Here is a 55,136-nt window from a genome sequence, read left to right as displayed (position 1 = left end):
GCCGGCTACCCGGCGGCGGGCTACCCGGGGTACGGGTACCCGCCGCCGCCGAGGACCAACGGGATGGCCATCGCGGCGCTGGTGCTCGCCCTCGTCGGCATCGGCTCCTGCATCACCGCGCCGATCGGCGCGATCCTCGGGCACGTGGCCCGCAAGCAGATCCGCGAGACGGGCGAGGGCGGCGAGGGGATGGCGAAGGCGGCCATCATCGTCGGCTGGATCCTGACCGGCCTGATGGTGCTGGCGATCCTCTTCTACGTGGTGCTGATCGTCATCGCCATCACCACGAGCGATTCCGGCAGCGGAACCAGCTACGGCTACTGACCGGCCCGGTGCCGTCCCCGGTCGGGGGCGGCACCGTAGCCCGCCGGCTCTCAGCTCACGGAGCGTCGGTCCCTCGACGGGGCGGTCGGCGGCGTCGGGTCACTCGGCGGGCGGCGTGAAGCGCGACGTGCGGGTCATGCCGGCCGCCCGGCCCTTGGCGGCGATCACCAGGGCCATCTTGCGGGACGCCTCGTCGATCATCTCGTCGCCGAGCATGACCGCGCCGAGCCGGCCGCCGGCCTCCGAGGTGTAGTGCTCGTACGCGTCGAGGATCAGCTCGGCGTGGTCGTAGTCGGCCTGGGCCGGCGAGTAGACCTCGTTGGCGGCGTCGATCTGGCCGGGGTGCAGCACCCACTTGCCGTCGAAGCCCAGCGCGGCCGAGCGCTTCGCCACCTCGCGGAACGCGTCGGTGTCCCGGATCTGCAGGAACGGGCCGTCGATGGCCTGCAGGTCGTGCATCCGGGCGGCCATCAGGATGCGCATCAGGATGTAGTGGTAGGGGTCGCCCGGGTAGTCCGGCATGAGCCCGCCGACCACCAGCGACCTCATGTTGATCGAGGCCATGAAGTCGGCCGGGCCGAAGATGATCGTCTCGACGCGGGGCGAGGCGGCGGCGATGGCGTCGACGTTGACCAGCCCGGCCGCGTTCTCGATCTGCGCCTCGATGCCGATCCGGCCGACCGGCAGGCCGAGGGTCTTCTCCAGCTGGGTGAGCGTCAGGTCCAACCACTGCACCTGGGCGGCGTCCTGCACCTTGGGCAGCATGACGCAGTCCAGGTGCGCGCCGGCCCCCTCCACGACGTCGATCACGTCCCGGTACGTCCACGGGGTGGTCAGGTCGTTGACCCGGACCACCCGGGTCTTGCCGGCCCAGTCGCCCTCGTTGAGGGCAGCCACGATGTTCTTGCGCGCGTCCGGCTTGGCCAGCGGCGCGACGGCGTCCTCCAGGTCGAGGAAGACCTGGTCGGCGGGGAGGCCCTGGGCCTTGCCGAGCATTTTGACGCTGGAGCCCGGCACGGCGAGGCAGGACCGGCGGGGACGACCGGCGGCGGTCATGGAGCCTCCTTCCGGCGCGGCGGGCAGGCCGACGCCACCTGTTCGGCAAGCGGATGACTGAACGATCGCAAAGGTGCTTGTGACGCCACGGTAGCCTCGTGCCGTGACTGGGGTGAATGGGCCTGTGGAGGATCTCACGGGGCGGCGCACCGTGGTGGTGACGGGCGCCAGCTCCGGCATCGGCCTCGCCGCCGCGGTGGAGCTGGCCCGCCGGGGCGACCGGGTGGTGCTGGTCGGGCGGGACCCGGCCCGGCTCCAGGCCGCGGGCGAGCGGGTGCGGGAGGCCAGCGGCGAGCGGCCCGAGCTGTTCCGGGCCGACTACGCGGTCCTCGACGACGTGCGGGGGCTCGCCGAGCGGCTGCGCGCCGCGTACGACCGGATCGACGTGCTGGCCAACAACGCCGGCGCGATCGTGCTGCGCCCGGTGACCACGGTCGACGGGTTCGAGCTGTCCATGCAGGCCAACCACCTCGCGCCGTTCCTGCTCAGCACCCTGCTGCGGGACCGGGTGGGCCGGCTGGTGGTGACCGCCTCCGGCGCGCACCGCAGCGGCGTCCTCGACCCCGACGACCTCAACGCCGCCCTGCGCGGCTACCGCTCGATGCGCGCGTACGGCACCAGCAAGCAGGCGAACATCCTGTTCACCGGCGAGGCGGCCCGGCGCTGGCCGGACATCCCGGCGTACTGCTTCCACCCGGGCGTGGTGCGGACCCGGTTCGGCGCGGACAGCCGGCTGGTCGCCCTCGGCATGCGGATCATGCCGTTCCGCAGCCCGGAAAAGGGCGCGGAGACCCTGGTCTGGCTGGCCAACCAGGATCCGGCCCGGCTGGTCGACGGCGGCTACTACGCCGACCGTCGACCCCGCCGACCGCTGCGCAAGGCCACCGACCCGCAGCTCGCCGCCCGGCTCTGGGAGGCCAGCGCGAAGGCGGTCGGCGTCGAGCCGTGACCCGGGGCTACTGCTTGGCGTGGCTAGGCCCCGTGCCGGTGTCGGCTGCCAGCGGGGCCGCGGCGACCGGGAGCGGGGCGGGGACGGTGCGGCGACCGGCGCGGGACCCGCCGAGCACCACCACCGTGACGCCGGCCAGGATCAGCGCGAGCCCCGGCAGCGCGCCGACCCGGGGCAGCTGGCCGAGCCAGGCCCAGGCGATCAGGGCCGCCCCGGGCGCCTCCAGCAGGATCAGCATGCTGACCGTGGTCGCGGAGACCCGCCGCAGCGCATAGTTGAACATCGAGTGGCCGAGCAGCTGGGCCCCGGCCACCAGGCCGAGGATCGCCAGCCAGGTGCCGGTGTCGTAGCCGCCCAGCGGCACGCCGCCGACCAGGCAGACGACCAGCAGGATCAGCGCGCATACCCCGTAGCAGATGGTGGTGTAGGTGGTGGTGCTGACGGTGACCCGGGCCCGTTCCCCGAGGGCGGTGTAGACCGCCGCGAACAGGCCGCCGGCCACCGCGAGCAGGTCGCCGGCGAACGCCCGGCCGGAGACGGCGAAGTCGGCCCCGGAGGCGAGCACCGCCCCGGCGACCGCCACCGCGATGCCGACCCAGACGGCCGGCGGCAGCCGCCGGCCCTGGCCCCGGGCGATCAGCCCCTGCCAGGCCGGCTGGGTGGCGACCAGGGCGACGGCGGCGGCGACCGAGGTGAGCTGGACGCTCGGCATCCAGGTCGCGAAGTGGGCGGCCAGCGCCACCCCCGACAACACGCACAACCAGCCCTCGCGCCGGCCGGCAACCGCCGGTGCGCGCCCGTCGCGGCCCGTAGCTGCGGGCCCCTCGCGGCCCGCGCCCGCCAGCCCCTCGCGACCCGTGCCCGACCGGGTCAGCGCCCGGAACTCCGCCCGCCGCCGGGCCAGCGCGAACGGGCCCAGCACCCCGACGGCGAGCAGGTTGCGCCAGAAGGCGATCGCCAGGGCGGGCGCGGCGGCGAAGGCGACCAGCGGCGCGGACGACGAGACCGCGAGGACGGCCAGGGCGAGGACCCCGCCGGTCAGGGGGCCCACCGGGCGGTGGTGGTGAGGGACGGGCACGGGAAGCAATCCTTACACGAGCAGCGCGACGACCACCCGTCACCACAGAACGTCAGCGTTCGATTACGATCGTCACATCCGCCGGCGACCCTCCCCCTCGACGTCCGGAGGCACTCCCCCATGCCCGTTTTTCGTGCGGTGCTGTTCGACTTCTTCGGCACGCTCACCCGTTGCGTGCAACGCGGTGCGGCCCACCGGTCCACCGCCGAGCTGCTCGGCTGCCCGGTCGACGCGCTCGTCGACGTGCTCGACCGCAGCTACTACCAGCGGGCCAGCGGGCGGTTCGGCGACGCCGTGGCGACCCTGCGCTGGGTGTGCGCGCAGGCGGGCGTACACCCGCCGGAGAGTGCGCTGCGCGCGGCCGTCGCCGCCCGGCAGCGGGCGGTCCGCGCGGACACCCGGCTGCGCGACGAGGCGGTGCCCGTGCTGACGGCGCTGCGCGCGGCGGGCGTACGCACCGGCCTGGTCAGCGACTGCACCCACGAGCTGCCGGAGTTCCTGCCGCAGCTGGCCGTGGCCCCGCTGCTCGACGTGCGGGTCTTCTCGGTGCAGCTCGGGCGCTGCAAGCCCGACCCGGCGCTCTACCTGTCGGCGTGCGGCCCGCTCGGCCTGTCCCCGGGCGACTGCCTGTACGTCGGCGACGGCGGCAGCCAGGAGCTCACCGGCGCGCGGCGGGCCGGCATGACGGCGGTGCGGCTGGCCGCCCCGGACCTCGCCGAGCACATGGTCTTCAACGCCGAACCGGCCTGGGACGGGCCGGAGCTGGGCTCGCTGAGCGACGTCCTCGACCTGGTGGACCCGGTCGCCGTGCCGGCCTGACCCGCCTGCGGCGGGCCGGTCAGCGGCGGCGGACGCGGTGCAGCCGGAACGGTCGGCGGGTGGCCCGGACCACCGGGGTCGCCCGGGGCGGCTCCGCCAGCGAGGCGTCCGGCAGCCGGTCCCCGGCGGCCGGTTCGCCGGCCGGGGTGAGCCGGACCAGGGCGCAGTCGTCGGCGGCCCACCGCTGCACCAGGTCGGCCGCGGAACCGGGGGCGTTGAGCCGCTTGGCGGCGACCGCCGGGGCCAGGGCCGTCCACTCCTCGGTGCCCGGGGCCAGCCGGGTCACCCGGGCCGGCCAGGTGACGATCCGGCCGCCGTGGTCGCCGCGCAGCGTCACCTGCGCCTCGGCCGCCTCCGCGAGCCCGGGCGCGGCCTGCTCGCCGGGGCCGCTCACGACCAGGAGCGACCCTGGCGACGGTACGCACCACAGCGCCCGCGCCGGCCCGCCCGCGACGCCCACCCAGGCGACGGCGGCCTTCTTCACCGCCTCGTCGACCAGGGGCGTGCCGATTCGCCCGTCCACCTCGTCAGTCACCCCGGCATCCTCCCGCATGCCCACCTGCCCGCGCGAGCGTACGGCGACGCCGTCCCGCCCATCGCTGGTGAGAGGGGTTCCCTTCTCTACCGCAGGCGTTAACAGGGGGCCCTTCCTTACACCTCAGCCGACGAAGGGTGGGACGGCGATCTCGCCGCGCGCCACCGGCATCACGTCGCCGCGCACCGTCGCACCGACCGCCGCACCGCCGGCCGCGGTGACCGTGCACGCCAGCAGGGACGGGCGGCGCAGCTCGGCGCCCTGCCGGACGGTGTAGGAGGAGCGCCCCTCGCCGGGGAGCAGCCCGCTGGCGACCAGCCACACGCCGAGCCCGAGGGCGGCCGAGCCGGTCGCCGGGTCCTCCGGCACGCCGTGCCCGGGGACGAAGACGCGGGCGTGCGCGGTTTGCGAGTCGGCGTCCCAGGAGAAGACGCTGATGTGTTCGAGGCCGTACCGCTGCGCCGCCGCCGGGTCGACCCGGGCGCGGGCCACCGCGTCCGGCCGCACCGGCAGGTACGGGAACTCCAGCCCGCACCCGGCGACCCGGGGCGGTGGGCCGGCGTGGTCGGCGGCGGTGAGGCCGGCCATCTCCAGCAGCGGCTCCAGGTCCAGCTCGGGCCCGAGCGTCGGCACGCCGCCGGTCAGCGTCGCGCCGTGCGCGGTGACCTCGATCGGCAGCACCCCGGCCCCGCACTCCTGGGTGATCTGCCCCACGCCGAACAGGCCCCGGCGGCTCGCGGTCACCGCCGCGCCGACGCTGGGATGGCCGGCGAACGGCAGCTCGTCGGTGGGAGTGAAGATCCGCGCCCGGTAGGTGGCCCCGACCTGGGTCGGCGGCAGCACGAACACCGTCTCGGACAGGTTGAACTCCAACGCGAGCGACTGCATCTGTTCGGTGGCCAGCCCCTCGGCGCCGAACACGACGGCAAGCGGGTTGCCGGCGAACGGGCGGTCGGTGAAGACGTCCACGATCTCGTAGGCCAAGGTCGACATGTTGATAAACAGTAGGCGCTTAGGCTGGTGCCCGTGAGCACGCCGAACCGGGTCTACATCGCCCGACTCGCCGGAGTCGCCGTCTTCGACCCGAACGGCGACCAGGTGGGTCGGGTGCGCGACGCGGTGGCCCGGCTCCGGCCCACCCAGCGCCCGCCGGAGGTGGTGGGTCTGGTCGCCGAGATGCCGATGCGCCGGCGGATCTTCCTGTCGATCAACCGGATCACCACCATCGACGCCGACGCGGTGGTGCTCGGCAGCGGCACGCTCAACCTGCGCCGGTTCGAGAAGCGCCCCAACGAGCTGCTGGTGCTCCAGGAGCTGCTGGACCGGCGCGTGCAGCTCGACCCGGGCGGCCAGCCCGGGTCGGTGGTCGACGTGGCCATGGAGCGCAGCCGGGGCGGCGAGTGGTCGCTGACCCGCGTCGCCGTCCGCGAGCACACCGGCCGGCTCACCCGCCGCGGCCACCTGCACCAGGTCGAGTGGGACCGGGTGCGCGGCCTCAGCGGCATCGGCGAGAACCGGGGTACGGCGAACCTGCTCGCCGTCCTGGAGGACATGCGCCCGGCCGACCTGGCCAACGCCCTGCAGGACCTGCCGGACAGCCGGCGCAACGAGGTGGCGGCGGCGCTGGACGACGAGCGGCTGGCCGACGTACTCAGCGAGCTGCCCGAGCACGACCAGGTGGAGATCCTCGCCGCGCTGGACCGGGAGCGGGCCGCTGACGTGCTGGAGGAGATGGACCCGGACGACGCCGCCGACCTGCTCAACGAGCTTCCCCCGACCGAGCAGGACGTGCTGCTGGACCTGATGGAGCCCGGCGAGGCCGACCCGGTCCGTCAGCTGCTCAAGTACTCGTCGGGCACGGCGGGCAGCGTGATGACCTCCGAGCCGGTGATCCTCCCGCCGGACGCCACGGTCGCCGAGGCGCTGGCCCGGATCCGGGAGGAGCAGCTCTCCCCGGCCGTGGCCGCGCAGGTCTTCGTGACCCGTGCGCCGCTGACCACCCCGACCGGCCGCTACCTGGGCATGGTGCACTTCCAGCGGCTGCTGCGGGAGCCACCGGCCGACCTCCTCGGCGGGGTGGTGGTCAACGACATCGACCCGCTGCGCCCGGCCACCCCGCTGCCGGAGATCACCCGCCGGATGGCCACGTACGACCTGGTCGCCATGCCGGTGGTGGACCGCAACAACCGGCTCGTCGGCGCGGTGACCGTCGATGACGTGCTGGACCACTCGTTGCCGCGCGACTGGCGGGACCGGGACGCCCCGACCGCCCCCGCGCCGGTGCACGAGGTGCTGGACGGCGACGATGAGTGAGCAGCGGCGGGCGGAGCGGCTGGACCAGCCGCGCGAGCCCCGGGGCGTGAAGCTGCCCCGGTTCGACCCGGAGGCGTTCGGCCGGTGGTCCGAGGGGATCGCCCGGGGCATGGGCACGGCGAACTTCATCGTCTACATGACGGTGGTGATCGCCGCCTGGTTCGGCTGGAACACCCTGGCCCCGGCGGACCTGCGCTTCGACCCGTACACCTTCACGTTCCTGACCCTGGTGCTCTCCCTCCAGGCGTCCTACGCGGCGCCGCTGATCCTGCTCGCGCAGAACCGGCAGACGGACCGGGACCGGGTGGCGCTGGAGGAGGACCGGCGGCGCGCGACCATGCAGAAGGCGGACACCGAGTACCTGGCCCGGGAGGTCGCGGCGCTGCGGATCGCGCTGGGCGAGGTGGCGACGCGGGACTTCCTCCGTTCGGAGCTGGCCCGACTGGCCGAGGAGCTGGACGAGGCCGCCCAGCGCCGGCAGAAGCTGGAACGCCGGCAGCAGGAGCGTCCGGCGCAGGAGCGCCCGCCGCCGCGCGGGGGTGGGGCGCACCTCGACGAGCCCCTCGACGAGCTGGACGGCGACTTCGCCCGGGGCGGCCGTCCGGAGGGGTCGACCGGCGGGCGCTGACCAGCCTGCCGGGCCTGGTGAACAGGGCTGGTGGGCGCGCTGACCAGGCCGGGTGGGCCATCGATTCGCTCACACCGGGGCCCGCCGACGGCCGGCACCTATCGCCCCCGACGTAGCATTGCGGGCATGTCAGCACCCGTCAGCACCGTCGAGGACGCCGTCCAGGCCGCCCTGGCCACCGTCGACGACCCGGAGATCCGCCGGCCCATCACCGACCTCGGCATGGTCCGCTCCGCCCAGGTCGGCGACGACGGCGTGGTCCGGGTCGAGCTGCTGCTCACCGTGGCCGGCTGCCCGCTGAAGGACAAGCTGCGCGCCGACATCACCGCCGCCGTCGGCGCGGTGCCCGGGGTGACCGGGGTGGAGATCGAGTTCGGGGTGATGAGCCCCGAGCAGCGCCAGGGTCTCCAGGCGAAGCTGCGCGGGGGTTCCGCCACCGAGGAGCCGGTGATCCCGTTCGCCCAGCCCGGCTCCCGCACCCGCGTGTACGCGGTCGCCAGCGGCAAGGGCGGCGTCGGCAAGTCCAGTGTCACGGTGAACCTGGCCGCCGCGCTGGCCGCCCGGGGGTTGAACGTCGGCGTCGTCGACGCGGACATCTACGGCCACTCGGTGCCCCGGATGCTCGGCGCGGACGGTCGCCCGACCCGGGTGGAGGACCTGATCATGCCGCCGCAGGCGCACGGCGTGAAGGTGATCTCGATCGGCATGTTCACCTCGGGCAACGCGGCCGTGGTGTGGCGCGGCCCGATGCTGCACCGGGCGTTGCAGCAGTTCCTCGCCGACGTCTACTGGGGCGACCTGGACGTGCTCCTGCTCGACCTGCCCCCGGGCACCGGCGACGTGGCCATCTCGCTGGCCCAGCTGCTGCCGAACGCCGAGATCCTGGTGGTCACCACGCCGCAGGCCGCCGCCGCCGAGGTGGCCGAACGGGCCGGCGCGATCGCCCTCCAGACGCACCAGCGGGTGGTCGGCGTGATCGAGAACATGTCGTGGCTGGAACTGCCGGACGGCTCCCGGATGGAGGTCTTCGGCTCCGGCGGCGGCACGACCGTGGCCGAGTCGCTGACCCGGACGATCGGGGCACAGGTGCCGCTGCTCGGGCAGATCCCGCTGGACACCCGGGTCCGGGAGGCCGGCGACGCCGGCAACCCGATCGTGCTGGCCGAGCCGGATTCGCCGGCTGCGAAGGCCCTCGGTCAGGTCGCCGACCGGCTCGCGGTGCGGCGGGAGTCGCTGCTCGGTAAGCCCCTCGGCCTGAAGCCGGCCGGCCGCTGACGGTCGGCCGCTGACGGCTGGCCGCTGACGGTCGGCCGTTTCCGCCGGTGGCGATGGCCACCCGGCGGGCCGGCCCCTCGGCGCTCCCGGCGGGATGACTCGTCTCGCCGCATAGGGAGCTGAGTCGAATACGACATCAGCCGATCTCGCCGGGACAGCGTGGGTCGACCGGCGGACCGCCGGCACGATCCTTCTGATCACCCGGTCCCGGCGGCAGGGCGGTGATGTCGTATCTGACTCAGCTCCCTATGCGCCGACCTGTGCATCGGCCGCCACGCGGGCCGGAGGCCGGGGGCGGGGTTCCGACCGGGAGGCGCGCCCCACCGGCGACGAAGGCCGGGGTCAGGTGGCGTCGTCGTAGCTGGCCGTGCGGGGGGCCGGGGCCGTGCCGCCGGAGGTGGCCGTGACCGCGCCGCCCGAGGCCGTCGACTTCAGGTCGACCGCCTTGGCCACGTCCTTCAGGTCGTCGTGCACGGCGGTGACGTCCGCGCGGAGGCTGTCGTAGACGCCCTGCAGCGGCTTCCGGATCGCCTGCTCGTCCTCCTCGCTGAGCAGGTGCTTGCGGATGAACGCCTTCGGGTGCAGGTCCTCCAGCTGGATGTCGGTGCCCAGCTCACGGCTCAGGTCGCCGGTCGCGTTGCGGGCCATGGCGCGCAGGTTACGGACCATGCGCAGCCCGTCGCTGATCACGTTGGGCAGCCGGTCACCGAAGATCAGCAGCGCCAGGAGCAGCAGCGCGGCGATCTCCCACCAGTTGAGGTTCTCGAACACTGCTGGGCCTCCTCGTGGGCATCAGGCCAAGCGTACGCAGGTGAAGGCTCCTCGGGGAGGGGCCGGTGGGTCTCACTTGACGTCCGCGGCGAGCGTCACCGAGGCGTTCTGCCGGCTCGAACCGCGCCGGTACTCCACGGTCACCACGGACCCCGGCGCGAACTTGCGTACCAGGGCGATCAGGTCGGTCGGGTCGGTCATCGGGCGGCCGGCGAGCCGCAGGATCACGTCCCCCGCCCGCAGCCCGGCCCCGGCCGCCGGGCCCGACGGCTCCACCGACGCCAGGCGTACGCCGCCGGTGCCGCCGCTGGCCGCGCCGGTGCCGCCGACCTGGGCGCCGATGACCGTACGGCGGGCCTTGCCGGTGCCGATGATGTCCTGGGTGACCCGCTTCGCCTGGTTGATCGGGATGGCGAAGGCGAGCCCGATGTTGCCGGCCTCCTGCCCGTCGGCCACCAGCGACTTGATCGTCGAGTTCACCCCGATCACCCGGCCGGCCGAGTCCACCAGCGGGCCGCCGGAGTTGCCGTGGTTGACCGCGGCGTCGGTCTGGATGGCCGCGTAGTAGCGGGTCGGCCCGCCCGGGTCGCCCGCCTGCATCGTCCGGTCCAGGGCGCTCACGATGCCGGCGGTCACCGTGTTGGCCAGGGACAGCGGCGAGCCGATGGCCAGCACCGGGTCGCCGACGGCGAGGGCGTCGGAGTCACCGAACTCCACCGGCCGCAGGTTTGTGGCGGAGGCCACCTTGATCACCGCGATGTCGGACTCCGGGTCCTGGCCGACGACGCTGGCGGCGGCGGTGCTGCCGTCGTTGAACACCACCGACGCCTTGCCGGTGCCCCCGGCGACGACGTGGTCGTTGGTGATCACGTAGCCGTCGGCGCTGACGATGAAGCCGGAACCCTCGCTCGTCCCGCCCAGGCTGGCCACCCGGACGGTGACCACGCTGGGCAGCACGCGTTGGGCTACCCCGGCCAGCGACTCCGGCTTGCGCTGGGCCAGCGCCGGGGCCTCGGCGGAACCGGCACCGAGCACCGGGCCGCCGGCCGCGCCGCCGCGCACCGCGAAGGCGTACCCCAGGGCACCGCCGAGGGTCCCGGCGAGCAGCGCGGTGATCAGCGGGATGAGCAGCAGTTGGCGCAGCGTCGGCCGGCCCGGCGCGTCCGGGTCGACGACCGGCTCCGGCTCCGCGGCACCGTCGACGGGGCCGGGCACCACCACCGCCGCCGGGGCGTACGGGTCGCGCCACGGGTCGGCGAGCGCGTCGGACCACCAGGGCGAGGTCGCGGAACCCTGGTGGACGCCGTCGGGCGCCGTCGGCGGCCCGGCCGGCGGCGCACCGGCCCCCGGCGGTGCCGCCGGAGTCGGAGCTCCCCCGGGCTGGCGCCAGTCCCAGCCGTCGGTCACGTCGGTGCCTCCCAGTCGTCCCCGGCCCCCTCGCCCCGGGCCGGCAGGGCTGGCCGGTCCGACGACGGGGATACCGCATCCAGGATTACACGAATGCCGCGAGTGCAGTCAGCGGTTGCGGTGCGTGACCGGCCGGTGGGAACCGCCCGATCGGGCACGTTCCACCGTGATCGTCGGGCACCGGACTCGCGGCTGCGCCCGTTCGCCCCCGCCTCTAGGCTCATACCGCCAACCCGCCCCCGACGGAGGTGTCCCATCGCCACGGCCGCCAGTTCCGGCAGCTCGACGACCCCGGCGTCGCAGTTCGCCGAGTCGTACGTCACCGAGGATCTCGTGCTGCGGACCGCCCGCAGCCTCGCCCGCGAGGTGGGCCTCGACGCGGTGACCCCGGGCACGGGGGCGGCCCTGCGGCTGCTCGCCGCCGCCGGGAGCGCGCGGGCGGTGGTCGAGATCGGCACCGGCACCGGCGTGAGCGGCGTGTGGTTGCTGCGGGGCATGCGCGCCGACGGCGTCCTCACCACCATCGACGTCGAGGTGGAACACCAGCGGATCGCCCGTCGGATCTTCGCCGAGGCGGGCTTCCCCTCCGGGCGCACCCGCATCATCACGGGGCGGGCGCTGGAGGTGCTGCCCCGGCTCGCCGACGGCGCGTACGACATGGTCTTCGTCGACACCGAGGCCACCAACTTCAGCTCCTGCGTGGCCGCGGCGCTGCGGCTGCTGCGCCGCGGCGGGGTGCTCGCCCTGCACGGCACGCTGGCCGACGGCCGGATCGGCGATCCCGCGGCCCGGGACGTGGAGACGGTGACCACCCGGGAGACGATCAAGGCGCTCCGGGAGTCCGAGGACTGGACGCCGGCGCTGCTCCCGGTCGGTCACGGCCTGCTCGCCGCCGTGAAGTGCTGAGTCACGCCGCCCGCCGCGCGAAGCCCTGAGCCGCCCCCGCCGCCGGGGAGGCGCACGTCACCCGAGGGTGGCCAGCCAGCGCAGCAGGCCGCGCACCCCCCAGCCGGTGGCGCCGCGGGTCAGCTCGGCGGCGTCGCCGTCGGCCCAGGAGGGCGCGGACATGTCGACGTGCAGCCAGCGCTGCCGCAGGTCACCGGTGAACTCACGCAGGTAGAGCGCGGCCAGCACCGACCCGCCGCCGGAGTTCGGGGCGCTGTAGAGGTCGGCCACGTCGCTGCCCAGGTATTCGACGTAGTCGGCCGGCAGCGGCATCCGCCAGGCCGACTCACCGGCCGCGTCGATCGCGGCCAGCACGTCGGCGGCCAGCTCGTCGTTGTCGGAGTAGAGCGCGCCGGTGCGCTTGCCGAGCGCCACCATGTTCGCCCCGGTCAGCGTCGCCAGGTCGATCAGCAGGTCGGGCTTGAGCTCGGCGACGGCGTACGCCAGCGCGTCGGCGAGCACCAGCCGCCCCTCGGCGTCGGAGTTGGTGGTCTCGCTGGTCACGCCGCCGTAGTGGGTGATGACGTCGCCGGGGCGGAACGCCGACCCGCTGACCGCGTTCTCCGCCAGCGGCGCCAGGGTGGTGATCCGGACCGGCAGCCGCAGCGCGGCCGCGCCCAACGTGGCGGCGACGACGGCGGCGGCCCCGGCCATGTCCTTGCGCATCAGCTTCATGGCGGGCACCGGCTTGATGGAGATGCCGCCGGTGTCGAAGGTGATCCCTTTGCCGACCAGGACGACGTGGGTGCGCGCGTCGGCGGGGTGCCAGTCCAGCTCGACCAGGCGCGGGCCGCTGGCGGAGCCGCCGCCGACGGCGAGGATGCCACCGAAGCCCTCGGCGGCCAGTTCGTCGGGCTGCCGGACCCGCAGCCGCAGGTCGGGTCGGCCGGCCACGGCGGCCTCGACCTGCTCGGCGAACCACTGCGGGTTCTTCACCGAGGACGGGGTGTTGGTCAGGTCCCGGGCCAGGCGGGTCATCCGGGCGGTGACCTCGGCCCGTTCGACCACGTCCGCGTACGCGGTCGGGTCACCGACGGCGACGTCGACGCCGGCCAGCGCCGGGGACTCGCCGGCCTCGGTGAGCCGGAAACGGTACGACGCCAGCAGCAGCCCCTCGACGAGGCCGCGCACCGCGTCGGGCTCGACATCGACCGGCATCATGATCGTGAGATGTGTCTCACCGGACGCCGCCCGGGCCAGCGCGGCCCCTGCCGCCCGCCATCCGGACTCGTCGCCGTCACCCGCGCCGACCAGCAACAGCCGCGCCGGGACCCGCCCCGGCCGCAGGTGGACGTGCACCTCGCCGGCCCGCCCGGTGGCCCGGGCCGCCGGGACCAGGGCGGCGGCCTCGGCCAGCACGTCGTCGGCGAGCGCCGGCAGGCCGGGCAGCACCGTCGCCCCCTGCGCGCCGTCCTCGGCCGTGCCGGCGGGTCGGATGGGCAGGGCCAGGGCGTCGGACCGCTCGGGCCCACCCACCAGGCGGATGGCAAGCACGCTGGAACGACCTCCAGATGGGTCGGAAGAGGGCCCGGACGCGCCCCGAGCCCAGGGTGAAGCCCTGAGCCACCGGCGGGGCCGGTGGCTCAGGGAGGTGTGAACCGCCCGCGCGACGAGCGCCGCGCGGACCGTTCCTCGGTCAGCCGGCGGCTGCCTTCAGTGCGTCACCGAGCGCGTTGGCCTCGTCGGGAGTCATCTCGACGACGAGCCGGCCACCACCCTCCAGCGGGACCCGCATGACGATGCCCCGGCCCTCCTTGGTGACTTCCAGCGGACCGTCGCCCGTCCGCGGCTTCATCGCCGCCATGTTGTCTCCCCTCAGACCTGCAACAGGGTCGGTGGGTTGCCCCACAGCCTCTTCGCCATCACCCACCGCGACGTGCACGGCGGTGTCGACCAACGATTTTCCCTGATGAACACCGCCGGACCCAAACCGAAGAGGCATTGATGTAACAGGACCTAGCTTATCTTGAGAAGGCCTGTCACAATGTGCGGTCATGCAGGCACGGTCGGCACTCTTCGACCTGTACGGCGACCACCTCCGACCCCGGGGTGGCCGCGCGCCGGTCGCCGCCCTGGTCAAGTTGCTCGCGCCGCTCGGGATCGCCCCACCGGCGGTGCGCACGGCGGTCAGCCGGATGGTCCGCCAGGGCTGGCTCGACCCGCTCCGGCTGGCCTCGGGGCCGGGCTATTCGATCACACCGAAAGCCGCACGGCGACTCGACGAGGCGGCCGCCCGGATCTACCGGACCGGTCGGATCAGCTGGGACGGACGGTTCGACATGCTCGTCCTGGACAGCCCCGCCTCCCGCCGGGAGCGGCAGCGGCTCGCCGCCAACCTGAGCTTCCTCGGCTACGGCGCCCTCGACGAGCAGACCTGGGTGGCCACCCGGCCGGCGGAGGACGTCGACGTCCTGCTCGAAGAGGCCGGCGTGCGGTACGAGCGGTTCACCGCCGCGCACGCCGCCGGCACCCCGGGCGCGATGGGCGTGGTCCGCCGCGCCTGGGACCTCACCGAGATCGGGCACGCCTACGAGCAGTTCGTCGCCGAGCAGCGCCCGCTGCTGGCCGCCGTCACCGTGCGCAGCGACGACGAGGAGGCGTACGCGGCCCGGTTCCGGCTCGTGCACGCATGGCGTACTTTCCTGTTCCGGGACCCGCAGCTCCCCCCGGCGCTGCTGCCCGAGCGCTGGCCCGGCACCGCCGCGGCCAGTTTCTTCGACCGACACGCGACCCGGCTGCGGCCGGCCGCCGACCGGTACGTCGAGCAGTGCCTCGACGCCACCAACCGTGAGAGAAGGGTCGTCAAGACGTGACCGAGCCGCTGCTCGTCGACCGCACCGACGCCGTCGTCACCCTGACCCTCAACCGCCCGACCGCGATGAACGCGCTCGACGTGGCGCTCAAGGAGGCGCTCCGGGACGCCCTGGCCGAGCTGGAGGCCGACCGGTCCTGCCGGGCCGTGGTGCTGGCCGGGGCGGGCGGCTCGTTCAGCGCCGGCCAGGACCTGCGCGAGCACGTGCAGATCCTGGAGTCGCCGGACGCGAACCCGCTGGACACCGTCCGGGCCCACTACAACCCGATCGCCGCCCGGCTGGCCAACCTGCCGAAGCCGGTGGTGGCCGCCGTGCGTGGGATGGCCGCCGGGGCCGGGGCGTCGCTGGCCTTCCTGGCCGACTTCCGCATCGGCGGGCCGAAGACCCGGTTCCTGATGGCCTTCGCCGGGGTGGGGCTCGCCGCCGACACCGGTGCCTCCTGGACGCTGCCCCGGCTGGTCGGCCACGCCAAGGCCGTCGAGCTGCTGATGCTCGCCGAGCCGGTCGCCGCCGAGGAGGCCAGCCGGCTGGGCCTGCTGACCCGCCTGCTCGACGACGACGAGCAGGTGCTGCCGACCGCCCAGGAGCTGGCCGCCCGGCTCGCCGCCGGCCCGACCGTCGCGTACGGGGCGATCAAGCGGCAGCTCTCCATCGCCGACGCCGGCACCCTCGCCGATGCCCTGGCCGCCGAGGCGCAGGCCCAGTCGATCTGCGGGGGCACCGCAGACCACCGGGCCGCCACCCTGGCCTTCGTCAACAAGCAGAAGCCCGTCTTCGAGGGCCGCTGAACCCGCCGCCCGGTAGGCCGCCGCACCCGCCGCCGGACGCAGCCGGGACGCGGCCGGGGTCGCCGGGGCCGGGTCAGTCGTCCTCCTCCGGGTCCTGGTTGGCCTCGGCCCCCAGCACGAACGCCTGCATCGCCAGCTCGTCGCCGGACGGCGAGACGAAGGCGGGCAGCTCGCGGGGGCCCAGGTCGCGCACGTAGGACCAGAACAGCCGGACGGCCTCCGCCGGCGTGGCCGCCTCGATCGGGAGGTCCAGGCTGACCAGCCAGGACCGGCGGGCCGGCGGCGGGCCGAGCCGCCCGACCAGCGCCCGGTAGGCGTCGGCGGGCAGGGCGGTGACCGGCCCGTCGAGCGCCAGCCCGTCGGCCGGCACCGGCTCGTCGAAGACCCGCCGGGTGTACGCGACCACGAACGCGCCGGAGGCCGGGTCGGACTGGGGGTCGTCGGGGTCCTCGCGGCGCTCGGCGGTGGCCCGGGCGACCCGGCCGAGGGCCACCAGCCGGAGCGGGTCCTCGGTCAGCACGGCCACGGCGTCACCCGGCCGGGGACCGGCGGTGGCGTCGGCGGCCCCGGCCCTGGTGGCGGTGGCCCCGGCGGCACCGACCCCGGCCCTGGTAGTGGCGGCGGTGGCGGGACCGCCGGCCGCGGCGTCGCCGGTCAGCCCGGTCAACCCGGTCAGCTCCAGCGTGTCGTGGTGGACGAGCCGCTCGGCCTCGTAGCGCCCCGGGGGGAGGAGCACGGCCCAGGCGGCGGCGCCCCGCCCGGGGTCGGGCCCGGCGGGGACCGTGCCGTCGGGGCGCTCGGGGACCGTGCTGTCGGGGCGGTCGTCGGTGTCGGTCATGGGGTCGATCCCATCACGCCGGTGACGTGGCAGCCGGCCAGGTGGTCGTCGACCATGCCGGTGGCCTGCATGAGCGCGTACGCCGTGGTGGGGCCGACGAACCGGAAGCCGCGCTTCTTCAGCGCCTTGGCCAGGGCCGTCGACTCCGGGGTCAGCGCCGGCACCTCGGCGAACGAGGCCAGCCGGGTGGCCCGGGACGGCGGCGCGTAGGACCAGAGCAGGGCGGAGAGCCCCTCGGGCAGCTCCAGGGCGGCCCGGGCGTTGGCGATCGCCGCCTCGACCTTGGCCCGGTTGCGCACGATGCCGGCGTCGGCCAGCAGCCGGGTCACGTCGGCCTCGCCGTAGGCCGCCACCGCCTCGATGCGGAAGTCGTCGAAGGCCAGCCGGAACGCGGGGCGCTTGCGCAGGATGGTCAGCCAGGACAGGCCCGACTGGAACGCCTCCAGGGTCATCCGCTCGTAGAGCGCGTCGTCGCCGCGCAGGGGTCGCCCCCACTCCCGGTCGTGGTAGGGGACGTAGTCCGGGGTGCTCGCCCCCCACGCGCAGCGGGCCAGCCCGTCCGCGCCGATCACCAGGTCAGTCACGGCTCACACGCTAGCCCGAGCCGCCGGCCGGGCAAGGGCGTGCCGGCGTGGTGGCGGTATCCGCCCCCTCGGGACCCCGCCATGTCGGCGACCTGGCGGTAACGCCCCGGCCGCACCCGACCCGCACCGGGCGGCGCGGTGGCGGCCGTCAGGGCAGGCGGCCCTGCTCGACCAGCCGGCCGAACTTCTTCAACGCCTGGGTGAGGCTGACCTTGGAGCCGGGCCAGAGCACCGGCCACGCCACCCGCCCGGCCGCGCCGCCCGGCACGTGGAACCACTCGTGCCAGACGACCTGGGTGCGCCCGCCCTCGATCTGGGTGCAGCGCAGCACCCCGGGACCGCGCAGCAGGCGGCCGCAGTGCACCACGCCGATCTCGTACGGTGCGTCGACCCGGACCACCCGCATCTCGTCGCGCAGGACCGCCGGCCCGAGCGAGGTGACCGCCTCCACGAGGCTGCCCTCGCCGCCGTCGCCCTCGACGACCCGGACGGTGGTGAACGGGATCCAGTCGGACTGCCGCTCCCAGGCCAGCAGGCCGGCGAACACCCGCTCGGCCGGCGCGTTGACGATCACCGTGGCGGTGACCTCGCCGGCGCCGGGCTGGGCCGCCTCGCGGAGGCCCTCGGCGTCCGCCGAGCCGGTCACGCCGGCTCCGACCCGACGGGGCGGTCGGTCGGCTCGCGGTCGCCGGCCTCGGGGGCGGCGGCGGTCACCGTGAGGTCGGCTCCGGTAGCGGGGACGGCGGCCGGGGCGGCGTCCCCGGTGGGGGCGTCGGCGGCAGCCGCACCGGTAGCGGCAGCGGCGGCGGGGGCGGCGGCAGTGCTGGGGGCGTCGGCCCCCGCTGCCTGCTCGGCGGCGGCAGCCGCCGCCTGCTCGCGGGTGTGCCGCAGCGCGTCGGCGTCGGCGACCCGTCCCTCGCGCAACGCGGTGACCTCCGCCTCCAGCACGCCGATCAGCTCGGACTTGTACCCGATGTCGTAGGCCGCCCGGCGCATCGCCTGGTCGACCTGGGACATCCGGTACCCGCGCGGCGCCGTGTCGAAACGGGCGTCGCCCACGTCGGACTCACGCAGCGGCCGGCTGACCGGCAGCGGAACGGCCCGCCCGTCCGGCTCGACCGGCGCGAGGCCGGGATCGCGGCCGGTGACCAGCACCGTCACCCCGAAGACCACTGCCGCGACGGTGAGCGCGACGACCAGCAGGAGCAGCACCTGACCCATGCAAGAGATCGTGGCACGCGAACGGGCCCGGAGCGACCCCGCCGGGCGGTCCTCCCACAGATCGGTGCGGATCTGTGCCGTCGTACCGCCAGGAAGGACCACCGGACGACCGGCTAGCGTCGGAGGCGGCCGGGTCGCCCGGCCGGCTACGGAAGACCGGCGGCCGCAAGGATCGACGGCCGCGACGGACCGGTGGCCGCGACGGATCGGCGGCTACGGGAGATCGGGAGGCGACATGGCCGGGGCGCTTCGGCTCGGAAGGCGGACCTTCGCGCCGGGCGAGCTGGTGGTGATGGCCATCGTCAACCGCACGCCCGACTCGTTCTTCGACCGGGGGGCGACCTTCGCGCAGGACAGCGCGCTGCGCGCGGTGGAGCGGGCGGTGGCCGAGGGCGCGGAGATCATCGACATCGGCGGGGTCAAGGCAGGCCCCGGCGACGAGGTGGACGTGGCCGAGGAGATCCGCCGCACGGTGGACACGATCGCCGCCGTGCGGGCCGCCTTCCCGGACGTGGTCATCTCCATCGACACCTGGCGGGCCGAGGTGGCGGTGGAGGCGGTCGCGGCCGGCGCCGACCTGCTCAACGACACCTGGTCGGGGGCGGACCCGGCGCTCGCCCGGGTCGCGGCCGAGACCGGGGCCGGGCTGGTCTGCTCGCACGCGGGCGGGCTGGAGCCGCGCACCCGACCGCACCGGGCGGCGTTCGCCGACGTGGTGGCCGACGTGGTCGCGACGGTCACCGGCCTCGCCGAGCGCGCGGTCGCCCTGGGGGTACGCCCCGACGGCGTCCTCATCGACCCGGCGCACGACTTCGGCAAGAACACCCGGCACTCCCTGGAGATCACCCGCCGGCTCGACGAGCTCTCCGCCACCGGCTGGCCGCTGCTGGTGGCCCTGTCCAACAAGGACTTCATCGGCGAGACGCTGGACCTGCCCGTGGCCGAACGGCTGGAGGGGACCCTGGCGGCGACCGCGCTGTCGGCCTGGCTGGGCGCGCGCGTGTTCCGTGCCCACCAGGTGGGGCCCACCCGGCGGGTGCTGGACATGGTGGCGTCGATCCGGGGCGACCGCCCGCCGACCGTCACCCGCCGCGGGCTGGCCTGACCGTCGGCCCCGGCCCGCCCGGGTGCCCGCCGCACCGTCGGCCGGGCCCGGCGTCGGCGTTCAGGTCCAGCGGAGGATGTTCTTGCGCCAGGCGTAGAGGATGCCCAGCGCCAGCACACCCACGAAGACGCCCATCTCGGCGACCGTGACGAGCCCGAAGCCGGGCCGGTCGAAGACCACCGCCCACGGGAACAGGAAGACCGCCTCGACCGCGAACAGCACGTACAGGTAGGCGTACACGTAGTAGCGGATCTGCATCTGGGCCCAGTCGCCGCCCACCGGGTCGAGGCCGCACTCGTAGCCGGCCCGCTTGCCGGGCGGGTCCGCCGGACGGGCGGGACGCAGCACCCGGTTCGCGGCGAACGCCACGACGAAGAAGAGGGCTGCGGCGAGCAGCAGGAGCCCGAGCGTCGCGTACGAGCCCAGGTAACCGGTCACGGTGGGTCAGCCTACCGTGCCGCGCCCGGCGCACGTTACGGAACTGTTTCCCGGCGGGACTAGTGCCGCCGGGCAACTGTTACCGACTATTGAACCGTCACCGACTGTTGGCGGAGGAGCTGGCCCGCGTGGACGTACGCCCCGTTCGGCGGGCAACCGACCGACGTCTCGCGACGCTGCTCGCCGCGTCCCTGACGGTCGGGCTGCTCGCCGCGGTCGCAGCGCTGCCCGGCTGGGCCACGGCAGCGCCGCCCCCGGCCCGCGCGGCGGCCGCGCCGGCGGACCCTCCGGCGGGGCCGGCCGGCGACCCCGGCGACGAGACCCCGCCGGTCGAGCCGACGCCGGCCGAGCCGACGCCCACCGAGGCCCCGCCGACCCTGCCCCCGCCGCCGGAGACCACCGCCCCGGCCCCCACCACCACCGGGCCGGCGCCCAGCACGCCGGCCGACCCCGCCGACCCGCCCACCACCACGGCGCCGGCCACCACCGCCGGGCCGTCGGCCCCGACCACCACCCCGCCGGTGCGCACGTCGGCCCCCGGTCCGGGCGCCCCGGCACCGGGCCGCCTCGGCGTGCGGGTGAGCACCGACGACGTCGTGCTGACCGACGCGTACTGGAACGCGGCCGGGACCACGACCACGCTGCGGATCACCGTGACCAACACCGGCGATGTCACCGAGCAGATCCGGCTCTCGTACACGCTGCCGGCCGGGATGACCGACGCGGGCACCGCCGGTTGCGCGCCGGCCGGGGGCGGCGGGCACCGCTGCGGCGCGTGGACGACGGCGGCCGGCGCGCGGTTCAGCACGCTGATCTCGGTGCGGGTCGACGGCGACGCGTGGCGGCGGATGCCGCTCAGCGGCGCGGTGCGGGTGAGCGCCACCGCCCCGGGGGTGGTGGCCGGGTCGGTCGACGACAACGAGGGCTTCGCGGTGCTCTTCCCGCCGGGCCCGCCGGTGCCGGGCATCGCGCTGCGGGCCGACGGGGTGGCGTTCGACATCAGCGGGAGCGCCAGCGAGCTGGCCGTCCGACTGGGCAACACCGGCAAGGTCGACGCGGACGGGCGGATCGAGGTGGTCCTGCCCGACGGCGTCACGATCCCGGCCCCGCCGGCCGGCTGTGCCGCGCTGAGCGCCACCCGCACCAGGTGCGACGTCGGCGCGGTGCGGGCCGGCGGGGCCGCCACCCTGCGGCTCACGGTCAGCGCGACCGCCGAGGCGCAGCGCGACGCGCCGCTGGCCGGCGCCGTGGTCGGCCGCCTCGACCCGCGCAGCGGGCAGGCCCGGCAGTTGCAGATGAGCTTCCGGATCACCGCGGCGGCCGCGATGGCCACCCCGATCGCGACGCCCGCCCCGGCCGGCTCCCAGGGGGTGCTCGCCGCGGCCGGGGCCGGCGACCGCCCCGGCGGCGGGCTCAGCACGGCGCAGCGGGGCGCGGTCGCCCTGATCGTGATCTCGGTGCTGCTGGTGGTGCTGGCGCTCGCGTTGGCCACCGTCTCGCTGCGTCGCCGGCTCACCGGCCCGTCCGGCGGCCGGTGATTCTGATTACGGCGGGCGGGGCAAACAGCCCCAAACCATGACGTAAGCGCCCGGAATCTGTTCCCAGTCGGCGGACCACTGGGCAAGCTCGACATCCCATCCGACGTAGGCTCTCGGGTAGGAACCCAGACCGGACCGGACCACCCACGGGCGGTGCGGGGCAGCGCTGTGTCAAGGAGGTCATGTGGCCGGGCAAGGCGAGGTCACCATCATGTTCAGCCGCCCGCGCGACCGCGCCGAGCGAAGCGAGGGGCAGGCGTGACGAAGCAGATCCGTCAACTCGACCGGGTGGTCATCCGGTTCGCCGGCGACTCCGGCGACGGCATGCAGCTGACCGGCGACCGGTTCACCTCGGAGACGGCCCAGCTGGGCAACGACATCTCCACGTTGCCCAACTTCCCCGCCGAGATCCGGGCCCCCGCCGGGACCCTGCCGGGCGTGTCGAGCTTCCAGGTGCACTTCGCCGACTACGACATCCTCACCCCGGGCGACGCGCCGAACGTGCTGGTCGCGATGAACCCGGCCGCGCTCAAGGCCAACCTGGCCGACCTGCCGCGCGGCGCGGACATCATCGTCAACACCGACGAGTTCACCAAGCGCAACCTCGCCAAGGTGGGCTACCAGGCCAGCCCCCTGGACGACGACTCCCTCGACGGCTACGTGGTGCACCCCGTCGCGCTCACCTCGATGACCGTCGGGGCGCTCGCCGACCAGCAGGTGTCCAAGAAGGACGCCGAGCGGGCGAAGAACATGTTCGCCCTCGGCCTGCTCTCCTGGATGTACTCCCGCCCGTACGAGTCGACCCTGCGCTTCCTGGAGCGCAAGTTCGCCAAGCGCCCCGAGCTGGTCGCGGCGAACGTCGCGGCGTTCCGGGCCGGCTGGAACTTCGGCGAGACCACCGACTCCTTCTCGGTGCGTTACGAGGTGAAGCCGGCGAAGATGGTGCCGGGCACCTACCGCAACATCACCGGCAACGCGGCGCTCTCCCTCGGCCTGGTGGCCGCGGGCGTCCGCTCCGGGCTGCCGGTGTTCCTCGGCGCCTACCCGATCACCCCGGCGTCGGACATCCTGCACGAGCTGAGCAAGCACAAGCGGTTCGGCATCGTCACCATGCAGGCCGAGGACGAGATCGCCGCGGTCGGCGCGGCGCTCGGCGCGTCGTACGGCGGGGCGCTCGGCGTCACCACCACCAGCGGCCCCGGCGTGGCGCTCAAGAGCGAGACGATCTCCCTCGCGGTGGCGCTGGAGCTGCCGCTGGTCATCGTGGACGTGCAGCGGGCCGGCCCGTCGACGGGCATGCCCACCAAGACCGAGCAGGCCGACCTCAACATGGCCCTGTACGGCCGGCACGGCGAGGCCCCCGTCGCGGTGATCGCCCCGAAGTCCCCGTCGGACTGCTTCCACGCGGCGATCGAGGCGGCCCGGATCGCGCTGACCTACCGCACCCCGGTGCTCCTGCTCTCCGACAACTACGTCGCCAACGGCTCCGAGCCGTGGCTGCTGCCCGACGTGGAGTCCCTGCCCGACCTGCGGGTCGAGTTCGCCACCGCGCCCAACGGCGACGACGGCACGTTCCTGCCCTACCTGCGTGACCCGCAGACCCTGGCCCGGCCGTGGGCCATCCCGGGCACGCCGGGGCTGGAGCACCGCATCGGCGGCCTGGAGAAGGCCGACAAGACCGGCGACATCTCGTACGACCCGGCCAACCACGACTTCATGGTGCGCACCCGGGCGGCCCGGATCGAGGCGATCCCGGTGCCGGACGTCGAGGTGGAGGACCCGGACGGCAACGCCCGGTTGCTGGTGCTGGGCTGGGGCTCGACGTACGGCCCGATCGGCGCCGCCTGCCGGCGGCTGCGTCAGCGCGGGCTCCCCGTCGCGCAGGCGCACCTGCGGCACCTGGCCCCGATGCCCGCCAACCTCGGCGAGGTGCTGCGCTCCTACGACCGGGTGGTCATCCCCGAGATGAATCTCGGCCAGCTCGCCCAGGTGATCCGGGGCAAGTACCTGGTCGACGCCATCGGCTACAACCAGGTCCGCGGCCTGCCGTTCACGGCCACCGAGCTGGAGACGATGCTGGAAGAGGTCCTGAAGAATGTCTGAGCCCGTCGCCCTCAAGCTCACCGCGAAGGACTTCAAGTCCGACCAGGAGGTGCGCTGGTGCCCCGGCTGCGGTGACTACGCGATCCTCGCCGCCGTGCAGCAGTTCATGCCGGAGCTGAACATCCCCCGGGAGCGGATCGTCTTCGTCTCCGGCATCGGGTGCTCGTCCCGGTTCCCGTACTACATGAACACCTACGGGCTGCACTCGATCCACGGCCGCGCCCCGGCGATCGCCACGGGCCTGTCGGTGTCCCGCCCGGACCTGTCCGTGTGGGTCGTCACCGGCGACGGCGACGCGCTGTCGATCGGCGGCAACCACCTCATCCACGCGCTGCGCCGCAACGTCAACCTGAAGATCCTGCTGTTCAACAACCGGATCTACGGCCTGACCAAGGGGCAGTATTCTCCGACGTCCGAGGTCGGCAAGATCACCAAGTCGACGCCGGCCGGTTCGGCCGACGCCCCGTTCAACCCGCTCTCGCTGGCCCTGGGGGCGGAGGCGAGCTTCGTCGGCCGCACCATCGACTCCGACCGCAAGCACCTCCAGTCGGTGCTGCGGGCCGCCGCCGAGCACCAGGGCTCGGCGTTCGTGGAGATCTACCAGAACTGCAACATCTTCAACGACGGGGCGTTCGACCAGCTCAAGGAGCCGGCCACCCGCGACGACTTCCTGATCCGGCTGGAGCACGGGCAGCCGATCACGTTCGGTGCCGAGGGCCGGTTCTGCGTCGTCCACCCGCCGGGCGGCTTCGGCCTGGAGGTGCGGGAGACCGCGTCGGTCCGCCCGGAGGAGATCGTCGTGCACGACGCGACGGTCGCCGACCCGGCGTACGCGTTCGCGCTGTCCCGGCTGCCCGGGCTCGACCTGAGCAACACCCCGATCGGCGTGTTCCGGTCGGTCGACCGCCCGTCCTACGACAGCGTGGTCCAGGCCCAGGTCGAGGAGGCGAAGGCGAAGGTCACCGAGACCCCGGAGCAGCAGCTCGCCGGCCTGCTGGGCAGTGGCGACACCTGGACGATCCTCTGATCCGTCCCGCGTAGGGACGACCCGTCAGGCGAGCGGAGGGCCCGTCACCGAATGGTGGCGGGCCCTTCGTCGTGGAGCGCGGCGGGCGGCGGGCGGTCAGCCCGGCGTGCCGGCGGGCTGGGGCCGGTCGTCGCGGACGTGCACGAGCATGTCGCCGGTCTCGATGACCGCGCCGGCCCGGTCGGAGAGCGTGACCACCTTGCCCCGGCGGACCAGCGCGATGACCAGGGTGTCGTCCAGCTCGCGCGGGGAACGGCCGACCTCGTTGCGCTCCGCCGAACGCATGGCCAGGGCCATGCCCTGGCCGGGGGTGAGCAGGTCCTCCACCACGTCGATCAGCGGCGGCGCGGAGGTGGACAGGCCGAGCAGCCGGCCCGCCGTGGCGGAGGAGACGATCACGTGGTGCGCGCCGCTCTGCTTGAGCAGCGGCGCGTTCTCGGCCTCGCGGGCCGCCGCGATGATCCGCACCTGCCCGGCGGTGAGCTGCCGGACGGTGAGCGCGACCAGCACCGACGCGTCGTCGCTGTCGGTCGCGATGATCACCGCCTTGGCGTTGCGCACGTGCGCCTCGTTGAGCACGGAGGAGCGGGTCGCCGACCCCTCGATCGCGACGAGCCCCGCCGAGGTGGCCTGCCGCAGCGACGCCGGGCTGCGCTCGACCACCACGATCCGGGACTTGTCGAGGCCGTTCTCCAGCAGCGCCGAGACCGCGCTGCGGCCCTTGGTGCCGTAGCCGCAGATGATGACGTGGTTCTTCACGCTCTTCCTCCACCGCGTCAGACGACGGCCGGTCCGGTACTGCTCGGTCAGGACTTCCAGGGTGGTGCCGACCAGGATGATCAGGAAGAGCACCCGGGCCGGGGTGACGAACAGGACGTTGACCAGCCGGGCGGACGGCGCCGCCGGCGTGATGTCGCCGTATCCGGTGGTGGAGAGGGAGACCACCGCGTAGTAGAAGCAGTCGAGGAGGGTGAGGCCGTCCTCGTTGACGTCGCGGTAGCCGTCGCGGTCGAGGTAGACCGCGGTGACGACCGCGAGGACCAGGCCCAGGGCGGCGGCCAGGCGCAGGCTCAGCGCGCTCAGCGGGCCCCGCCGCTGCGCGGGAAAGTGGATCACCGCGGGACCTGCTCCGCCTCCGTCGCCTGCACGTGCACAACATAGCGGGTACGCGCCGGACCGGCCCGGCAGGCCGGGACAACGCCGGTGGTCGGGAGCCGGTCGCCGCACCGGAAGGCGTCGGCGCAGCCGCCGTAGGGGCGGCGGGGTCGGTGTGTCGCCCGCCGAACCGGCATGATGGGAGCAGGAGCGCCCACCACGAGGAGGCCCGGATGTCGTTGCTGCGACGGGTGATCGGCAGCGTGCTGCGCCGGGTGCGGCAGCGCCAGGGCCGCACCCTGCGCGAGGTGGCCGAGGCGGCGGGGGTGTCCCTGCCCTACCTCTCGGAGGTCGAGCGCGGGCGCAAGGAGGCCAGTTCCGAGGTGCTGGCGGCGATCTGCCGCGCCCTCGGCATCGACCTGTCGGACCTGCTGGAGGAGGCCCGCGACGACCTGCGCCGGGTCGAGCGGCGGGTGCCCGCCGCGCCCCGGGTGGCGCTGGCCCGCCTGGACGAGGTGGTGCCGGTGGGCGGCGAGCCCGGCCCGCGCCTGCGCCTCGGCTTCCACGCCGACCCGGTCGGCCCGCAGCAGGGCGGGCCGCTGGTGGAGTGCCGCGTGCCGGTGTCCGCCGGCCGGGTGCTGCGGCTCGGCGGGGTCACCCCGACCGCGGGCGGCCGGCTGCTGCACGTCGGCGGGGCGGGCCTCGGCACGTCCGTGGTGTCCGTGGGCGGGGCGGTGGCGCACCCCGGCCCGGCCGTCCACGTCCTGCCGGTCCGGCTGTTCGCGTCCGCGCCGCTTCGGCGCCCCGCCGCGCGTACCGCGAGGGTGCTGGCCCGGCGGCGGGCCCGGGCGGGCCTGCGGCGGCTGACCGCCCGCTAGGCCCGGCCGGTTTCTGCCGTCGGCGGATCTGCCGCCGGCAGAAGCGCTGGGAACCACGCGCCCGGTGGGCGGACGCTGGGGGCACCGGTTCCCCTGGGCGGAGTCCGTCGCCCGCCGGCAGCGTGGAGGTCGATCACGATGATCAGGTACGACGTGTGGATGCGGGATGGTGGCCAGCCGTCCTTCGGCGACCAGGTCTTCCAGCGGCTGCTGAAGGAACGGATCATCTTCCTCGGCACGGAGGTCACCGACGAGTCGGCCAACCAGATCTGCGCACAGCTCCTGCTGCTGGCGGCCGAGGACAGCGAGCGGGACATCTACCTCTACATCAACTCACCGGGCGGCTCGGTCAGCGCCGGGATGGCCGTCTACGACACGATGCGGTACATCAGCAACGACGTGGCCACCCTCGCGCTCGGCATGGCCGGCTCGATGGGCCAGTTCCTGCTCTGCGCGGGCACCGCCGGCAAGCGGTACGCCCTGCCCCACTCGCGGATCATGATGCACCAGCCGTCGGGCGGGTTCGGCGGCACCGTCGCCGACATCACCATCCAGGCGGAGAACATGCTGCACGTCAAGCGCACGATGCACGAGCTGATCGCCCGGCACAGCGGGCGCTCGGTGGAGCAGATCCAGCAGGACTCGGACCGGGACCGCTGGTTCACCCCCGAGGAGGCCCGGGAGTACGGCCTGATCGACCGGGTGCTCAGCCGGGTCGACCAGCTGGCGGCCTGATCCCGGCCGGGTGACCGCCGGCCCGGCGCGGGGCGGGGCGGCGGCCCGGCGCGGGGCGGGGCGGCGGCCCGGCGCCGGATGGGGCGGCGGCGGCCGGACACGCCCCCTCGATCCCCGTGTCCGACCTCCGACCTCGCGAAGCCTATGTCCGGAGTGCGCCCGCCCGGGCACTTCGGGGGCGCAGCGCTTTACCGCCGATTCCCGTTACATCGCAATCCCACCGGGCGCGCCGCCCGCCACCGGGCCCCACGGGCGGCCCCTCAGCCGGCGGCGTCGTAGCGGGCGCGGGCGGCCTCGACCTCGCCGAGGTGCGTCGTCGCCCACGCCTCCAGCCCGCCCACCAGGTCGAGCAGGCTGCGCCCGAGGCCGGTCAGCGCGTAGTCGACCCGGGGCGGGACGGTCGCGTACGCGGTGCGGGTGATCAGGCCGTCGCGTTCCAGGCCGCGCAGCGTCTGGGTGAGCATCTTCTGGCTCACCCCCTCGATGCGCCGGGCCAGCTCGCTGAAGCGCTTCCCGCCGTCGGCGAGGGTGAGGACGACGAGCACGCTCCACCGGTCGCCGATCCGGTCGAGGACCTGCCGGCTGCCGCAGTCGCGGGCGAAGGGAGTGGGTTCCACGCTCTAACTCTCCATCAGATAGTGCCTTACTTCAAGGTGCCTACTCTCCAACGGGAAGTAGCGGCGGAAGCTTCCCGTTGCACCGGACGACGGATCGTCCGACCCGGAGCACGGCCCCCGACCAGGGGACCGTCTCCGGCATCGAGAGGGAGCACACCATGTCCATCGTCGTCACCGGAGCCACCGGCCACCTCGGCCAGCTGATCGTCGCCGCGCTGCTGCGGCGGGGCGTGCCCGCCGGGGAGATCGTGGCGCTCGGCCGGGACGCCGGCAAGCTCGCCGACCTCGCCGGGCACGGGGTGAACACCCGGCAGGTCGACTACACAGACCCCGAGTCGCTGCGCACAGCGTTCGCCGGGGCCGACAAGCTGATGTTCGTCTCCGGCAGCGAGGTCGGGCAGCGCGCCACCCAGCACCACAACGTCGTCGCCGCCGCCCGCGAGGCCGGCGTCGGGCTGGTCGTCTACACCAGCATCGCCAACGCCGACCGCTCCGGCATGGTCCTCGCCGGGGAGCACCTCGCCACCGAGCGGGAGATCACCGCGTCGGGCCTGCCGTACGTGATCCTGCGCAACGGCTGGTACCTGGAGAACTACACCGGCCAGCTCTCGACGTACCTCCAGTTCGGGGTGACCGGCGCGGCGGGCGACGGGCGGGTCAGCGCCGCGACCCGCGCGGACTTCGCCGAGGCCGCCGCCGCGGCGCTCACCGGCGCCGCGGAGACCAACCGGGTGTACGAGCTGGGCGGCGCGGCGTTCACCCTGACGGAGCTGGCCGAGGAGGTGTCCCGGCAGACCGGTCACGCCGTCGGCTACACCGACCTGCCGGCGGAGAAGTTCACCGAGGTGCTGGTCTCCGCCGGCCTGCCCGAGGGCTTCGCCGCCGTCCTCGCCGACAGCGACCTGGGCCTGGCCCGGGGCGAGCTGTACGTCGAGGGCGACGACCTGGCGAAGCTGATCGGCCGCGAGCCGACCACGCTCGCCGAGGCGCTGCGCGCCGCGCGCTGAGCCGCCGCATCCGGACAGCCGCGTCGGGCCGCCGCGCCGGCCCCGTCCGCCGTTCGCGGGCGGGGCCGGCGGCTCAGGCCGGGACCCGCTCCACCGGGACCCACAGCTCGGCGTCGGCCCGCGAGCCGTCGGAGGACACCCGGGCCCGGAGCATCTCCGGGCCCGGTCGGCTGCGGTACGGGTTCGACGGGAACCACTCCGTGAAGACGTCCCGCCAGAGGTGCTGGAGGGCCTGCGGGAACTCGCCCGAGGTGGAGAAGACCGCCCAGGTGCCGGCGGGCACCGGCATGGCGTCCAGGTCCCGCGGCGGGGTGGCGGCGGTGACCACGGCGTGCCAGTAGTCCAGCTCGGTGCCCTCCTCCCGGTTGACCCCCAGCTTGTCGCTGACGTTGACGATGCCCTGCGGCTCCTGGTCGGAGAGGGCCGCGATCCGCTCGGCCGTCCCGGCGTCGATGCTCTTGACGAACGCCACGATCGCCGGGTTCAACCCCTCGTACACGAGCGGGACGCGGGCCTTCCGCCCGACCAGGTGGAAGGCCCCCTTGTCGGCGATGCGGTACCGCATGCTGGATCTCCCCTCGACGACGAGCCGGAAGGACATCCGGGGCTGCGACCGCAGGGCGGCGCCGTTGCGCCGGGCCTCGCCGGGGCCGACCCCGTGCACGGCCTGGAACGCCCGGGCGAACGCCTCCCCCGACCCGTACCCGTACCGGAACGCGATGTCGAGCAGCGTCCGCTCCCCCGCGAGCACCTCGGCGGCGGCGACGGTGAGCCGGCGACGCCGCACGTACTCCGACAGCGGCATCCCGGCCAGCGCCGAGAACATCCGCCGGAAGTGGTGCTCCGACGTCACCGCGATCCGCGCCAGCTCACCCACCTCGATCCGCTGGTCGAGATGCCCCTCGACGTACGCCATCGCCTCGTTCAGCCGGTCCAGCACCCGGAACTCCCCTTCCTGCCGCCAGAAACCACGGGATCACGCGTACCAGACATCCTGGGCCCGACCCGCCGGGACGGCCGACCCGCCCCGGGCGGTCCGTGCGAGATTCCCTCACCGTCGTGGCTGCCGCCGCACCCGCGCCTGCTGGTACGGTCGCGATGTGATCGTCGAGGAGCACTGGTGGAACGGGGACGCGACCAAACGAGGACGTCGCGACGTCTACATCCGCACCGATGGTCAGCGCTGGGAGGTCCAGGCGCAGATCGGTGGTGAGCAAGGCCGCTCGAAGGTGCTGGAATGCTCCAGCCACAGTTCCGCGAGCATCCTCGCGGGGGCGTGGCGCGGAGGCAGCTCGGGCTGGCGGGAACTGCGGCGCTGAGCGTCGCCCAGCGGGGCTCTGGCGGCCGGGCCTGACCCGCCGGCCGCCAGCAGGCGTGCGCGGCGGCAGCGGCGAACGCCTATGCTCTGCGGGGGAGTCGGACGGCGTGACCGGGGAGCAGTGAGCGGACCGAGAGCGGACAAGCTGCCGCACGCGAGCAGCAAGGCCGCGGTGCTGGACGCCATCCGGGCGGCCGGCACGATCAGCCGGGTGGGCCTGATCAGCGTGACCGGCTTCACCGCGCCCACCATCTCCAACCTCGTCCGTAAGCTCATCGACGAGGGCCTGGTCGTCGAGACCGGCCACGCCGAGTCGACCGGCGGGAAGCGGCGGGTCCTGCTCCGGCTCAACCACACCTCCCGGTACGCCGTGGGCGTGTGCCTCGGCCAGGGGGTCATGACGTACGTCCTGACCGACCTGACCGGGGTCGTGGTGGCCCGGATCTCCCGGCCGGGCGTCGGCGCCGAGGCGCCCGCGACGGTCGTCTCCCGGATCGCGGCCGAGATCCCGACCCTGGTCGACAGCGTCGGCGTGGAGCGGGCGCGGCTGGTCGGGGTGGGCCTGGTCTTCCCCGGCCCGCTCACCGGCCGGGGGGTCGCCGGCCTCAACCCCGAGCTGCGGCACTGGCGGGAGTACCCGCTCGGCGCGGCCCTGGAGCAGGCGACCGACCTGCCGGTGGTGCTGGACAACGACGCCACCGCCGCCGCCCTGGGCGAACACTGGGCGGGCGGGTTCGGCACGGCGAGCGCCGCCGCCGCCCTCTACATGGGCAGCGGCCTCGGCGCCGGGCTGGTCATCGACGGGATCACCTACCGCGGCCCGAGCGGCAACGCCGGCGAGCTGGGGCACGTCTGCGTGGACGCGGACGGCCCGCGCTGCTGGTGCGGGGCCCGGGGGTGCGTGGAGGCCGTCGCCGGGCCCGCCGCCGTGGTCGCGGCGGGGCGGGCGGACGCGGGCCTGGCCGGGGCGCTCGGCCTCACCACCGGCACCGGACCCGCGGCGGTCGCCCGCGACTTCGCCGCGATCGGCCGCGCCGCCCGGCGCGGACAGCGGCGGGCGCTGGCGCTGTGCGAGAGGTCCGCCCGGTACGTCGCGGCGGCCGCCCGCACCCTCGCCAACGTGATGGACCTGGAGGTCATCGTCCTGACCGGGCCCGGCTTCGCCGTCGCCGGTTCGGTCTACCTGCCCGTGCTGCGCCAGGAGCTGCACACCGTCTTCTCCCGCTCCGCGCACGCCGTCGACGTACGGCTGTCCCGGTCCGCCGCCACCGCGTCCGCCGTCGGGGCCGCCGCCCTGGTCCTGGAGTCCGAGCTGGTGCCGTTCCACCGCGGGCTCCGGGTGTCGGAGAGCCTCGACGGGGAGTTCGCGCCGCTGCCCGGATCGGCCCGCTGACCTGCGATGGGGGTGCGATGAGCACGACGAGCGCGGTCGGCCTGGTGCTCGCCCGGGCGCCCCGCCTGCTCGGCGCCGAGCCGTTCTTCATGGAGTTCATCTCCGGCATCGAGGAGTGCCTCGCCGAGCACGGCCGGTCGGTGCTGCTGCACATCGTCGCCGACCACGCCGCCGAGATCGCCGCCTACCGCCGGTGGGCGCAGCTCCGGCTGGCCGAGGCCGTGGTGCTGGTGAACCCGACCGCCGGGGATCCCCGGCCGGCGGTCCTGCGCGAACTCGGCCTCCCCGTGGTCGTGGCCGGCGAGCCCGACGGCGACGCCCCGGCCGTCCGGCGGGACGACGTCGGCTCGGTGCGGGCGGCGGTCGCGCACCTGGCCGGCCTCGGGCACCGCCGGATCGCGCGGATCAGCGGGCCGGACACGCTGCGGCACACCCGCACCCGCACCGCCGCGTTGCTGGCCGCCGCGGGCCCGGCCGGCATCGACGCCGTGGTGCTGACCGGCGACTACTCGGAGGAGTCGGGCGCGGCCTTGACCGCCCGGCTGCTGCGCGACGGCGACCCGCCCAGCGCGATCATCTACGACAACGACCTGATGGCGGTCGGCGGCCTGGACGTGGCCGGGGAGCTGGGCCTCACGGTCCCCCGCGACCTGAGCCTGCTCGCCTGGGACGACTCCAGCCTGTGCCGCCTGTCCGCCCCGCAGCTCACCACGATGAGCCTCGACGTGCACGACTTCGGCGAGCTGGTGGCCGGCTCCGTGCTCGCGCTGCTCGACGGCGCGCCGGTCAGGGAACGGTGGTGCCCCACCGAGACGGTGATCGTGCGGCAGACCACGGCCCCGCCGCCCGGCGGGCTTGAGTAGCGCCCGCCCGCCCGCTCGCCTGCCTGCCGCCTGTCTGCCTGTCTGCCTGCCGCCGGGCGGGCGGGCGGCGCAGTCGCGAGCTTGACTTAGTGAGGTAAATAAACAAAGATCTTCGATGCGCTCCCATCGACGATCCCCTCTCGACCACGAGGAGATCAGATGAGACATCGTCATGCCCTGATGGCCGTCGGCACCACCGCGACCCTGGTCGCCGCCGGCCTGGCCGGGCTCACCTTCCCCGCCGCAGCGGCGGCCACCGGCTGCTCCGTGGCATACACCGTGCAGAGCCAGTGGACAGGCGGGTTCAGCGGGAACATCGCCATCACCAACCTCGGCTCCGCGGTCACCGGCTGGACGCTGACCTTCGACTTCCCGACCAGCGGCCAGCAGGTCACCCAGGGCTGGAGCGCCACCTGGTCGCAGTCCGGCACCCGCGTCTCGGCCGCCAGCCTGAGCTGGAACGGGTCGCTGGGCACGGGCGGGTCGACCGCGATCGGCTTCAACGGCTCGTGGAGCGGCAGCAACCCCGTGCCGACGTCGTTCGCGCTCAACGGCACGACCTGCACCGGCTCGGTGACGTCGCCGACCCCCGGGCCGACCACCACCCCGCCCCCGACGACCCCGCCGCCCACCACTCCGCCGCCCACCACTCCGCCGCCCACGACCCCGCCGCCGACCGGTGCCGCGCCCGCCCTGAAAGTCTCCGGCAACCGGCTGGTGACGGCGAGCGGGGCGACCTACCGGCTGCTCGGGGTCAACCGGGCCAGCGGTGAGTTCGCCTGCGTGCAGGGCAAGGGCATGTGGGACAGCGGGCCCGTCGACCAGGCCTCGGTCAACGCCATGAAGGCGTGGAACATCCGCGCCGTGCGGATCCCGCTCAACGAGGACTGCTGGCTCGGCCTCTCCGGCTCGCCCAGCGGCGCGACGTACCAGCAGGCCGTCAAGGACTACGTGAACCTGCTCGTGGCCAACGGGATCAACCCGATCCTCGACCTGCACTGGACCCACGGGCAGTACACCGGCAACATCTCCGCCTGCGCCGACGTCAACGCCACCTGCCAGAAGCCGATGCCCAGCATGCAGCACACGCCGCAGTTCTGGACCGGCGTGGCCAACGCGTTCAAGGGCAACAACGCCGTCGTGTTCGACCTGTTCAACGAGCCCTACCCGGACGCCGCCAACAACTGGTCGGACATGGCTGCCGCGTGGCGCTGCCTGCGCGACGGCGGCACCTGCACCGGCATCACCTACGAGGTCGCCGGCATGCAGGACCTGGTCGACGCCGTACGGGCCACCGGCGCCGGCAACGTCCTGCTGGTCGCCGGCCTGACCTGGACCAACGACCTGAGCCAGTGGCTCAACTACAAGCCGAACGACCCGCTCGACAACATCGTGGCGTCGTGGCACTCGTACAACTTCAACGCCTGCGTCACCGTCAGCTGCTGGGACAGCCAGATCGGCGCCGTCGCCGCGCAGGTGCCGGTGCACGCCGGCGAGATCGGCCAGGACACCTGTGCCCACGACTACATCGACCAGGTGATGACCTGGCTGGACTCCAAGCGCATCGGCTACACGGCGTGGACCTGGAACCCCTGGGGATGCAGCGGCGGCAACGTCCTCATCCAGGACTACGACGGCACCCCCACCAGCACCTACGGTGAGGGCTACAAGGCCCACCTGCTCTCCGTGACCCCGTAACGGCGCCACCAACCCGCCGGCCGGCGCGCCCCGCGAGTGGGGGGCGTGCCGGCCGGCGACGTGCGTGGTTACCGGGCCGTACCGGCGGGGTGGCGGGGTGGGCCGACCACCCCCGGTGGAACGCTCACGCCGGCCGGCAACGACGCAGCACGCCGTCGGCGACGGCGGCGAGTTCGCCGGTGCCCCGGTGCAGGCAGGTCGGCACGAAGCCGGGCACCGTGCCGGTGCGGTGACCGGTGAGCGGGTCCCAGACGTGCAGGCCGTCGGGGTGCGCCGAGTAGAGCCGCCGGCCGTCGGAGAACCAGTCCCCGGCGGGGCCGGCAAAGGTGGCCAGCTCGCGGCCCGAGGCCACGTCGAACAGGCGTACGCCGGGCAGGATCGTCTCGTCGTCGTCGCCGATGCCACCGACGGCCAGCAGGTCGTCGCCGACGAAGCAGAGCGGCCCGTTCCAGTAGTAGTCGCGGAAACACAGCCGCTGGCGGGTCGGCCCGTCCTCGGACTCCCACACGTTGCCGTCCAGCCAGGGGCGAAGCTCCCACACCGAGGGCTCGCCGACCGGGTGCCAGATCCAGCCGTCGTCGGCGATCATCCGGCTGCCGGGCGAGCAGAGCAGCCGGCCGTGGAAGTAGTCGAGATGGTGCGCCGGCCGTTCCTGCTCCGACGTCTTCTCGATCTCACGCGCGGTCAGCAACTCCCCGGTGGCCGGGTCGCTGACGTCGAGCCGGTTCCAGCGGGTGCGGTGCACCACCAACGGCCGGTCGTCGACCCGCGCGAAGGCCAGCGAGAACGGCACCGTGTTCGCGTGGTAGTCCCCGCCGTCGAGCGCCAGCGTCACCACACCACCCCGACCGAGGTCCACCACCCGCCCGTGCCGACCGTAGTCGTCGACCACGGCGGCGAAGCGGCCACAGGCGGAGGCGTGCAGCCTGCGCCGAAGTTGCCGGTCCATCCATGGGGTGTGCCCCGGCTCGTCGACCAGCTCGACGGTCGCCAACACCGTGACCCGGTCGTTGTCCGGGTCGAGCTCGACGATGGTGCCGTCGGCGGTGAGCGCCAGCCATCGGGAGCCGTCGGCGTCGTCGATCGGAGCGAGGTCGACCACCTGCCCCGACGACGGCGGCAGCGACCAGCCCGACACCGTCGCGTCCAACGGTTCCGGCCGTTCCAGGATCTCCGGCTCGCCGCGCCACCCGAGCATCTCCCCGTCCTCGACGAGCCGGTCGACGCATCCCTCGCACACCACGACCAGCACGGCCGGCTGGCCGGCCTCGTCGCACTCCCGGCAGACCAGGTCGAACTCCATCCCGCGCCCGGTCAGCACCCGGAGGCACGCCACGTCCCGGTCTTCGGGTACGGCGACCAGGTGGGAACACACCCGGCTGGTGGCCGCGTCCGCCGGATGTCCACAGAAGAGGGTCAGCACGGGCAGCACGATATCCGCCCTGGTTGTCCTCCGCTCCGGGGCGCGTCTACTGGGCACCGCGACGATGCGGGCATGCATCAGCGCGTACGAGGGACGGTGCACGGCCGAGAAGAGGCGGCACGACTCCGCCGGCACCTTGACCGCCCACCGCGGGCTGACGCTGTTCGCGCTGGCGCTCGTCCTGTCCTCGGCCCGGCCTCGCTGCCACCTGCGGTAGCCGGAACTGGCGCGCGTCCCGTAGCGTTGATGACATGACAACACTGGTGGTGACGCTCGCGATGTTCGTGGTGTTGCTGCTTGCGATTGTCGCCTTCGTGACTCGACGCGACCGCGCGAAGCTCACGTCGGATCAGGATTCGGCTGCGGTCCGTCAGGCGAGTGCCGACCAGCACAGGCACGAGGCAGAGCGTCACATCGCCTCGGGCATGGCAGCGAGACACCACAATCCGTCCAGTACGTAGCGCAGGCTCGCCCGATTCGGGCAGCATCCGTCGCCCTGAGGCGCGGGAGGCGCCGATCCCGCCGGAGCTGGTGGCGATCCTGCGGGCGCATGTCGACCGGTTCGGAGTGGGCGCCGACGGGCGGCTGTTCCGCAGTGGAGTGCCGACCCTCGGTGCCTTGGACGTAGATCTCGCAGATCGGAAGGAATACCTCAGTGATGCCACCGAGGCGCAGTGGGCGCTGATCGGGCCGTTCCTGCAGGCCTGGAAGGCCAGGCGAGCACCGTGCGGAGCCGATGCCAGAAATAGCTTGACGCGCCAACGCCCATCGCGCATGGTCGATGCATATCGATGGTTCCGAATGTCTTGGCATGGGGAGAACTGATGAAGGCTTTCGTCACCACCGCCTTGGCTGCGACCCTGCTGCTCCTCGCTACGGGCGGCGTGTCCGACGCCCGGCCGGCGGCCGACGCGCCCTGCACCGGGCAGATCCACGCAAACCCGGGGTTCGAGCTCGGCGCCACCGGCTGGACAGCCGGCCCGCGCATGGTCGTGCTCGGCGACTCGATCCGGCCCGCACACACCGGCCTCGCGTACGCCGCCTTCGCCGGGCTGGACGTGACGCGTTCCGATTTGCTACGCACCACCGTCACGGTGCCGGCCGGCTGCGACCTGACGGTCCGCTTCTGGGTTCGGACCATCACCACGGAGACCAGCCGCAGCGACTACCTGAACGTCGGGCTGGCAGTCACCGGGATACCCCCGAAGACGAGGTTCTCGCTGGCCTTCGACGGCGGGGCGCAGTGGCGGCAGTACAGCATGTCGACCGGGACGGCGACGACCGAGCGCACCGCGACTGCCAGCTTCCTCGCCAGCGAGACTGCTGGCAACGGCGCCACGGCCTTCGACGTCGACGACGTCACCTTCACCTTGAGCTGACCACGACGGGACCCCAGGACCAGCACCGCCAGGCTCACCGCCACACACACGGTTCAGGACGGCGACAGCGGCAGCGTGACCACTGTGGCCCTGAACTGGGCCGGTCGACTACTCCTGGCTCCGCGCGCCAAGATCGTTGCCCGCACTCTGCACGAAGCGCTGCGGACGCCCGAGGACGGGCGGAGGCCGCCCGCAGGGCAGGCCGCGAGCGCGACGGTTACCCCTGTCCTGCAAAGATCAAGACTGCTGTACGCGTACCGCTCCTCCGCCTCAAGCCCATCTCCACCGTGAGTCCGCACACCGGTGAGCAGGACTGTTCGGCTCCGCCCGGGCCTGCGATGGAGGTGGGCGGCCCCATCTCTGTCGAAGATCCCCGCCGGAGGCATCGGTTCCGGTCCTTGGCGGAGTCTGCAATCGGCCGACCCGCCGGCCGATTGCCGGCGTTTGCGCCGCCAGCAGGCCGAGCGGTGGCGCCCGGCGCCGTCGTGAGCGCCGGGCAACACCGCGTACGTGAGGCTCACGCGGTGCGGGTCCTGCCGCACTGCTCGGCGCCGGCGGCGTTCGTGAGATCGCTCAGCCAGGCTTCGAGGCCGTAGCCGAGATAGGCGGTGGAGGTCGCCACATCCGCTTCGACCTGGGCACCGGTCCAGGTCTCCTCGGTGCGCACCAGCACGCCACCCTTGACGGGCGTGAAGTTCCAGACGTGGACGCCCATGTCGATGCGGAGGCCCTCACCGACTGCCGGCCCGGACCAGCGGATGCACGTGTTGCGCTTGAGCTGGTGGACGGTGGACGTGATGGACAGGGTCGTGGCAGGAGTGCTCGGCGTCTCGGGTACGGGGGTGGTCCACCGGAACTGCGAGCCAGGGCGCAGCGCTCCGCGGTCCAGCCGTTCGGCGCTTGTGACTACCGGCTGCCACGACGGCCAGTGCTCCACGTCGGTCTGGAGCTTCCAGATGGTGTGCAGCGGTGCCTCGATCAGGGTTTCGGTCCGGTACCGAATCTTGGCGGCCGGGTCGACCCCTCGACCGGCGCAGGTCAGCGGAGCCGAGGCCGATGGGATCGACCCGGCAGGGCCGCCGGCGGTTGCGGCGGAGGCTGGCGATGGCACACCGAGAGCCCCGATCGCGAACAGCGGGATCGCGAGCACTGCGGACAGTCGGGCGCCGCGGCGGGATCTGATCATCGTCCGTCTCCTTGTTCAGGGGCGAGCACCAGGAAAGTTACCCAGCATCGCGTTAGTTACAGGCTATAACTCGCATTGAGCTACCGTCAATAGCGGCAGTGATAGCCTGTAACCGTGACCGTGGATGGATCGAGCGACAGCGAGGTGGTCGGGCCGCGCGAGCGCTACCGGGCTCAGATGCAGGCCGAAATCAAGCAGCACGCGTGGGAGCAGATCGCCACGGTCGGCGTGCCTGCGCTGTCGCTCAAGGCGATCGCCAAGCAGTTGGGCATGAGCGGGCCTGCTCTCTACCGGTACTTCGCCAGCCGCGACGACCTGATCACCGCTCTCATCAGGGACGCGTACCACGGTCTCGCCGACGCGCTGCGCACCGCGTCCCACAACGGCGCCGACCTCGCGATGCTGGCTCAGGTCGTACGCGACTGGGCCCTGGTCAACCCACACCGGTACCTGTTGATCTATGGCACTCCGGTTCCTGGCTACCGCGCACCCGACGACACCACGGCCATCGCCAGCGAGATCATGACGATGATCATCGGCGCCTGCCGGAGGGACCACGCCGACCCGTCCGACACTCCGTTCAAGGCGCACCTCGACAGCCATCGGCAGTGGGCGGGCGACGATTCCGTGCCGGCGGCGGCCCTCCGTCGGGCACTGGCCTTCTGGACGCGGCTGCACGGCGTGCTGTCGCTGGAACTCGCCGGCCAGTTCGTCGGCATGGGCTTCGACCCGGCGCTCCTGTTCGCCGACGAGGTCGACGAACTGACGACTCGTGCGACCATGGGCGGGTGACGATCTTCGCCTGCCTCGTCTGCGGGATGCCGCTGACCGGTGACCTGGCGGAGACGGCACTGTCCGGTGAGCCGTCAGGGCAGGCGGCCAACGATCATGACGTACCCGTCACGCGGGTGCGGCCCGGCAGGTTCGCCGTCGACCCGGAGCCCTTCGGTCCTCCGTACGTACCGACGACTGCCGATCCGCGGGTGCACGTGTCCGACGGACCTCGGGGCACCATCCTGGTGAACCCGCACGACGTTCATGGCCTCGGCCCTCATCCTGACCCGAGCCGGCGCAACGGGTGCTGCCGACTCGACGGCTTGGACGGACCGAATCTCGTGTGCCGCGGGTGCGGCAGCGAAGTCGCGACCGAGCAATCTGACTGCTGGGTGAGCTGGCACGACCTTCGACTGCAGCCAGCGGCGGTGACGGCATCACGCCGAGCGCGTTGAAGGACGTTCCACACCTGATGCCACATCGATCAACCGGCCGGACATGCCACGCTGGGCGATCATTGCACGCAGTCTGCACGGACAGCTGTAATCGGCGGCTTCGGATGGCATCGGATGATCAATCAATGCGGGAACGTATCCGCTGCTCAGGTGGCGCTTCTGCTGATCTTCGAGGTGCCCCCGGCAGGATTCGAACCTGCGACACACGGTTTAGGAAGGCGACAGCGGCAGCGTGACCACTGTGGCCGTGACCTGGGCGGGCCGGCTGCTTACCGGCTCCGCCCGTCAAGATCATTGCAGGCATTCTGCACGAGGCGCTGCGGACGCCCGAGGACGGCCGGAGGCCGCCCGCAGGGTAGTCCGCAGCGCGGGACAAACTCCCAGATCCCGCGTTGCAAGATCAAGGCTCATGTCAGCTAGCGTGCTGGCCTGCTCGCCGTGTCTCCCTCCGCCAGCCCCGGACCGCGCCCGTCGGCTGGCTTAGCGGTACGGTGGCTGTACAGCCACCGTACCGCTGGCGCGAGTTGGCCCTTTTACACCCACCGCAGCAAACAGGCGCCATCAATCCGACCTTTCAGCCCGTCAATCCCCAAGCCGGCGTCTGCCGACGCTGACTGCCCTCGGCTGCACCTGATCTACGCCCTTTGATCTTACGCTGGACTGCCGTCCGGGTCTGCGCCAGTGACCCCACGCCAGCCACGCGAACTAGGGGCCATCCGAAGACAACTCACTTTCGCGCTTCCCTTGCCGCTCGACAAGCTTTATGTTAAGCCAGTGACCTTACCTCAAGGGGCCGACCGCCCTGCGTACGGCCTAGCCTCCCTGGAAGAGGGAACCCAGGGCGCAAAGCTGAAATTCCGGTTCGATGTCGAGCTAGACGCAACAGAGTATAAGGAACTTGAGACAGCACTTAAGCCCGTACTGCGACTTGGGGTACGCGACATCTTCAAACTAGTGGCCCGCAATTACGAGGAAATAGATTCGCTGAACACATACTACTTGAGACTGTTCGGTTTACCTCGGGAGCATGGGCGCATCCAGCCACGCGATGCAGCGATCGGGTTTATGAACGCCTGCATTAACTGGCTGAACGTTGTCCGACTATTCCTTGACCATGAAGAAACGTGGCTCAAGCGAACATTTGGCGAAACATCCACTCACTTCATCGACTTCAAGTCGGCATGCAGTCGCGCGTTTGACTCCTCTATTGCATATCGATTTCTCTACAAGCTCAGGAACTATGCAACTCACTGCGGATTACCCATCAGTAGCGTGCATCTTGATACCCCTACGGAAGAGGAACGGGCAGCCGGACTACATCAAAAGATCTCTTTCCGCCTCAATCGAGACGACCTGTTGCGCAATTTCAACTGGGGCCCGAAAGTTCGAGCCGACTTGGCCGCAATGGAGCCAGCTTTTGAACTACTTCCGTTGATTAGTCAGGCTATGCCTCACCTCGACGGAATCCTGCAAACCACGGTTGCAACTGACGTAAGGGAGTGCCTTCAAGCGCTTCCAGTTGTTCGGCGACACCTCAATCGAATGACCGTTGAGACGACCCAACCGTGCCTTCTGCGTCTAACACCGAGCGGCCAAGGGGGTTACCAAATGTCGCCTACATTAATACCAATGGATGCCATCGCCAAGCTTGAGTCAATAGATCCAACAGGCGACCTTCTTGCTCCATTCCGGCGTGCTGGTGAATTCATCAGACCCGGCCCACCCCCCATGTCACCTGAGGGCCGGTATCGAATGAAGCGCGGATCCCTGGTACTCAGCGCTCATCTACACGAAGGCGGCCCTTCGCCGGCATTCATCGATACAGTAAATCGACTGATAGATGAGGACGGGGACATTGAGCCAGTGCTGACTGGGACGATCAACTTGGGAGTAACTTTGCTCCACTTGGCGTCGATGGCGACAAACTCAACTCCGCAGTCAATCCTTGCCTCGTTCGGGGAAGGCGACGAAGATCGAGCGAAACATAAGTTGTAGATCTATCCCTTCTCCCCAAGAGGCGACATCGTGGTTTCGTTCGGCGGGTACCACTGGCCGGCGGCCTGGTGCTACCCCCTGCGGCCCCGCATTGGTGCGGTCGCTTGCGGCACCTGACTGCTGTACGACGCACCCCTGCCTGAGGGCACCGCCGGTAGCCCCTGCGGACCCGCGCAGCAGGTACTCGTACAAGAAAGCGAAGCCCGTGTCAGGTAACCGACAGCACCAGTAGGCGCATGACGGGGCATCATGCCGGAATGATCGTTGATTCATGCCTACAGCGCCTACTGAAGCTGGGCATCATCGCGAGTTTGTTGGCCTTAGCCGTCTGCCCGATCGCCATCTCTAAGAGCTACCGTCCTCCATCTGGTGAAGAGGCACCTAAGGTCACCGACTGGATGCAAGCATGGGGTGGATTCTTCAGCACCCTGTTTGCGGGAGGGGCCTTCGCGGCAGCCGCAACTGCACTCTATATTGAGCGGAAGCGTCGACACGAAGACGTTAAAAGGCTCGACGAGCAGCGCTCGGAGGACCTGGCTCGAATGGAGGCGGATCAGGCGGATCGAGATGTGGCGCAAGCACGTCTGATTATGACGACCTGCGAGTTCGATGAGCGAACGATGCAAATCGTATCAGTGACAGTCGTGAATCACAGTCAGTATGCCATTTTGGACGTCGAGCTATGGGTTGGGCTCCAGAGCGAAGGGGGGAACCCAAACAAGACGCGATGGCGCGAGGTTATTCCGGTACTCCTGCCAGGTAATGGGTTCGAGCTGAGCAACCCACCTCAGCGCTTCGTGTTAAGCGCCAAGAGTGCGGACCACTACGTACCTTGGGTTGAGTTCGTCGATGCACGCGGCCTTCGCTGGCGTCGCTATAACATAATGCGACCTATCCGCGTCTTCGACGCAGCCCATGATACTGTCAAAAAGTGAGAAGCGCGGTTCGCCCATTCCGTTGCTAGCGCCTCGTCATGCAGCCTTGAACGGGTAATCCGGGTGGCGGATCTTGGAGCCGGTGGCGAATCCGGTTTTCGGTCGGGCTCGTTGGTTGCGCCAGCGGATGTAGTCGCCGGTCGCGGCGTCCTGTTCGGTGTGGCTGCGATGGTCGGTGCCGTTGAGGGCGAAGTACCGCACAGCTTGGCCAAGGACCAGCAGGAGAACGGCTGGCCGAGGAAACGGGGGTCGCACCGGGCGATGACACAGATCCAGTCGCGGGTCTGCTCATCGACCCGTCTCGGTGCGCCCCCGCTCCATTTTGGGTCCAGGGCGTCGAACCCCCGCGTGGATCACGTTCCGCACGTAGTCCTCGCTGGTCTTGAGCAGGTGGGCGATGTCCGGGGTCGGTTGTCCCTGGGCGGACATCAGCACCACGATCGCCCGACGCAGCTTCACCGGGTCCTTCGCCGTCCGACCGATCCGCTGCAACCGCTGCCCCTCGACCATCGACGCCTGCCGGACAAACACCTCCGGCCGTCTGCCCACCGGCCACCACCTCCCCAGACGAGTGCTGGGAGACAGCCGCCCGATACATCCTCAGAACCAGCGGATTACACGATCAACGCTCAAAGACAAGGCATTAGTTCTGATTCTCAGATTCTGCAACGATCGCCTCTACGATGTCTTCCAGTGTTTTGCGTTTTGCGAAACGCCAAGAATTCCGAACGGTCCACATCGCGGACGCTGCGGCAGAAACAATAAATATAGCCTTCCAGGTTTCTGAACTGACACCAAGAAGGGGCTGAAAATTAGCCGTAACAAGGCCAACGAAGAGCGCCAAGAAGACACCAAGAGGGCCAATCAGCGAACCCAAGTCGGCATACATTGGCAGGGTCTTCCGTAGAGCAAGCTCGATCTTATCCCGTGTGGTAATGTGCACATTCTGCGCAACATTCACTGTGAGCGTTGTAGAACTACTGATTCTCTCGCCCACATCCAGGCTCAACGTGCTACGTCCGTCCCGCTGCACGGGTAGCATCTCATCCTTCCCCAGGACTTGCCCCTCGGCCGGCTCTTCCGCGTAAGTCACTTGGGATCTTTCCCCGCCTTATCGAAGTCCTCATTATTCAGCAGGCCGAGTACGCCGAGCGCATGCTCCGCAACGAAGCCACATTTGCTGCAAACCGTTACGGCAACGGGAATCGAAGCACCGCCCAACCGGAAGGACATGCCATTAGACTGAAGACTATTGAAGACTAGGCCATCCGTGACAGCGAAATTTCGATTACGGCATCGAGGGCACGGACTGTCTGCCCCTCTTTCCGTAAGGGCTTTGATAATCATTGCACGCTGTAGGTCTGTCAAGAAACCTGACCGGCTGGCGGGGCCGTTGGGTGGGCTAGTCACCCTCGCATTATCCATGTCGAGTGAGTGACCGCCCGGCAGCTCCTCCGCTCTGCCATCCCGTCTGCCGCCGACCCACACACCGTGGAGCCAGGGCCAGGGTGACAAGGTGGAGCGCCCTACAGGACGTACGACGTTGTCACCCTGGCCCTGGTCTGCTCGGCTTGCCTGGGTCGGTGGCTGACGGGATGGCATCCCTCGTCAACCGCCCACCCACCGGAACCGTTCGGCAACTCCATCCCGGAGTCGTCTGGCCCCCCGCCGGAGGCGCTCTGACCCCGCGTCCGCCGGCCGCCTGCACCGCCCGTCGAACCGTTCGGCAACTCCCACCTCGGTCGAGCCCAGCCACCGAATGACGACCCCGACGCACCCGCACCCGTCCGACCGGCGGGAGGAGTCACCTCGCTCGGGCTGGCGGGTGACCACTCCGTCGGGTTCCTCAAGCCGTCGGCCACCTGGCGGTGACGCGCGGGCAGCTCCCCACCCGTTCTCTACCCACCTCGCCCTCACCTTCACCTTCTCCCCCCACCCCGGACACCCGAGCGGCCTCGTGTTCCGTTCGGCAACTCCGCCACGGGCGTCCCTGTTACGGCTTCGAAGATCGTCGGGTGGACGCGGCCGGCGGTCGGCTTCGTCGCATCGACCTAGTCGAGCCAGGCTCGTCACCGGGTCACCTCACTGACCCCGGGGATGACACGCGGGGCGTGGTTTGCGGGCCGGCTGACTTTCCGCCCCGAGCCGGTAGGCCCGGGGCGGCGGCTCCGCAGGAGCCGGTTGCCGCGCCCCGCGCCGCGCGTCAGCGCCTTGATCCCATAGAGGTCAATCGGCAACGCTATTCGGCAGATGGCTGTTCCGGTCCGTCGTACCTTGCCCCGGCGAGGGTGGCCCCGCCGAAGCGCGTGGTACCACTGAACGTCGCCTTGCCGAACCTGGCGTCGCCACTGAACGTCGCCTTGCCGAACCTGGCACCGTCCCCGAACGTCGCCTCGTCAAACCCGGCGACGCCCCCGAACGTCGCCTCGTCAAACCCGGCGACGCCGCTGAACGCCGCCTTGTCGAACCAAGCGTCGCCCCCGAACGTCGCCTCGTCGAACCCGGCGTCGCCGCTGAACGCCGCTTCGTCGAACCCGGCGTCGCCGCTGAACGCCGCTTCGTCGAACCAAGCGTCGCCGCCGAACGTCGCCTCGTCAAACCCGGCGTCGCCCCCGAACGTCGCCTCACCGAAGCCAGCGACGCCCCCGAACGCCGCCTTGGCGAACCAGGCACCGCCGCTGAACGCCGCCTCGCCGAACCAAGCGCCGCCGCTGAACGCCGCCTCGCCGAACCGGGTGGTGCCGCTGAACGTCGCCTCGCCGAACCGGGTGGTGCCGGTGAAATGGGTTCTAATGAAGATGGCGTTGTGGAGGTGGCAGCCCGCGAAGTCGAGGTCGATGAGGACGGCTTCGGTGAGGTCGAGCACCACCTTTGGGCCCCAGTACGAGGGGTGGGGCTTTCCTTCTGGGGTTGTTGGTCGCAGGTGGCGGGCGAGGATGCGTTGGGCGGCGAGGCGGACTTGGCGTTCTTCCCGAGGGTCTGCGGCCGGTTTGTCGCTGTCGGCGGTGGCGGCCGTCGGTGCGGCGAGAGCCGGGCCGCCCGCAGGTGGTTGATCGCAGGGTTCCGGGGCCGACTCGCCGTCGGGTGGGGTGTAGGGCATGCGCAGGTAGGCGCAGATCACCTCGACGATGCTCTGCCGGTGGGCGGGGTTGTCTTGGGCGAGGCGTTCCAGGGCGTACAGGCCGGCGAGGCGGACCGGGGCCTTGTCCGCGCCGAGCTGGTCGGCGGCCTTGACGTACAGCTCCGTGACGCGTTTCTCCCCGGCGTCGTACTCCGTCGCCTGCTGGGTGCGCTCGGCCAACTGTTGCCGGCGAAACGCCAGCAGCAACGCGAACGCGGCAGTCACCGCCGCACCGATGGTCAGCCCGGTGCGGATGGACTCCACCCGCAACTGCGCCCGCTGCACCCGGTCACCCACCACCGGCACAGAGCCTTGCAGCCAGGTGACCGCAACCCAGGTGACCGCTCCCACCACGGCCACCCCAACCGGGACCACCCACGACCGCAAGGGCCGCACCTGCCGATCCGGTGGCGTCGGCGCGGCAGACACCTCATGCTCCACGCCGTCCCGCCGCCACAACAGGACCCCCGCGACCAGCGCCGCCACGCCTCCCGCCACCGGCACCAGCACCCGCCACCCGGAAGTCAGGACCCCCCACCACGATCGAGGAACCAACACCAGCACGACCGACATCAGAACCAACCCGCCGACCGCCATCAAGGCGACACTCAACCGTCTCGTCACACTGCGCAATCGTGCCCGTACGAGGCAAATCGTCTCGTGGCCGTCGATGGGCCACCGAACGCAGCAGGTGTGGAGCACACGCGGATCGACCGGCCACGCGCCCCTGTCGACCGGCACGAGCGGCCCCGCCGGGGACACCTCGAACACGTACAGGAAGTTCGAACCAATTGCCCCGGCAATGAGATTTCTTCCAGTGCGATCGGTCCTACGTGCTGGTGTCAATCGTCCGCCGGAGGCGTTCCACTGCTGCGTAGATCGACTGCTCGGGGCCTGGCCGGCTGGGGCGCCATTCCACGATGACCGGGCGGACGGCATTCGCCAGGCTGGCTACGGCTTCCTCGGTGCCTGGGCCGGGTAGCTGGCCGAGAGCATCGATCGCGCCAATGGTCGTTTCGTAGCGGTGGCTGTTGGCTGGGGTGTTGCGCCAGTTCGGGTTGTCGCGCCACGCCTGCACGCGTTCGCGTACGTCGGCGGCGGCTGCGTGGATTAGGTCGGCCCGTTGCTGGGGTGTGAGTGCTGTGGGGTGCGGTCGGTCGTCGGTGGGTTCTTGCGGCGGCGTGTCGGCGTCGCGCATGGCGGCTATCGTACCGGCGATCGGTCGGACAGCTCCGCGCCTCAGACCTAACGTCAGCCGGCGGCTGGAGTCCATTCCCGGGCGAGGATGGAGTAGAGCAGGGAGTCGCGCCATGCTCCGTTGGTGAAGACGTGATCGCGTAGCCGGCCCTCGTACCGCATGCCGAGTCTTTCGGCAACGGCGTTGGAGGCGGTGTTGTCGGGGCCGATGGCGGCGGTGATGCGGTGGAGTTTCAGCGTCTGGAAGCCGTAGTCGACGATGGTGCGGGCGGCGTCGCTGGCGTAGCCGTGGCCCCAGTGGTCGGCGCTGATGGCGTACCCGAGCTTGGCGGCCTGGTGGCCGGTGAGGCCGAGTCGCGCGAAGCCGATCATGCGGTCTGTGGTGTCGGTGACGGCCAGGTAGTACTCGGTGCGCGGGATGTGCTGGGCGCGTTGGATGGTGCCTTCGACCATGGCGACTGCGGCGGCCTGGTCCCGGCTGTCGAAGGAGAGCCATTGGGTGACCCGGTCGTCTCCGACGATTGCCCACGCGTCGGCCGCGTCATCGGAGCGCATGTCGCGCAGGGTGATGACGCGGCCGGGGATGGTGATCGGGTCCATGCTCCCGATCGTGCCCTATCGAGGCAGGGCGTTGGCCGGGGTGTGGGTGAAGTGTTCGATGCCGTCGATGAGGTCGCGGGCGTCGCCTGCGTGGCCGGCGCGAGTGATGGCCTGATGGACGCGGCGCACGGAGTGAATGATGCCGTTGATGCGCTGGTCGGCGGGCAGGTCGAGCACGGGGGCCAGGGCGTCGGCGGCGGCGTCCAGGTTCCCGCTGGCCACGCGGGCAATGGCCAGGTTGGCGTGGGAGCCGGCCTGGTCGCCGAACGCCCATGCCGGGTCATTCGGGTCGGCGTACGCCTGGGTGGCGCGAAGGGCGTATCGCTCGGTGGCGGTGGCTTCGCCGGGTAGCCAGGCGAGGGCGTCGCTGGCGTAGTAGAGGGTGCGGGGCTGGTTGAAGGTGCAGATGCCACCCATCTCGTCCATCTCGTCGGGGCGTACGCGGGACCAGGCGTCTTCGGCCTCGGTGATGGCGGCCTTGGCCTGTTCGGCGTTGCCGAGTGCGGCGTAGGCGCGGGCGGCGCTGGCGGGCAGCCACACGGCGGAGGTGCCGCCGGCCTGGGTGGCGTGCTCGCGGCCGGCTTCGGCGTAGCGGACCGCCTCGGCGTAGCGGCCGGCCCAGTACGCGACGAGGGATTGCAGACCGCGCAGCCACGCCTGTAGCCCGGGGTGTCCGGCCTGCTCGGCGCAGAGCACGGCGGTGCGGGCCTGGAGCATCGCCGAGTGGGGGTCGGCCATATCGTGGGAGACCTTGGCGAGCAGGCCGCTGGTGATGCCGGCGAGGAAGTGCAGGTCCCTGGACTGGTTCGGGGCCTGGCGGCGCTCCAGGAGGGTGAACAGGGTGTCCTGTGTCTCGACCAGGTCGGGCAGCACGTGGCTGACGGGGCGTTGCGGGTAGGCCAGGGCGAGGCGCTGCACGTCCTCGGCAAGCTGTTCGATGGCGGCGGGGCTGGTGGACTCGGCGGCGAGCATGGCGTACTGACGGGCACGTTGTGCGGCCATGGCGAGAAGGTTCCTTTCCGGGCCGGCGCCGGTGGGGTCGACAACAAGGTGTCGCTCCGGCGCAGGGGTCAACTGGTGGGGAGCCCAGGGGCGCTGTAGTTCGTCGATGGACTTGTTGAACATGGCCTGTAGTGCCCGCCGAGTGGCGGGGGTCGATGAGGCCAGGTCGCGTTCGCCGCGTGCCAGTCGCCCGAGGTGCCGGGCGCTGATCGCCGCCCGGGAGTCCATCCGGGAGAACTCGTCGGCCACTTCCTCGTACGTGCGGTCGCTCTGCTGGATCAGGTACTCCAGCATGGTGCGAGGTTCGCGGCGTTCTCGTGCCATCCGTCTACGCCTTCCTGATGGGCTGTCTCCACGCTCGCCGGGTGAGGTCCTTGCGGCAATGAAGGTCCTCGTGGTGTCCGCTCGATGTCCGCCAGAGGTGTACGTACGGGTCCTCGATCGGTCCCGTAGGTCCCGGGCAGGCTCTCCTACATGGACGGCTCACCCACCGCAATTGTGCATGTGCATCCCGGTGATGCACATGGGCAACCGCGTCGGCGCGCACACCGGGAGGTGAGCTCAGCGAGGAGGGGCGCTGAGCAAACCGGGGTGCGTGTCGTGCGGTGCGTGGAGGGGTCGCGCCCACAGCGGGGACCGCATCGGTCCTCGCCGTCCGCACCGGCTGCGTGTCCCGCGTGCGAGGGGCGGGGCTGGAAGATGGCCAGCCCTCGACGCTCGCTCCGGGCACCGGGCGACCCGAACCGGTTGCAGCGGCGCGACTGCCTCGACTGCGCAGGCACCGGTGCGCAGGGGCAGTGGGCGGGGCTGGCGGTCGTCGCCTAACCGGTGACGGCCGCCGGCCCTCTGACGATCACGCGGCGTTGCGCCGTGTCCTGAGTTGGCCCGGGGCGGGTGCTGGTGGAGGCGCGGTGTCGGCCGTAGCGGAAGCCCGCCCGCCTCGGTGCCCCGAGCAATCCGAGACGGGGAAGGCAGGCGGTCGTGGTTCCGAAGCCGGGAGACGTGCTGTACGTCAACCGGCAGGCGTCGGTGCAGTTCGGCGGCGACCGGGCGTTGATCTTCCGGGTCATCAAGGTCCCCGACCAGCCCACCTACTACGGGTGGATCTGGCTGACCGGGTACGTCCTCGATCCGAAGGGCAACGCCCTGGATCGCCGAGAGATCTACGTCCAGAAGGCGGGCCTCCAACGGGCCACCCCGCCGGCCGCTGCGGTCCGCCAACCCGACCGAAAACCAGCGGTACGTACGACGGCCAGGAACGCCGTGCGGAAGTAAGCACGGGCGGCGGCCCGATGGGAGGGTTCGATGGCGGTGGGAGTCTTTCGAGCGGCCTCGCGGCTGGCTCCGATGGTCCCCGAGCAGGTGCGCCGGCTGCGGTTCCGGCGCTCCGGGTTCGGGCGGCGCGGCCTGGCCGAGGAACACGTCTACGCCTTCCTGCGGCGCGTCGTCGACGAGCTGATCGCCAGGGACGCCGCTGAGGCCAGCCTTCGGGAGGAGAACGTCCGGCTGAAGAACGCGCTCCGGGACTGGCAAAGCCAGTTCACGCCGAGGCCGGGTCAGGACGACGACAGCGCATGGACAGGAGATCAGCAGAACGGCAGCAGAGCTGGGCGGCATACAAGTCATCACGTGGAACGACGAGCGAGACGATGACCTCCCAACTCGCGCTCTCGCTCGCAACGCCCGCTGAGCGAGCACGGGAGCATGGGGCCGTGGCTGACGCCGCGGCCCTTCCGCGTTGTGGGGGTTCTGGCCTGGAGAAACCGGGCCGCCCCAACCGTCCAAGATCGTTGCACGCACTCTGCACGGACGGCTACAAGCGGCGGCTCAGGGTGGGCATCCGGCTGCACAGGAGATCAATCGATGCGGGAACGTATCCGCTGCTCAGGTGGCGTTTCTGCTGATCTTCGAGGTGCCCCCGGCAGGATTCGAACCTGCGACACACGGTTTAGGAAACCGATGCTCTATCCCCTGAGCTACGGGGGCGCGAGGGCCTAGTCTAGCGACCTGCGGGTTCACCTGGGGTGGCAGGGAGTGGCCCACGTTCGCCCACGGCACCCGGACCCCCGTTTGCCCAGCCCAGGAGCACAGCTCGAGCACACGAACCCCCGTTTGCGACCACGATCGGCTGTGGTGACCCACGTTGGCGCCGGTTGACCCGGGCTGGCATCCGCTGGCGAGCACACGTCGCGCACATCATCGAAGATCATCTAGAGGGGCTCCCGCTGCAGCGGGCCGGCCGGAGGTGGTCGGATCTCGCTCGACGTGCTGCCCAGCGGTCGGGAGACTGGCGGTCGTGAAAGCCGGAATGGTGTTCCCGGACGGCGCGTGGCAGGAGGTCAGGTTCGGCCTGTTCGTGCCGACCCTCGATTACGGCGGCAGCGCGTGGGGCCGGGATGTGCTCGATCCGTGGGTGTCCGCCCATTCGTCGATCTTGGTTGCGTTGCGGCGGCAACTCGCAGTGGCGCACGGGCTTCCGCCGTGACTACCGGCTGGCCGACCGGCTCCTCTACAACGCGGACGCGGCGCTGGATCCGACGCCGCCGCATCCCGGCGGCCCGGACACAAGCCCGGACCCGAGCCCGGACGTGGACCTGCTGCGTCACCGGCCTCGCCGTAGCTTCCGGACAAAGGAACTCCCGTCGCGGACTTGACCAACGCGAACCTAAGCGGCGCGATCGTCTCCGCGAACCTGACCGGCGCGCATCTGATTGGGGCGGACCTGATCCATGCCCACCTAACCGGCGCGAACCTGTCCAGGGTGAACCTGATGTACGCCCGGACCGATGAGCGCGCCCGGCGGCCTGAGGGAATTGTCCCGTCAGCGCCGTGTGACCGACGCCCGCGTGGCCTTCACTGCCCTACATCAGAAGGCAGCTTCTGGTGTGTGATGTCTGCCTTCGGGACTGCGTAGATTTCCGTGTTTGAACTGGGTGTGGTCCGTTGGACAGGACGTTGATCCTGTCCGGGAAGGACCACGTTATGGCAGACAAGAAGAACGCTGTTTAGCTTCCGCAGTCGACGGCGGCGGAGGTGGAGTTCGCGCAGCAGCTGGTGGAGCGGGCCAAGGCCGACGGAGTGTCGTTGGTCGGGCCGGGTGGGCTCCTGGCGGGGATCACTCGTACGGTCCTGGAATCGGCGCTCGACGCCGAGCTGGATGCTCATCTTGACGAGGTCGGCGTTGACGAGGAGTCGGGTCGGCGGGTCAACATCCGTAACGGGCACGGTGCGAAGACGGTGCAGACCGAGGTCGGGCCGGTGCGGATCCAGGTTCCTCGGGACCGGGCGGGCTCGTTCACGCCGCGGATCGTCCCGAAGCACGTCCGCCGCCTGGAGGGGTTCAACGAGGCGATCCTGTCGCTGTACGCGAAAGGGCTGACGACCGGGGAGATCTCGGCGCATCTGGCGGATGTGTATGACGCCGACGTGTCGCGGGAGTTGGTCAGCCGGGTCACCGACAGTGTCCTGGACGAGATGGAGGCGTGGCGGCAGCGGCCTCTGGACCGGGTGTATCCGGTGGTGTTCATCGACGCCCTGGTGATGAAGATCCGGCAGGGGCAGGTCGCGAACCGGCCTGTCTACGTGGTGGTCGGTATCAGCCTCGACGGGGAACGCGACGTGCTGGGCATGTGGGCCGGCACCGGTGGTGAGGGCGCCAAGCAGTGGGCCGGCTACCTCACCGAACTACGTAACCGGGGTGTGGAGGACGTGTTCATGGTCTGCTCCGACGGGTTGAAGGGCATGACCGACGCGATCGAGCAGGTGTGGCCGCAGGCGGTGCACCAGCAATGCGTCGTGCACCTCGTCCGGGCCAGCCTGCGCTATACGAACCGGAAGGACTGGCAGAAGATCACCCCCGCGCTGCGGGAGATCTACACCGCCCCGACCATCGCTGCCGCGGAGGCCCGTTTCGAGGCCTTCGCAGCCGAGTTCGGTGACCAGTACCCGGCGGTGATCCGGCTGTGGCGGACCTCGTGGCCGCAGTTCGTGCCGTTCCTGGACTACGACCACGAGGTCCGCAAGGTCCTCTACACCACCAACATCATCGAGTCCCTGAACACCCGGTTCCGGCAGGCCGCCCGCCGGCGCGGACACTTCCCCACCGAGCAGGCCGCGATGAAGGTCTTCTACCTCGTCGTCCAGCAGAAACGCAAGGGCGGCAGCAGCATCACCGGCCGGGTCTACGGTTGGGCCAAGGCCCTCAACGCCCTGATCCTCGCCTACGGCGACCGGATCACCATCTAACCATCTCGATCACACCCAACGGTCAAACACGGAAAACGCCACACTCCCGAGACAAACGGTCTGGTCGGGGTTGGCGAGCGTGATCGTGCGCTGATACACGTCGCGGGGTGGGGCGGATCGCTGCGGGCGGGTGTGGTCGATCAGCCACCGCATGCCGGGCGGTGGTGTTACCGATCAGGGCGGTCGTGAGGTGCAGCAGGCTCGTTGCCGACCTTCTGGTACGCGGTGCGCTCGTGGCCGTCAGCTCTCCTCGAAGAAGCCACACGCCGGAGGCAGGGACCAGTCGACGGGCGGGCCGACCTCGGCGTACACCTCTAGCCGGATCCCGTCCGGGTCGTGGAGGAACAACTGCCCCGTCGCCGTGGACGCCCCGGCCGTGGCGGGACCGTCGCGCAGCGGCACACCGGCGGCTCTGATCATCTCCTCCACCGCCCGCAGCGCGGCCACGTCGGCCACCTCGAAGGACAGATGGTGCAGGCCCGCCCGATCGACGGCGAACCCGGCCCACGCCTGCTGCCACAGCGTCAGCAGCACCACGTCGCGGGCCCCGAGATGGGCCCAGGGCCGGTCGCCCGGGGCGGACCGGCGCAGCACGTCGAATCCCAGGACACGGCGATAGAAGTCGATCGATCGTGCGAGATCGGTGACGTTCAGGCCGGCGCTGCCGAGGCGGACCGAGGTCATGCGCCCGATCATACGGCGGACCGCAGCGTCGCGCGGGCGTCGCGATGGCGGCCGCGGGCCCGGCGAAGGGAGAAAGCCCATCGATGAACCCTCTAGAATCCGGTGACGGTCGCACAGGAACGACGGCAGCGGGGGAACATGATCGAGGCTCGAACGAGCGGTTTCCGGAAGCGGTGGCGGGAGAGCGTCGCCCGTTCCCACTGGGAGATCGTCCGCTATCTCCCGGTCGGTGGCCCGACGTTGGTCGGCGCCCTGCTGCTCGTCAACGTCGTGCTCGGTGCCCTGCCGGTGGTCTTCGTCGTGGCCACCAGCGTTCTTGTCGGCCGGGTTCCGGAGGCCGTCCGGGCCGGTACGAGCTCCGCCGCGTGGGACGCGTTGATGGCGAGCTTCGCGGTGGCCGCGGCAAGCTTCCTAGCCCAGCAGCTGATGGGGCCCGCTCAGCATGCCCTCGGTGAGCTGCTCAAGCGGCGGATCGACGGTCGTTTCATCGACCGAGCGATGGCCTCCGCGCTGCACAGCACGGGGATCGGGCCGATGGAGGACGCCGAGACCCTTGACGCGCTCGCCGAGGGCACCGGACGACTCCAGGAGGACTTCGAGACCCCGGGCAACGCGGCGGCCGGTCTGCTGGCGCTCGTCGGCCGGTATGTCCGCCTGGCCGGCCTGGTCGCCATCGTGGCGGTGATCGTCTCCTGGCCCGCCGCGGTGGCGTTGGCCGCCACCACCATGATCTTCCGGTATGGCCAGCGCGGAGGCCTGCACCGCTACTCGGACGTCTGGCGTCGGGTCGCGGATCGGAACCGGCGTGGTGACTACCTGCGCGAGGTGGCGATGAGCCCACGGGCAGGCAAGGAGATCCGCGTCTACGGGCTCTCCGGCTGGTTGACCGATCGCTATCTGGGCAACGCCCGGGACTGGATGGGTGAGCTGCAACGCGACCGCCGACGCATCTACCTGTGGCCGTACCTGGCTTACACCGCGATCGGGCTGGCTGTCGGCTGCCTTGTGCTCGTCGCCGTCGCCCGAGCCGGCACCGACGGCCGGCTCACCCTCACCGACCTCGCACTGTGCCTACAGGCCACGATCGCGGCCCTCCTCCTCGGCGAGTACTACCCGGAGGCCGACGTGCAGACCGAGCTCGGGGTGCGGGCGATCACCGGCATGCGCCGCTTCGACGAGCTGCGTGCCGCGGGGGACGTGCCGCCGCAGTCGGCGGCCACCGCCGACCCGGACGGGCTGCCTCGGGGAAGCATCCGGTTCGAGGCCGTCCGCTTCTCCTACCCGGGCAGCGACCGGATGGTCCTGGATGGGCTGGAGCTGGAGCTGCCCGCCGGGCAGTGCACTGCCGTGGTCGGCGTCAACGGTGCCGGCAAGACCACCCTGGTGAAGCTGCTGACCCGGTTGTACGACCCGGTCGGCGGCACCATCCAGGTGGACGGGACTGACCTGCGCGACTTCGCGGTGGACCGGTGGCGACGCCAGGTCAGCGTCATCTTCCAGGACTTCGTCCGCTACGAACTGCCCGCGGTGGACAACATCGCCCTCGGTGCCGGGCCCCTGCCGGTGGACCGTGCGGCGGTCCGTCGCGTCGCGGCCGACGCCGACATCCTGGAGGTACTCGACGCCGCGCCCGACGGCCTGGACAGCACGCTGGCCGGCGGCTACCGGTCGGGCATCGACCTGTCGGGCGGGCAGTGGCAGCGGATCGCCATCGCCCGATCGCTGTACGCCCTGGAGCTCGGTGCGAAGGTGCTGGTGCTGGACGAGCCGACGTCCGCCCTCGACGTTCGCGCGGAGGCCGAGTTCTTCGACCACTTCGTGTCCCGCACGCGGGGGGTGACCTCGCTGCTCATCTCGCACCGGTTCTCCAGCGTGCGACGCGCCGACCGGATCGTCGTCATCGAGGAAGGCCGCCTGGTGGAGCAGGGGACCCACGACGAGTTGATGGCCGCCGACGGCCGGTACGCCGAGTTGTTCCGCC

The 55,136-nt window shown here is 71.8% G+C and carries 58 protein-coding genes and 1 tRNA gene (2 of these 59 cut by a window edge); 32 read left to right on the top strand and 27 right to left on the bottom strand.

Annotated elements, in window-relative coordinates; translation table 11 throughout:
* Positions 1–324 carry the 3' portion of a DUF4190 domain-containing protein gene (locus LPA42_RS05810; protein WP_077936001.1) on the top strand. 198 nt of this gene lie to the left of the window's left edge, so 324 of the gene's 522 nt are visible here — the last part of the coding sequence; its start codon lies beyond the left edge, outside the window; the stop codon is at positions 322–324.
* A 99-nt stretch (positions 325–423) separates the two neighbouring features.
* Here the strand turns inward: LPA42_RS05810 and LPA42_RS05805 are convergent, their stop codons facing one another.
* Positions 424–1,380: a CoA ester lyase gene (locus LPA42_RS05805; protein ID WP_077936000.1), complete on the bottom strand. Its 957-nt coding sequence runs from the start codon at positions 1,378–1,380 to the stop codon at positions 424–426.
* Positions 1,381–1,504: 124 nt separating this feature from the next.
* On the opposite strand from LPA42_RS05805, the gene LPA42_RS05800 reads away from it, so the two are divergent.
* Positions 1,505–2,329: an SDR family NAD(P)-dependent oxidoreductase gene (locus tag LPA42_RS05800; protein ID WP_077935999.1), complete on the top strand. Its 825-nt coding sequence runs from the start codon at positions 1,505–1,507 to the stop codon at positions 2,327–2,329.
* A gap of 7 nt (positions 2,330–2,336) precedes the next feature.
* On the opposite strand, the gene LPA42_RS05795 is transcribed toward LPA42_RS05800, so the two are convergent.
* Complete coding sequence (locus LPA42_RS05795) at positions 2,337–3,407, bottom strand: DMT family transporter (RefSeq protein WP_077935998.1); 1,071 nt, start codon at positions 3,405–3,407, stop codon at positions 2,337–2,339.
* Positions 3,408–3,527: 120 nt separating this feature from the next.
* Between LPA42_RS05795 and LPA42_RS05790 the strand changes: the two genes are divergently transcribed.
* A complete protein-coding gene (locus LPA42_RS05790; protein WP_077935997.1) occupies positions 3,528–4,226 on the top strand; it encodes an HAD family hydrolase in 699 nt (232 codons plus the stop codon).
* A gap of 19 nt (positions 4,227–4,245) precedes the next feature.
* On the opposite strand, the gene LPA42_RS05785 is transcribed toward LPA42_RS05790, so the two are convergent.
* Both LPA42_RS05785 and LPA42_RS05780 read right to left on the bottom strand, forming a co-directional pair.
* Positions 4,246–4,779: a hypothetical protein gene (locus LPA42_RS05785; protein WP_096761573.1), complete on the bottom strand. Its 534-nt coding sequence runs from the start codon at positions 4,777–4,779 to the stop codon at positions 4,246–4,248.
* Positions 4,780–4,884: 105 nt separating this feature from the next.
* A complete protein-coding gene (locus tag LPA42_RS05780) occupies positions 4,885–5,754 on the bottom strand; it encodes a PhzF family phenazine biosynthesis protein (protein ID WP_043961733.1) in 870 nt (289 codons plus the stop codon).
* A gap of 33 nt (positions 5,755–5,787) precedes the next feature.
* Here LPA42_RS05780 and LPA42_RS05775 point away from each other — a divergent pair, with 33 nt between their 5' ends.
* The 3 genes from LPA42_RS05775 (at position 5,788) to LPA42_RS05765 (ending at position 8,977) form a co-directional block, all read left to right on the top strand.
* Positions 5,788–7,074: a CBS domain-containing protein gene (locus LPA42_RS05775; protein WP_077936016.1), complete on the top strand. Its 1,287-nt coding sequence runs from the start codon at positions 5,788–5,790 to the stop codon at positions 7,072–7,074.
* Positions 7,067–7,702: a DUF1003 domain-containing protein gene (locus LPA42_RS05770; RefSeq protein ID WP_077935995.1), complete on the top strand. Its 636-nt coding sequence runs from the start codon at positions 7,067–7,069 to the stop codon at positions 7,700–7,702. Before LPA42_RS05775 ends, LPA42_RS05770 begins: the two co-directional genes overlap by 8 nt.
* Before the next feature lie 126 nt (positions 7,703–7,828).
* Positions 7,829–8,977 carry an Mrp/NBP35 family ATP-binding protein gene (locus LPA42_RS05765; protein WP_077935994.1) on the top strand — a complete coding sequence of 383 codons (1,149 nt, stop codon included), beginning with the start codon at positions 7,829–7,831 and terminating at the stop codon, positions 8,975–8,977.
* A 342-nt stretch (positions 8,978–9,319) separates the two neighbouring features.
* Here LPA42_RS05765 and LPA42_RS05760 read toward each other — a convergent pair whose 3' ends face one another.
* Together LPA42_RS05760 and LPA42_RS05755 are read right to left on the bottom strand one after the other, a co-directional pair.
* On the bottom strand, positions 9,320–9,748 hold the full coding sequence (locus LPA42_RS05760) for a preprotein translocase subunit TatB (protein WP_077935993.1): 429 nt from the start codon (positions 9,746–9,748) through the stop codon (positions 9,320–9,322).
* A 72-nt stretch (positions 9,749–9,820) separates the two neighbouring features.
* On the bottom strand, positions 9,821–11,170 hold the full coding sequence (locus LPA42_RS05755) for a S1C family serine protease (protein WP_176734311.1): 1,350 nt from the start codon (positions 11,168–11,170) through the stop codon (positions 9,821–9,823).
* A gap of 240 nt (positions 11,171–11,410) precedes the next feature.
* On the opposite strand from LPA42_RS05755, the gene LPA42_RS05750 reads away from it, so the two are divergent.
* Entirely contained in the window at positions 11,411–12,061 is a 651-nt protein-coding gene (locus tag LPA42_RS05750; protein WP_255378719.1) for an O-methyltransferase, read from the top strand.
* A 57-nt stretch (positions 12,062–12,118) separates the two neighbouring features.
* On the opposite strand, the gene LPA42_RS05745 is transcribed toward LPA42_RS05750, so the two are convergent.
* Together LPA42_RS05745 and LPA42_RS05740 are read right to left on the bottom strand one after the other, a co-directional pair.
* On the bottom strand, positions 12,119–13,594 hold the full coding sequence (locus LPA42_RS05745; RefSeq protein WP_077935991.1) for a M17 family metallopeptidase: 1,476 nt from the start codon (positions 13,592–13,594) through the stop codon (positions 12,119–12,121).
* Positions 13,595–13,736: 142 nt separating this feature from the next.
* On the bottom strand, positions 13,737–13,904 hold the full coding sequence (locus tag LPA42_RS05740; protein ID WP_007455245.1) for a DUF3117 domain-containing protein: 168 nt from the start codon (positions 13,902–13,904) through the stop codon (positions 13,737–13,739).
* Between the two features lie 190 nt (positions 13,905–14,094).
* Here LPA42_RS05740 and LPA42_RS05735 point away from each other — a divergent pair, with 190 nt between their 5' ends.
* The gene (locus LPA42_RS05735; protein WP_043961726.1) at positions 14,095–14,913 is read left to right on the top strand and encodes a PaaX family transcriptional regulator C-terminal domain-containing protein; all 819 of its coding nucleotides are present in this window, start codon (positions 14,095–14,097) and stop codon (positions 14,911–14,913) included.
* On the top strand, positions 14,910–15,701 hold the full coding sequence (locus LPA42_RS05730) for an enoyl-CoA hydratase/isomerase family protein (RefSeq protein ID WP_077935990.1): 792 nt from the start codon (positions 14,910–14,912) through the stop codon (positions 15,699–15,701). The genes LPA42_RS05735 and LPA42_RS05730 overlap by 4 nt, the downstream gene beginning before the upstream one ends.
* A gap of 73 nt (positions 15,702–15,774) precedes the next feature.
* Here LPA42_RS05730 and LPA42_RS05725 read toward each other — a convergent pair whose 3' ends face one another.
* From LPA42_RS05725 to LPA42_RS05710, 4 genes are all read right to left on the bottom strand, one after another.
* Positions 15,775–16,539 carry a hypothetical protein gene (locus LPA42_RS05725; protein WP_077935989.1) on the bottom strand — a complete coding sequence of 255 codons (765 nt, stop codon included), beginning with the start codon at positions 16,537–16,539 and terminating at the stop codon, positions 15,775–15,777.
* On the bottom strand, positions 16,536–17,123 hold the full coding sequence (locus LPA42_RS05720) for a DNA-3-methyladenine glycosylase I (protein ID WP_077935988.1): 588 nt from the start codon (positions 17,121–17,123) through the stop codon (positions 16,536–16,538). The genes LPA42_RS05725 and LPA42_RS05720 overlap by 4 nt, the downstream gene beginning before the upstream one ends.
* 148 nt (positions 17,124–17,271) lie before the next feature.
* Positions 17,272–17,769: an SRPBCC family protein gene (locus LPA42_RS05715; protein WP_074477038.1), complete on the bottom strand. Its 498-nt coding sequence runs from the start codon at positions 17,767–17,769 to the stop codon at positions 17,272–17,274.
* Entirely contained in the window at positions 17,766–18,344 is a 579-nt protein-coding gene (locus tag LPA42_RS05710; protein WP_077935987.1) for a DivIVA domain-containing protein, read from the bottom strand. The genes LPA42_RS05715 and LPA42_RS05710 overlap by 4 nt, the downstream gene beginning before the upstream one ends.
* 235 nt (positions 18,345–18,579) lie before the next feature.
* Between LPA42_RS05710 and folP the strand changes: the two genes are divergently transcribed.
* Positions 18,580–19,449, top strand: coding sequence for a dihydropteroate synthase (gene folP, locus LPA42_RS05705; RefSeq protein WP_077935986.1), 870 nt, complete (start codon positions 18,580–18,582; stop codon positions 19,447–19,449).
* Positions 19,450–19,509: 60 nt separating this feature from the next.
* On the opposite strand, the gene LPA42_RS05700 is transcribed toward folP, so the two are convergent.
* Entirely contained in the window at positions 19,510–19,887 is a 378-nt protein-coding gene (locus LPA42_RS05700) for an NADH-quinone oxidoreductase subunit A (RefSeq protein ID WP_043961720.1), read from the bottom strand.
* Between the two features lie 107 nt (positions 19,888–19,994).
* Here LPA42_RS05700 and LPA42_RS05695 point away from each other — a divergent pair, with 107 nt between their 5' ends.
* The 3 genes from LPA42_RS05695 (at position 19,995) to LPA42_RS05685 (ending at position 24,555) form a co-directional block, all read left to right on the top strand.
* Complete coding sequence (locus LPA42_RS05695) at positions 19,995–21,425, top strand: hypothetical protein (protein WP_228986384.1); 1,431 nt, start codon at positions 19,995–19,997, stop codon at positions 21,423–21,425.
* A 258-nt stretch (positions 21,426–21,683) separates the two neighbouring features.
* On the top strand, positions 21,684–23,528 hold the full coding sequence (locus tag LPA42_RS05690) for a 2-oxoacid:acceptor oxidoreductase subunit alpha (RefSeq protein ID WP_077935984.1): 1,845 nt from the start codon (positions 21,684–21,686) through the stop codon (positions 23,526–23,528).
* Positions 23,521–24,555: a 2-oxoacid:ferredoxin oxidoreductase subunit beta gene (locus LPA42_RS05685; RefSeq protein WP_077935983.1), complete on the top strand. Its 1,035-nt coding sequence runs from the start codon at positions 23,521–23,523 to the stop codon at positions 24,553–24,555. The genes LPA42_RS05690 and LPA42_RS05685 overlap by 8 nt, the downstream gene beginning before the upstream one ends.
* Before the next feature lie 96 nt (positions 24,556–24,651).
* Here LPA42_RS05685 and LPA42_RS05680 read toward each other — a convergent pair whose 3' ends face one another.
* Positions 24,652–25,671, bottom strand: coding sequence for a TrkA family potassium uptake protein (locus tag LPA42_RS05680; protein ID WP_077935982.1), 1,020 nt, complete (start codon positions 25,669–25,671; stop codon positions 24,652–24,654).
* Between the two features lie 212 nt (positions 25,672–25,883).
* Here LPA42_RS05680 and LPA42_RS05675 point away from each other — a divergent pair, with 212 nt between their 5' ends.
* Together LPA42_RS05675 and LPA42_RS05670 are read left to right on the top strand one after the other, a co-directional pair.
* Positions 25,884–26,528 carry a helix-turn-helix domain-containing protein gene (locus LPA42_RS05675; RefSeq protein WP_077935981.1) on the top strand — a complete coding sequence of 215 codons (645 nt, stop codon included), beginning with the start codon at positions 25,884–25,886 and terminating at the stop codon, positions 26,526–26,528.
* Between the two features lie 138 nt (positions 26,529–26,666).
* Positions 26,667–27,263, top strand: a complete 597-nt coding sequence (locus tag LPA42_RS05670) for a ClpP family protease (protein WP_077935980.1) — start codon at positions 26,667–26,669, stop codon at positions 27,261–27,263.
* Between the two features lie 260 nt (positions 27,264–27,523).
* Here LPA42_RS05670 and LPA42_RS05665 read toward each other — a convergent pair whose 3' ends face one another.
* The gene (locus LPA42_RS05665) at positions 27,524–27,880 is read right to left on the bottom strand and encodes a helix-turn-helix domain-containing protein (RefSeq protein WP_043961714.1); all 357 of its coding nucleotides are present in this window, start codon (positions 27,878–27,880) and stop codon (positions 27,524–27,526) included.
* 158 nt (positions 27,881–28,038) lie between these two features.
* Between LPA42_RS05665 and LPA42_RS05660 the strand changes: the two genes are divergently transcribed.
* On the top strand, positions 28,039–28,887 hold the full coding sequence (locus LPA42_RS05660) for an SDR family oxidoreductase (protein ID WP_077935979.1): 849 nt from the start codon (positions 28,039–28,041) through the stop codon (positions 28,885–28,887).
* Between the two features lie 73 nt (positions 28,888–28,960).
* Here LPA42_RS05660 and LPA42_RS05655 read toward each other — a convergent pair whose 3' ends face one another.
* Entirely contained in the window at positions 28,961–29,827 is an 867-nt protein-coding gene (locus LPA42_RS05655; protein WP_077935978.1) for an AraC family transcriptional regulator, read from the bottom strand.
* 160 nt (positions 29,828–29,987) lie between these two features.
* Here LPA42_RS05655 and LPA42_RS05650 point away from each other — a divergent pair, with 160 nt between their 5' ends.
* The 4 genes from LPA42_RS05650 to LPA42_RS05635 all read left to right on the top strand — a co-directional run bounded on the left by LPA42_RS05650 (position 29,988) and on the right by LPA42_RS05635 (position 34,159).
* Complete coding sequence (locus LPA42_RS05650) at positions 29,988–30,206, top strand: hypothetical protein (RefSeq protein WP_077935977.1); 219 nt, start codon at positions 29,988–29,990, stop codon at positions 30,204–30,206.
* Positions 30,207–30,326: 120 nt separating this feature from the next.
* A complete protein-coding gene (locus tag LPA42_RS05645; RefSeq protein ID WP_077935976.1) occupies positions 30,327–31,598 on the top strand; it encodes an ROK family transcriptional regulator in 1,272 nt (423 codons plus the stop codon).
* Positions 31,599–31,615: 17 nt separating this feature from the next.
* Positions 31,616–32,461 carry a LacI family DNA-binding transcriptional regulator gene (locus tag LPA42_RS05640; RefSeq protein WP_077935975.1) on the top strand — a complete coding sequence of 282 codons (846 nt, stop codon included), beginning with the start codon at positions 31,616–31,618 and terminating at the stop codon, positions 32,459–32,461.
* Between the two features lie 159 nt (positions 32,462–32,620).
* On the top strand, positions 32,621–34,159 hold the full coding sequence (locus tag LPA42_RS05635; RefSeq protein WP_228986383.1) for a cellulase family glycosylhydrolase: 1,539 nt from the start codon (positions 32,621–32,623) through the stop codon (positions 34,157–34,159).
* 124 nt (positions 34,160–34,283) lie between these two features.
* On the opposite strand, the gene LPA42_RS05630 is transcribed toward LPA42_RS05635, so the two are convergent.
* Positions 34,284–35,582 carry a hypothetical protein gene (locus tag LPA42_RS05630; RefSeq protein ID WP_228986382.1) on the bottom strand — a complete coding sequence of 433 codons (1,299 nt, stop codon included), beginning with the start codon at positions 35,580–35,582 and terminating at the stop codon, positions 34,284–34,286.
* 251 nt (positions 35,583–35,833) lie between these two features.
* Here LPA42_RS05630 and LPA42_RS05625 point away from each other — a divergent pair, with 251 nt between their 5' ends.
* Both LPA42_RS05625 and LPA42_RS05620 read left to right on the top strand, forming a co-directional pair.
* Positions 35,834–36,043, top strand: a complete 210-nt coding sequence (locus tag LPA42_RS05625) for a hypothetical protein (protein ID WP_077935965.1) — start codon at positions 35,834–35,836, stop codon at positions 36,041–36,043.
* 363 nt (positions 36,044–36,406) lie between these two features.
* The gene (locus LPA42_RS05620; RefSeq protein ID WP_077935963.1) at positions 36,407–36,961 is read left to right on the top strand and encodes a hypothetical protein; all 555 of its coding nucleotides are present in this window, start codon (positions 36,407–36,409) and stop codon (positions 36,959–36,961) included.
* 517 nt (positions 36,962–37,478) lie between these two features.
* On the opposite strand, the gene LPA42_RS05615 is transcribed toward LPA42_RS05620, so the two are convergent.
* Complete coding sequence (locus LPA42_RS05615; RefSeq protein WP_077935962.1) at positions 37,479–38,147, bottom strand: SRPBCC family protein; 669 nt, start codon at positions 38,145–38,147, stop codon at positions 37,479–37,481.
* Positions 38,148–38,261: 114 nt separating this feature from the next.
* Between LPA42_RS05615 and LPA42_RS05610 the strand changes: the two genes are divergently transcribed.
* The 4 genes from LPA42_RS05610 (at position 38,262) to LPA42_RS05595 (ending at position 42,306) form a co-directional block, all read left to right on the top strand.
* Positions 38,262–38,939 carry a TetR/AcrR family transcriptional regulator gene (locus tag LPA42_RS05610; RefSeq protein ID WP_228986381.1) on the top strand — a complete coding sequence of 226 codons (678 nt, stop codon included), beginning with the start codon at positions 38,262–38,264 and terminating at the stop codon, positions 38,937–38,939.
* Entirely contained in the window at positions 38,936–39,376 is a 441-nt protein-coding gene (locus LPA42_RS05605; RefSeq protein ID WP_144082537.1) for a hypothetical protein, read from the top strand. The genes LPA42_RS05610 and LPA42_RS05605 overlap by 4 nt, the downstream gene beginning before the upstream one ends.
* A 774-nt stretch (positions 39,377–40,150) precedes the next feature.
* The gene (locus LPA42_RS05600) at positions 40,151–41,371 is read left to right on the top strand and encodes a hypothetical protein (protein WP_144082536.1); all 1,221 of its coding nucleotides are present in this window, start codon (positions 40,151–40,153) and stop codon (positions 41,369–41,371) included.
* A 257-nt stretch (positions 41,372–41,628) separates the two neighbouring features.
* Entirely contained in the window at positions 41,629–42,306 is a 678-nt protein-coding gene (locus LPA42_RS05595) for a hypothetical protein (RefSeq protein WP_144082535.1), read from the top strand.
* 36 nt (positions 42,307–42,342) lie between these two features.
* Here LPA42_RS05595 and LPA42_RS05590 read toward each other — a convergent pair whose 3' ends face one another.
* From LPA42_RS05590 to LPA42_RS05560, 7 genes are all read right to left on the bottom strand, one after another.
* Positions 42,343–42,507 (bottom strand): hypothetical protein, encoded by a 165-nt coding sequence (locus tag LPA42_RS05590; RefSeq protein ID WP_198956440.1) that lies wholly within the window; start codon positions 42,505–42,507, stop codon positions 42,343–42,345.
* 87 nt (positions 42,508–42,594) lie between these two features.
* Entirely contained in the window at positions 42,595–42,855 is a 261-nt protein-coding gene (locus LPA42_RS05585; protein WP_198956439.1) for a helix-turn-helix domain-containing protein, read from the bottom strand.
* Positions 42,856–42,949: 94 nt separating this feature from the next.
* Positions 42,950–43,399, bottom strand: a complete 450-nt coding sequence (locus LPA42_RS05580; RefSeq protein ID WP_144082534.1) for a hypothetical protein — start codon at positions 43,397–43,399, stop codon at positions 42,950–42,952.
* Between the two features lie 1,146 nt (positions 43,400–44,545).
* Complete coding sequence (locus tag LPA42_RS05575) at positions 44,546–46,051, bottom strand: pentapeptide repeat-containing protein (RefSeq protein WP_228986380.1); 1,506 nt, start codon at positions 46,049–46,051, stop codon at positions 44,546–44,548.
* Positions 46,052–46,256: 205 nt separating this feature from the next.
* Positions 46,257–46,625, bottom strand: coding sequence for a hypothetical protein (locus tag LPA42_RS05570; RefSeq protein WP_144082533.1), 369 nt, complete (start codon positions 46,623–46,625; stop codon positions 46,257–46,259).
* Positions 46,626–46,678: 53 nt separating this feature from the next.
* On the bottom strand, positions 46,679–47,224 hold the full coding sequence (locus tag LPA42_RS05565) for a GNAT family N-acetyltransferase (protein ID WP_077935961.1): 546 nt from the start codon (positions 47,222–47,224) through the stop codon (positions 46,679–46,681).
* A gap of 15 nt (positions 47,225–47,239) precedes the next feature.
* Positions 47,240–48,520 carry a hypothetical protein gene (locus tag LPA42_RS05560; protein ID WP_228986379.1) on the bottom strand — a complete coding sequence of 427 codons (1,281 nt, stop codon included), beginning with the start codon at positions 48,518–48,520 and terminating at the stop codon, positions 47,240–47,242.
* A 687-nt stretch (positions 48,521–49,207) separates the two neighbouring features.
* On the opposite strand from LPA42_RS05560, the gene LPA42_RS05555 reads away from it, so the two are divergent.
* Both LPA42_RS05555 and LPA42_RS05550 read left to right on the top strand, forming a co-directional pair.
* Positions 49,208–49,501: a hypothetical protein gene (locus tag LPA42_RS05555; protein WP_077935959.1), complete on the top strand. Its 294-nt coding sequence runs from the start codon at positions 49,208–49,210 to the stop codon at positions 49,499–49,501.
* Positions 49,502–49,531: 30 nt separating this feature from the next.
* Positions 49,532–49,879 (top strand): DivIVA domain-containing protein, encoded by a 348-nt coding sequence (locus LPA42_RS05550; RefSeq protein ID WP_228986378.1) that lies wholly within the window; start codon positions 49,532–49,534, stop codon positions 49,877–49,879.
* A gap of 260 nt (positions 49,880–50,139) precedes the next feature.
* On the opposite strand, the gene LPA42_RS05545 is transcribed toward LPA42_RS05550, so the two are convergent.
* A tRNA-Arg gene (locus LPA42_RS05545) sits at positions 50,140–50,212 on the bottom strand.
* Positions 50,213–50,522: 310 nt separating this feature from the next.
* On the opposite strand from LPA42_RS05545, the gene LPA42_RS05540 reads away from it, so the two are divergent.
* From LPA42_RS05540 to LPA42_RS05535, 3 genes are all read left to right on the top strand, one after another.
* Complete coding sequence (locus LPA42_RS05540) at positions 50,523–50,711, top strand: hypothetical protein (RefSeq protein WP_144082532.1); 189 nt, start codon at positions 50,523–50,525, stop codon at positions 50,709–50,711.
* Between the two features lie 165 nt (positions 50,712–50,876).
* Positions 50,877–51,140, top strand: coding sequence for a pentapeptide repeat-containing protein (locus tag LPA42_RS33780; protein ID WP_077935958.1), 264 nt, complete (start codon positions 50,877–50,879; stop codon positions 51,138–51,140).
* Positions 51,141–51,259: 119 nt separating this feature from the next.
* Entirely contained in the window at positions 51,260–52,471 is a 1,212-nt protein-coding gene (locus LPA42_RS05535; protein ID WP_228986377.1) for an IS256 family transposase, read from the top strand.
* A gap of 240 nt (positions 52,472–52,711) precedes the next feature.
* On the opposite strand, the gene LPA42_RS05530 is transcribed toward LPA42_RS05535, so the two are convergent.
* The gene (locus tag LPA42_RS05530) at positions 52,712–53,155 is read right to left on the bottom strand and encodes a VOC family protein (protein WP_077935970.1); all 444 of its coding nucleotides are present in this window, start codon (positions 53,153–53,155) and stop codon (positions 52,712–52,714) included.
* A gap of 102 nt (positions 53,156–53,257) precedes the next feature.
* Here LPA42_RS05530 and LPA42_RS34365 point away from each other — a divergent pair, with 102 nt between their 5' ends.
* On the top strand, positions 53,258–55,136 hold the 5' portion of the coding sequence (locus LPA42_RS34365; RefSeq protein ID WP_144082531.1) for an ABC transporter ATP-binding protein. Its footprint extends 71 nt past the window's final position; 1,879 of the gene's 1,950 nt are visible here — the first part of the coding sequence; its start codon is at positions 53,258–53,260; its stop codon lies beyond the right edge, outside the window.

This window comes from Micromonospora sp. DH13 (genome assembly GCF_020873825.1).
Lineage (GTDB): Bacteria > Actinomycetota > Actinomycetes > Mycobacteriales > Micromonosporaceae > Micromonospora > Micromonospora haikouensis.
Note: the sequence above shows the minus strand (reverse complement) of the source record. Positions and strands in the feature narration are given on the sequence as shown.

Excerpts from the sequence above, each read along its gene's own strand:
- LPA42_RS05805 (WP_077936000.1), bottom strand. The coding sequence starts at position 1,380 with ATGACCGCCGCCGGTCGTCCCCGCCGGTCCTGCCTCGCCGTGCCGGGC.
- LPA42_RS05790 (WP_077935997.1), top strand. The coding sequence starts at position 3,528 with ATGCCCGTTTTTCGTGCGGTGCTGTTCGACTTCTTCGGCACGCTCACC.
- LPA42_RS05785 (WP_096761573.1), bottom strand. The coding sequence starts at position 4,779 with ATGCGGGAGGATGCCGGGGTGACTGACGAGGTGGACGGGCGAATCGGC.
- LPA42_RS05780 (WP_043961733.1), bottom strand. The coding sequence starts at position 5,754 with ATGTCGACCTTGGCCTACGAGATCGTGGACGTCTTCACCGACCGCCCG.
- LPA42_RS05770 (WP_077935995.1), top strand. The coding sequence starts at position 7,067 with ATGAGTGAGCAGCGGCGGGCGGAGCGGCTGGACCAGCCGCGCGAGCCC.
- LPA42_RS05765 (WP_077935994.1), top strand. The coding sequence starts at position 7,829 with ATGTCAGCACCCGTCAGCACCGTCGAGGACGCCGTCCAGGCCGCCCTG.
- LPA42_RS05740 (WP_007455245.1), bottom strand. The coding sequence starts at position 13,904 with ATGGCGGCGATGAAGCCGCGGACGGGCGACGGTCCGCTGGAAGTCACC.
- LPA42_RS05735 (WP_043961726.1), top strand. The coding sequence starts at position 14,095 with ATGCAGGCACGGTCGGCACTCTTCGACCTGTACGGCGACCACCTCCGA.
- LPA42_RS05725 (WP_077935989.1), bottom strand. The coding sequence starts at position 16,539 with ATGACCGACACCGACGACCGCCCCGACAGCACGGTCCCCGAGCGCCCC.
- LPA42_RS05710 (WP_077935987.1), bottom strand. The coding sequence starts at position 18,344 with ATGGGTCAGGTGCTGCTCCTGCTGGTCGTCGCGCTCACCGTCGCGGCA.
- folP (WP_077935986.1), top strand. The coding sequence starts at position 18,580 with ATGGCCGGGGCGCTTCGGCTCGGAAGGCGGACCTTCGCGCCGGGCGAG.
- LPA42_RS05685 (WP_077935983.1), top strand. The coding sequence starts at position 23,521 with ATGTCTGAGCCCGTCGCCCTCAAGCTCACCGCGAAGGACTTCAAGTCC.
- LPA42_RS05675 (WP_077935981.1), top strand. The coding sequence starts at position 25,884 with ATGTCGTTGCTGCGACGGGTGATCGGCAGCGTGCTGCGCCGGGTGCGG.
- LPA42_RS05670 (WP_077935980.1), top strand. The coding sequence starts at position 26,667 with ATGATCAGGTACGACGTGTGGATGCGGGATGGTGGCCAGCCGTCCTTC.
- LPA42_RS05660 (WP_077935979.1), top strand. The coding sequence starts at position 28,039 with ATGTCCATCGTCGTCACCGGAGCCACCGGCCACCTCGGCCAGCTGATC.
- LPA42_RS05640 (WP_077935975.1), top strand. The coding sequence starts at position 31,616 with ATGAGCACGACGAGCGCGGTCGGCCTGGTGCTCGCCCGGGCGCCCCGC.
- LPA42_RS05635 (WP_228986383.1), top strand. The coding sequence starts at position 32,621 with ATGAGACATCGTCATGCCCTGATGGCCGTCGGCACCACCGCGACCCTG.
- LPA42_RS05625 (WP_077935965.1), top strand. The coding sequence starts at position 35,834 with ATGACAACACTGGTGGTGACGCTCGCGATGTTCGTGGTGTTGCTGCTT.
- LPA42_RS05620 (WP_077935963.1), top strand. The coding sequence starts at position 36,407 with ATGAAGGCTTTCGTCACCACCGCCTTGGCTGCGACCCTGCTGCTCCTC.
- LPA42_RS05615 (WP_077935962.1), bottom strand. The coding sequence starts at position 38,147 with ATGATCAGATCCCGCCGCGGCGCCCGACTGTCCGCAGTGCTCGCGATC.
- LPA42_RS05595 (WP_144082535.1), top strand. The coding sequence starts at position 41,629 with ATGATCGTTGATTCATGCCTACAGCGCCTACTGAAGCTGGGCATCATC.
- LPA42_RS05570 (WP_144082533.1), bottom strand. The coding sequence starts at position 46,625 with ATGCGCGACGCCGACACGCCGCCGCAAGAACCCACCGACGACCGACCG.
- LPA42_RS05565 (WP_077935961.1), bottom strand. The coding sequence starts at position 47,224 with ATGGACCCGATCACCATCCCCGGCCGCGTCATCACCCTGCGCGACATG.
- LPA42_RS05560 (WP_228986379.1), bottom strand. The coding sequence starts at position 48,520 with ATGCTGGAGTACCTGATCCAGCAGAGCGACCGCACGTACGAGGAAGTG.
- LPA42_RS05550 (WP_228986378.1), top strand. The coding sequence starts at position 49,532 with ATGGCGGTGGGAGTCTTTCGAGCGGCCTCGCGGCTGGCTCCGATGGTC.
- LPA42_RS05530 (WP_077935970.1), bottom strand. The coding sequence starts at position 53,155 with ATGACCTCGGTCCGCCTCGGCAGCGCCGGCCTGAACGTCACCGATCTC.